The sequence below is a fragment of the Streptomyces sp. TLI_053 genome, assembly GCF_900105395.1.
Lineage (GTDB): Bacteria > Actinomycetota > Actinomycetes > Streptomycetales > Streptomycetaceae > Kitasatospora.
The window spans coordinates 9336003-9393673 of record NZ_LT629775.1 but is presented as its reverse complement, the minus strand read 5'-3'; the positions used below and the strand labels follow the sequence as shown (position 1 = coordinate 9393673).

The window sequence follows — 57671 nt, the reverse complement described above, 5'->3', positions numbered from 1 at the left end:
GGGCACCCGGCCGCCGGGGGCGAACTGCCGCAGCATCGCCACTTCCTCGGCGAGGGCGTAGGCGTCCGGCGCGAGCTTCAGCTCGGCCTCGCCCATCGGCCCGGTGCAGGAGACCAGCACGGAGGTCACGGCCGACGAGAAGTCGACGCCGACCACCTCCCCGATGTCGAGTTCCCACTCCCCGGCCAGGGCCGCCACCTGTTCCGGCAGCGAGCCCACCCAGCGACGGTTCACCTTTCCCCGGCGCATGAAGTCCGCGATCGCCTGCAATCGCCCGGCTATCAACTCCAAATCCAGCAAAGGGGACACCCCTTCCATGAGTCGCTTCGTGGTTGGTCGGACGGGTGGGGACGGCCGAGCGGTCCCGCCCCGCTGGCCATCGCCACGGGAGGAGCCTCCGACAGGGCTGTGCAAGGCCGATGGAATGGCTGTGCAAGACCTGTTGAATTCGCGTGGCCGGGGTTTCGACACGGATCAACGACCCTTGACGCTGACCGTTCACATAGGTTCAATTTCCCAGCGGCCACCGGCCTTTCGGGGGAAGAAATGACAGAAACCAGCGTCTTTTTCGGGGTGCTCGGCCCCGTCGAAGTCCGTGTCGACAGCGCCACCGTCGCGCTGCCGTCGCGGGTGAGAGTCCTGCTCGCGGCGCTCCTGTGCCGTCCCAACCGGACGGTCAGCGTCGACGAGCTCACCGACATCGTGTGGAGCAACGAGCCGCCCGCCGCGCCGGCCACCCTGCGCAGCCATGTGCTGCGCCTGCGGCGCCTGTTGGGCGAAGGATCGGACCGGGTGGTGACCACCGGTCCCGGGTACCGGATCGAGGTGGGGGCGCGGACCGAACTCGACACCCTGCTCTTCGGCGAGCACTGCGAATCGGCCCGCGACGCCGCGCGGTCGAGCGACTGGCCCGCCGTCTGGACGGCGGCCTCCGCGGCCCTGGGCCTGTGGCGCGGCACGCCCCTGGCCGACGTGAACTGCGACCGGCTGCACCGGGACGAAACACCGGGCTGGACCCAGTCCCGGGTGGAGGTCACCGAGTTGGCCGCCCGGGCCGGTCTGGAACTGGGCCGCGCGGCCGAATCCGTGCTGCTGCTCACCCGCCTCGCCGCGGAGGAGCCGCACCAGGAAGGCGTGCACGCGCTGCTGATCGAGGCCCTCGCGGTCGCCGGCCGCCGGGCCGAGGCACTGGCCGTCTACCGGCGGCTGCGCACCGCGCTCGCCCGCGACCTCGGCATCGAACCGGGCGCCCGGATCGCGGCCGCCCACCAGCGGGTCCTGCGTTCCGGCGGCAACTCATCGACTCTGCAGAGCAGTTCGGAGCGGACGGCGCCGCCCGACCGGAACCGGCGGACCGGGCCCGAGCCGGACCGCGCCGGCCTGCCGGCGGGCCCCGTCCCGGAGCCGGACGGGACCGGCGCCGAGCTCCGGCGAGAGCACCCGGCGCCGGCCGGGCCGGACACCGTGCCGCCCCGGCTCCCGGCGGAACCGGTCACCGTGCTCCGCCAACTCCCGGCCGACCTGCCCTTCTTCAGCGGACGCGCGGAGGAGCTGCGGACCCTGCTGGCGGCCCCGGCCGCCGGACCGGCCGGGGTCTCGGCCACCGTGCTGGTCACCTCGATCGAGGGCATGGCCGGGGTGGGCAAGACCCAGCTGGCCGTGCACGCGGCGCACGAGCTGGTCCGGGCCGGCCGGTTCGGCACCCTGCAGCTGTACGTGAACCTGCGCGGCTTCGATCCGGACCGGCCACCCGCCGACCCCTCCGACGTCCTGGCGGGCCTGCTGCACGCCCTCGGTGTGGACCGCTCGCTGATGCCCGAGGGCCTCGACGCGCGCGCCGCCCTGTTCCGCGACCGTCTGCACGGCCGCGAAGCACTGCTGCTGCTCGACGACGCTGCCGACGCGCACCAGGTCCGCCCGCTGATCCCGGCCGACCCCGGCTGCCTGGTGCTGATCACCAGCCGGCGCAGTCTGGCCGGACTGGACGGCGCCCGCTCCCTGCCGCTCACCACCCTGCCCCCCGCCGAGGCGCTGCGGCTCCTGGACGCGGTCGCCGGTGCCGAGCGGGTCGCCGACTCCCCCGGAGCCGCGGCCCAGGTCGTCCACGCCTGCGGGCACCTGCCGCTGGCGCTGGTGCTCGCCGCGGCACGCCTGCGGGCCCGCCCGGCCTGGCGGCTCGCGGACCTCGTCGACTACCTGAGACCCGGCGGCATCACTGCCCTGACCACCGGCGGCCGCTCGCTGCGCGCCAGCCTCGACCTCTCCTACCGTCGGCTGCCCGAGGAGGCCCGGCGGGTCTTCCGGCTGCTGGCCGTCCATCCGGGACGCGAGTACACCGCGCCGGCGATCGCCACGCTGGCCGGCGTCGACCCCGCGGCCGCACGCGAGACGCTGGAACTGCTGGTCGACGAGAACCTGTTGATCCAGGACACGCCGGCCCGGTACCGCCTGCACGACCTGCTGCACGCCTTCGCCGCCGAACTCGCGGAGGGCGGGGCCGCCGACCGCCTGGCCCTCTACCGGCTGACGGTGTGGTACTGCCACACCGCCCGCGCGGCGGACGAACTGCTGCGCGCCCGCTCGTCGGCGGTCCGCCCCCGCTACGCCCCGCCGCTGCCCCCGCCGGTGCTGCCGGCCCTGCGCTTCCCGGACCACGACCGGACGCTGGCCTGGCTGGACGCGGAGCGCGCCAACCTCACTGCGGTGCTAGCCCGCGCGGCCGAACAGGGCCTGGGACCGCTGGTCGCCGCGCTCGCGCTCTCGCTCAGCTGGTACCTGCACACCCGCGGCCCGGCGTCGAGCCTGCTGGCGGTGCTGCGCACCACCCAGGCCACGGTCAGTCCGGAGGCGGACCCGGCACTCGCCGCCCGGGTGCTCACGGAGCTCGGCGACTGCCACGCGCTCACCCGCCGGTTCCAGGAGGCCCTCCGGCACCACGAGCGCGCCCTGGAACTGCACCGGGCCAACCGGGACCGGGACGGCGAGGCCGCCGCGCTGCTCAGCCTGGGCAGCGCCCTCGACCGGCTGGACCGGCCCCAGGAGGCCGTCCGGTGCTGGCGGCAGGCCCGGGTGATCTTCGCCGAGCTGGGCAACCGGCTCGGCGCGGCCACCTGCCTGGTCAACCTGGCCCGCTCCTACCGGGCACTGGAGCGGTTCGACGAGGCCGTCGCGCACGACCGCGACGCGCTGGCGGCCTTCCGGGGCCTCGACGACGAGCACGGGCAGGCGCAGGCGCTGGCCGGGCTGGGCGAGCTCCACCAACTGCTGGACCGCGACGCCGAGGCCGTCGGCTACCGGCGCCAGGCCCTGCTGCTGTACCGACGGGCCGGCGACCGCTACGCCGAGGCGGTGGTGCTGGACGGGCTGGGAACCTCGTACTCGCGGCTCGGCCGGCCCGAACAGGCGGTGCGGGCCTGGCGCGGGGCGCACTCGATCCTGACCGACATCGCGCACCCGCGGGCCGCGGAGGTCGAACGGCACCTGGCCGGGGCGGCGGCCGGGCGCGCGGGGAACCGCGCCGAGCGGCGGTCGTACGCACGGTCGCGGTAGCGGGCGCTGCGGTGGCGGGCACTGCCGTGGCGGGCACTGCGGTGGCGGGCACCGCGGACCGCTCTACCGGCAGAAACAGCAATCGGGCGGGTCGGTCCGGGAACATCGTGTTCCCGGACCGACCCGCCCGACCTGTTTCACGTCCTGCGCCGCGTCACCTCCGGCGCCGCGCCGGCGGCTTCGGCAGTGCCGCCCGGTCCAGCTTCCCGTTCCGGGTCAGCGGCATGGCCGCCAGCACCACCGTGCGCCCCGGCAGCATGTAGCGGGGCAGCGCCTCCGCCAGGTGCGCCGTCAGGCCGGCCGGCTCCTGCCCGTCCGCGGTCACCAGGTAGGCCACCAGGACCGGGACCGCGCCCAGGTCCTCGCGCAGCAGCACCACCGCCTCCGACACCGCCGGGTGACCGCACAGCACCGCCTCGATCTCGCCCGGCTCGATCCGCAGACCACGCAGCTTGACCTGGTGGTCGAGGCGACCGAGGAACTCCAGCCGCCCACCGGCCGTCCACCGCACCAGGTCACCCGTGCGGTACAGCCGCGCGTCCGGCCCGGCGCCGAAGGGGTCCGGCACGAACCGCTCGGCGGTGAGGTCCGGTCGGCCGACGTAGCCCCGGGCCAGCCCCACTCCCCCCAGGTACAGCTCGCCCGGCGTGCCGATCGGCACCGGCTCGCGCGCGTCGTCCAGGACGTGGGCCGTGGTGTTGGCGATCGGCACGCCGATCGGGACCCCGCCCTCGGGGTCGTCGTCGCGGCAGGTCCAGTGCGTGACGTCGACCGACGCCTCGGTCGGACCGTACAGGTTGTGCACCTCGGCCCGGCTGCGCTCCCGGAAGCGGCGTACGACGGCCGAGGTCAGCGCCTCACCGCTGCACACCACCCGGCGCAGCGCCGTGCACCGCGCGACCCCCGGTTCCTCCGCGAAGACCGCCAGCATCGACGGCACGAAGTGGGCGGTGGTGACCCCCTGTTCCGCCATCACCTCGGCCAGGTATGCCGGGTCCCGGTGCCCGTCCGGCCGCGCCATCACCAGCCGGGCGCCGGCCAGCAGCGGCCAGAAGAACTCCCAGACCGACACGTCGAAGGTGTACGGCGTTTTCTGGAGCACCACGTCGTCCGGGGTCAGCCGGTACCGGTCCTGCATCCAGAGCAGCCGGTTGACGATGCCGCGGTGCGGGATCGCCACGCCCTTGGGGCGCCCGGTCGAGCCGGAGGTGTAGATGATGTAGGCCAGGTCGGCGTCCGAGGGTTCGCGCGCGGGCGCCGGAGTCGGGGGCGGGGGCGGGTCGGTGGGCGGGGCGCCCCCGTCGAGCGGCAGCAGCACGGAGCCGGTACCGGCGAACAGCGGGGCGAACGACTCGTCCGCGAGCACCACCGCCGGGCGGGCCTCGTCCAGGATGCCGCGGATCCGCGCCGCCGGATGCTCGCAGTCCAGCGGCAGGTAGGCGCCGTCCGCCAGCAGCACGCCGAGCAGGGCCACCACCAGGGCGACCGACCGCTGGGCGCAGACGGCCACCGGCACGTCCGGCCCGACCCCGTTCGCGCGCAGCCGCTCCGCCAGGGCCCCTGCCCTGGCGACGAGTTCGGCGTAGTCGATCTCCTCTGCGGCGTCGGCGACCGCGACCGCCGTGGGGGTGCGCCGGGCCCGGTCGAGGATGTACTCGTGCAGCCGGCGCGGCTCGCCGTAGTCGACGGAGGTCTCGTTGAAGCCGAGCAGTCGCGCGCGCTCGGTCTCGGGCAGCAGCTCCAGCCGGCCGACCGGGCGGCCGGGATCGGCGAGGGCCGCCTCGGCGAGCCGGCCGAGCCGCAGTCCGGCCGCGACGACCGTCTCCCGGTCGTGGCGGTCGAGCCGGTAGCGCAGCGCCCCGGCCGGGGCGGGCTCGAGGTGCAGTTCGAGGTCGTGGCGGAGCTCGTCCCCGACATCCTCCGACCGTGGCTCGCCCGGACGGCCCACCAGCACCTGGCAGGGCGACGGCGACCCGGCACCACCGGAGAACCCGGCCAGCGCCAGGAGCCGGACCGGCGGCACGTCCTGGTGCCGCTCCGCCTGCCTCAGGGTGTCGGCGGTGGAACGCAGTTGATCGAGGAAGGTGGCACCGGGGGCGAGAACGGCGCGCAGCGGGAGCGTCCCGCCGCGGCCACCGGTGCGAGGCACGGCGATCACCACGTCGTCCTGCGCGCGGCAGCGGTGCAACAGGACCTGCACCAGGGTGACCAGGACGTCGAACGGGCGGCAGCCCTCGGTGGCGGCCAGCTTGGCGATACCGTCCAGCAGCGGCGCGGACAGGGCGAACGGCACTGTCCCGGTGTCGCCCGTCCCACCCGTCCCAGCCGTTCCAGCCGTTCCAGCCGTGCCACCCGGCCGACCGGCGCCGCTCGGTCCACCCGCGGCCCCGAAGAGGCCCGGCAGGCCCGACCGGGCGGGCGCACCCGCGAGGTGCTCCGCCCAGAATCGCTCTGCGACGCCGTTCGGGCCTTCGTGGGCAACGGGGTAGGCCGGATCGGCCCCGTCATTCGGATCGTTCGGATCGTTCGGAAACTCGCGTGCATTCTCCAGGCTCATGAGGCCCCCATGTCGGACGAACACGACTGAACAGACAGGGAATTCACAAGGCGGGAAGACGGGAATCGGGCTCCGGGGCGGACCGGGCGACAGAACCGACGACGGTCGGCTGTTGATTCCCCCATGCCCTTTCACCCTAGCGCCGGGCGGAGCCGGTGCGAACAGGAAGACCTCGACTGTGACTTGGGTCACGGGGCGGAGCCGGGTCGCCCGGTGGGGTCAGTCGCGGCCGAGCGCGTGCTCGCGTCGCTCCAGGCAGATCTCCACGAACACCGCGACCTTGGCGCGCAGGGCCCAGGGGTCGAAGGGTTTGACGATGAAGTCGACAGCGCCGGCGGCGTAGCCCCGCATCGAGTACTCGGGGTCGTTGCCGACGGCGGTGAGGAAGATGATCGGGATGTCGCGGGTGCGGGCGCGGCGCTTGATGTGGGCGGCGGTCTCGTAGCCGTCCATCCCGGGCATCTGGACATCGAGGATGATCACCGCGAAGTCGTCGGACTCCAGCAGCGCCTTGAGCGCCTCCCGACCCGAGGCGACGGAGACCACCTCATGACCGTGGGTGTCGAGCACGGCTTCGAGGGCCATGAGGTTGGGGCGCTGGTCATCGACCAGGAGCACCTTCGGCCGGAAGCCCGCGACCAGCGCGGGGGCTTCCAACGGGTCGACCAGGCGGACGAGTTCGGGCTCGGGCAGGACGGCGCCCCGGTGCCGCTCGACCACCTCCAGCTGGCGCTCCAGCAACTCGCAGCGAGCCTCGGCGAACGCCGCTCGCCGGCGTGTCCGCTCCAGCTCCGTGCTGAGCCGGGCAACGTGGAGGGCGAGCACGTTGCGCTCCTCCAGGATCGCCTCGCGGTCCGCGTCGAGCGGCTCCGGCCGGCGGACGGACCCGCTCGGCTGCTCCAGCTCCGTCAACCGCTCGTCCAGGTCGTCGATCGCGTGGCGGCAGCCGTCCAGGGCGTGGTCGAGCTCCTCCTCCCGGACGCTGGTGCGCCGGACCTCCCGGTCCGCGGCCTCCAGCTGCCCCTCCAGCTGCTGCACGGCCTGGCCGATCGAGGCATTGGTGCGCACTGCCGCGATGCGCAGCACCCGCAGGCGCTCCCGTGCCGCCTGCTCGACGCGGGTCCCGCGGACATCCTCGATGTGGCGCAGGAAGTCGTCCACGAAGTCGGCCGGCGGGACGCGGGTGCCCGCCAGGTAGCGGGAGAGCGTGCCCGCATCCACGTAGCACCGTGCCGCGCAGCGGCGGACCGAGACCGCCAGCTCGGCGAACAGCTCCCGCAGGGCCTGGGCCAGGGCCCGGCACTCGCTGTTCAGATTGTCGCTCAGCGGTTGAAGGCCGCTCATCCCCACCCCTTCGGCCCGGCCGCCTCCCGGCGGCCGGCCACCTCGTGCCGCCCTCCCCGGCGGCTGCTCCATGCTTGCGTCACCGAGGCCGTTCATGACGGTGTTCCAGGAAGTTCCTCGGCCTCGACGGCGACCAGACGATCGAGGAACGGCACCGCGAGACCGAACGCCCCCGCCCCGTACAGGACGCACTCGGCGGCGTGCGACCCGGCGAGCCGCATCAGCACCCCCGCGCCGATCCCGGTGAGCACCGCGGACAGCAGGATCAGCGCCGATCTCATGGACAGCAGCGAACGCCGCATCCGGACCTCCGACATCGAGGACCCGCCCAGCCACGCGCCGCGGGTCCGACCTCCCGGCCGGAACACCGGGCCGCAAGCATCCTCTCCGGGCCGGGAACCGTTGCGCGCCCCGCAACACCTCGCAACGGCACACGGCGACGGACCGGCAACACCGCCCTGGGTCCGGGTGGGTGCGCCCCGGGACGCCCGGTGCGTGTTCCCCGGGGCCCGGGCCGCTATCGGCGATCGCCGCCGGACGGTTCCCGTTCGACGAGGTGGTCCGACAGGACCGTGGCCGCGTCCGGGGTCGTCGCGCGCAGCGCGACCATGCCGGCCACGATCGCCTCGCACAGCCTGGTCCGGAGCTCTCCCGTCCGCACCGGGTCCGGATCGTCGGCCACCAGCGCGCTCGCCTGCGCGCAGGCGTCCGCCAGCAGACGGAGCCCACTCTCGACGGCGGACCCGCCGGAGACCGAGCAGCGGTCGGCCAGCCGAGTGTGGATGCGGTCGATCTGCGCCCACACCCAGGGCTTCCCGACCCGGAGATGGCCCTCCAGCTGCCGGACGTAGTCCTTGAGGCTCGGCGGGACCTTCATGGCCTGCACCTCGGGGATCGGCACCAGGCGCAGTTCCTGGCCTTCGCCGAGGACGAGCCGGGTGGGGTCGACGTCCACGATCGCGTGGAAGTAGCGGGCGGTGCCGGTGTCCCCCTCCGCCCGGACGGGGTCGAAGGGCAACAGGGCCTCGACGTCCAGTCCGGTCTCCTCGCGGAGTTCCCTCCGGGCGGTCTCGTACGGTGTCTCCCCGGCCTCCGCGTGGCCCCCGGGCACGACCCAGTGGGCCGGCCAGCGGATGTCGGGCAGGTCGTCCCTCAGCTGGAGCAGGATCTCGCCCGCGGGGGTGGTGATGATCGCATCCGCGCTGGTGAAGTCGGCACTCATCGGTCAGCGAGTCCTTTCCGTCGTGGCGGCTATTCGGCCCGGACCGACCGATCCGCACGCGGCCGCTCCGCACGGTCGATACCCCGCGAACGGCCGCCAGGACCTCCCGGCGGGCCGCCGCGGCGAGGTGTCCCGCGAGGAGGTCCGGGCCGGGGGCCGCTCCGGGCCGCGGCTGCTCGCGGGCCGTACCCGGTCGCGGGTTCGTCAACCGCTGGGTTAACGATCGTTGCGGTTTCGGCCGTTGTTCCTGCCGTCGGCACGACGGGATGCTTGGTCCGTTCGCAGCACGGACAGCCGAAGGAGCAGTACAGACATGCCCGTTCACACAGTCGGGGGGTACAGACCGCGATGAATGTCGTCGCTTCCACGGTGGTGCTGAGCATCACCGATCCGGGTTCCTCCAGCCGGTTCTTCACGACGCACCTCGGCTACCGGGAGGTGCTGGCGGACGAGGAGTCCGTGGTCCTCGTCCGGGACGATGCCGCCCCGGACGTGCTGTTACGGCAGCGGGACCTCGAACTGCCGCCCGGGCCGCGGGCGGTCGGTGCGCTGGTGTCGTTCGCCGTGACCGGCATCGCCGCCGAGTACGAGCGGCTTCGGCGGGCGGGCGCCAACCTCACCGTCCCGCTGCGCCGCGAGCCGTGGGGCGAACTGCTGCTGGAGCTCACCGATCCCAACGGCGTCGTGGTCCGGCTGACGGAGTGGATTCCACCCGCCGGCCGCTGATCCGCCGGCGGCCGCCGTCATCGTCCGGTACCGGACGTCGTCGTCGACGGTTCAGCGCTCGCGGCGGCGTTCGCCGCGTTCCCGGCGGACAAGGCCCTGGGTGTCGAGAAGGGCGACCGCCAGGGGCAGGGTCGCGCCCCGGGGGCCGCAGCCGCACCCGCCCGCCTGCGGCCGTGACCTCGAAGCGCTCCGGGCGTACGAGGAGACCCTCGCCGACGTCCTCGTGACCGCCGTCCTGCCCGCGCGGCGGGTCCGGCGTTCGGTGGCGCGGTGGGCCCGGTCGGCGCGGTAGCCGGTGGGGCCACCGTTGCGCATCACCTCACGGGTGACGATCGAGGTCGGGCGGTCGAGGCCCCTGGCGATCCCGGCGTACGCGAGGCCGTCGGCCAGCCCCGGTGCGATCAGCCGCCGTTCCTGCTGAGTGAGCCTGCTTCCCGGCATAGCCGCCCCTGCGTGTTCCCCGAGAGACCGAACCCAGCGCCTACTTCTCGTTCAATGCAACGCCGGACTTCTCGTCGTTGCAATGAATTCCGGCCCACTGCAACGATCAACGCGCATTTGCCTACCTTAATGCGATCATGAGGAACCATATGGTTGCTCATATCACGAAGGCAACGTAGCGTTTCTGATTGAAGAAATCTTAAACCACAGGAGAGCACCGTGCAGAAGTCCGGCACCCCCGGCGAACCCGTCGTCCACGACCAGGTCCGGCCGCTGTGGATCGACGGCGGCTCACGGTTCTGGTACGCGCTGGACGGCGACCGCGACCGCGACCGCGACCGCCACGACCACGGCCGCCGGTTCGTCCTGGTCGACCCGGCCGCGGGCACGTGCGAGCCGGCCTTCGACCACGCCCGGCTCGCCGCCGCACTGGCCACCGCCTCCGCGCGGCCGATCAGCCCCGAGGCGCTGCCGCTCACGGCCGTCAGACCGAACGGGAACGCCGTGGAGTTCGCCGCCGTCGGTGGGTACTGGCGCTGCCGCCTCGACGACTACACCTGCGAGCCCGCCGAGTTCACACCGCCGGGCGACCCGCTGGAGGCGCTGTCCCCCGACGGGAAGGTCACGGTGGCCCGGCGAGGACACGACCTGTGGGCACGCTCGGTGCCCGACGGCCGCGAGTGGGCGCTGACCACCGACGGCGGGCCGGAGTACCAGTACGGCACCGACCCGGCCGGCACCGCCGACGCCACCCTGCCGCACCGGGTCGGCCTGCCGGGTCTGCCGCCCGCGGTGGCCTGGTCTCCCGACTCGACGCGGGTGCTGACGCACCGGATCGACCGGTGCGGCGTCCGGCAGGCCCACCCGGTGGAGGCACGGCCCGGCGACGACGGTGCGCCCGCCGTTCACGCCAGAGGGCACGCCTGCGCGGGGGGCGGGACCGAACCCCGGGCCGAACTCCTCGTCCTGGACGTCCGCACCGGCGCAGCGGTCCGCGCGCAGGCCGAGCCGCAGCTGCCGCCGATCACCACCGAGTGGGCGTGGTGGGCCGAGGACGGCTCGGCGGTGTACTACCTCGCCCACGCCCGCGACCCACGGACTCTCTCCTTGCACCGGCTGGACCCGGCCACCGGCGAGGTCACCACCGTGCTCAGCGAGACCGTCGATCCCGGCGAAGAGACCGGCGAGACCGGCGACACCCGGGTCGACCCGCCCAACCCGCAGCCGCACGAGCCGCCCGTCGTACGGGTACTGACCGACGAGGTGCTCTGGTACTCGCGGCGGGACGGCCGGGGCCACCTGTACCGGTACGACCTGCACACCGGCGCGCCGCTCGGGCAGGTAACCTCCGGGCCGTGGGACGTGCGGCGGATCCTGCGCGTCGACGAGGCCGCGCGGGTGGTGTACTTCACCGCCACCGGACGGGTCGAGGAGGCCCCGGACCGCCGCACGGTGTGCCGGGCCGCACTGGACGGCTCCGGGTCCGGCCCCACCATGGGCGTGGCCATGGGATACGGCTTCGGTTTCGGCTTCGGCTTCGGTCCGGGTTTCGGCCTCGGCCCCGGCCGGGGCGCCGGCTCCGGTCTCGGCCTGGGCCTCGGTTTCGGCTTCACCGAGCTCACCGACGACGAGCTGGACCACGCTGTCATCGTCGCGGACGGCCAGGAGTACTTCATCGACTCCGGCTCCACCGTCGACACCCCGCCGCTCACCTGCGTCCGCGACTGGACCGGACGAGTGCTCGTCGAGCTGTTCGCCTGATCGCCGCGCCGTCGGAGCGGCGTCCCGTCGGCCTCAGAGCGTGCCGAGGTCGCGGACGACCTGCGCGAAGGCCCGGACGAGTTCGTTCTCCGATTCGCCGCGCCACACCAATCCGTAGTCCAGTGCGCCCATGTCGTGGATGGGCAGCCACTCGATGTCCGGGCGGGCCCAGTAGCGGCTCACATGGACCGGGAAGGTGTTCACGACCTCGCCGACGCTGACGAGAGTGAAGATGTCGTCGATGGTGTCGACCGCCGGTCCCCGCTCGATCACCCGGCCCTTGGGGGTGTGCGGCGGCGTGTAGCTGTCGGCCCAGTAGTCGGGGAGGTCCTCGCCGAACGGGGTGCGGAAGTCGCCGAGCATCTCCACACTCACCGAGGAGCGCCCGGCCAGCTCGTGGTCGAGGGACACCGCGAGCACCCTGGTCTCCGCGAACATCCTCGGGCCTGTGACCAGGTCGGGTTCCAGGACGGGCAGCCAGGAGACCAGGATGTCGACGTCCCCCCGGCGCAGCCCGGCAAAGGGCTCGACGAAGGGCGCGTGCCGCAACTTGAGCCCCCACTGGGGGTGGCGGGTGCGGAAGGTCTCCCAGTACGGGCGCAGCTCGTGGGCATTGGCGGGGATCATGCCGATCCGCAACAGGTCGGTCTTGCCCTGGGCGGCCAGCCGGGCCCGCTCGACACTCTCCTTGAGGCCCCGGTGGATCGGAACCAGGTCCTTCCGCAGCTGCTCCCCGGCGGGCGTCAGCCGCACGTTGCGGCTGTCACGCCGGAACAGCTCCGCGCCGATGCTGCGCTCCTGCTGCTTGATCGCCTGGCTGACCCGTGCGGTCGACACGTACAGCCGTTGGGCTGTCCGCCCGAAGTGCAGTTCCTCGGCCAGCGTCAGGAAGATCTCGATGTCCCGCAGTTCCATGCATTCCACCCCGTTGACCAGCCACTCGTCCCGACGAGCGCGTGCCAGAGTGGCACGTCGGCGCCCTCTGCCGCAATGCTGGGGCGATCTTCGACGGGTGGGCGGCCGACGCTGTGGAACGGTGCGCGAGTGCGGGGGCGGGATCCAGGTCCCGCCCCCACGTGTCCTTCCGCAGCACCGATCGGCCCCCGTGCGGAGCGCCTCGTGGTGCTGCGGGCGCGCGACGGGGTCGACGTGCGGGGCGGCGGCGTGTCAGGTCCTACTTCGGCGGCGAAACACGGCTGCTGTCGCCGCCGAGCTCGGCATACAGCTGGGTCCAGCGGCGGTCGGTGTCGGTCGGCGGCTTGCCGTCGCAGTACGCCGTGGTCCCGTTGGCCGTGTAGAAGCGCATCATCTCCAGCACCGCCCGTGGGTCGGAGCTCTCCCTTCCCGTGTAGTCGGTGCCGGGCTCCCGGCTCTGGTGCTGGAGGCAGGACGGGGACGGTGTGCCCGGCTGGGCGTCGAAGCTTCCGTCCGGCTCGCCTCCGCAGGCCGTCAGCGGCACGACGGCGAGGAGGACCAGGCACAGCAGGTGCGCGCGGCGGGTGGTCACGGTGTTCGGCCTCCGGCGGGGACGGGCGTTCACAGGGTCGAGGGGAAGCTGCGGACGACCAGCCCCACCCCCACGGTCAGGATGAGCAGCGCGGTCAGCAGGGCACTGTACGGGGCGATGCGGCGGAGCCGGCCGACGACGGGGCCGTCCGCCACGCCCGTGATCCGGTCGCCGAGGCGGACCAGCAGCAGGCCGACGGCGGTCAGGGTGGCGGCCATGCCCAGGCCGTAGGCGAGTACCAGGGCCGCGCCGAAGAGGGTCCGGCCGAGGGCGACGGCACCCAGCAGGACCACCAGGGCGGACGGGCTGGGGACCAGGCCGCCGGCGATGCCGAGGCCGACGAGGCTTCGCCGGCCGGGTGCCGCGGGACCGTGGTGGTGATGGTGGCCGCCGCCGAACAAGCCGTGTCGGTGGCCGTGGTGGTGCGGTTGGTCGTCGTCGTGCGAGTGACCATGGTGGTGCGAGTGGCCGTGCAGGTCGTGCTCGTGGTGCGAATGCGCGGCGTGGTCGTGGCCGTGGACATGGCTGTACTCGTGACCGTGGCTGTGGTCGTGGTCGTGGCCGTGACCGTGGCCGTGACCGTGGCCGTGGCCGTGCGGCTGCCCGTGGCGCCCGACCGGCGCGGGGGACGCGGACACGTGCGCGAGTTCCCTGAGGGGTTCACTGTCCGCCTCCGCATGCGGGTGCCGGTGATGCTCCGGCGCCCGCCCACCGCCCGGGCGCCGGAGCGCGTCGCGCAGCAGGCCCGCCCCGACGAAGGCGACCAGGACGCCGCTCCCCACCCCCAGCCAGCCGAGCAGCACGTCGCCGGCGAGCGAGGAGAACGCCGTCAGGCACAGGCCGACGACGAGCACGCCGGCGGTGTGGGTGGCCGTGACGGTCGCGCCGACGGTGACGGCGTCGCGGGTACGGCCGCGGCGGCCCGCGAGGTAGGCGGCCATCACGGTCTTGCCGTGTCCGGGCAGCAGGGCGTGCCCCGCGCCCAGGACGACCGACAGCAGGACGGCCAGCAGGCCGAGGGGAAGGGTCAGCCGCCGGGCGGCGCCGAGCTCGGTGAGGCGGGCGTCGAGACCGCTCAGCCAGGCCGTCGGCCCGGAGCCCGCCGCCCGCTCGGCCGCCCCCTGGGCGGGTGCCGCCGTGCCGCCGGGGCCCACCCGGAACTGCGCGCGGGTGACGCCGCTGGGGCTGTCGAGCAGGTCGCGGGGATAGTCCCGCAGCTCGTTGGAGACCGATCGGCCCGGCACGTCGGCCGACCGGACCGTCGCCCCGTCGCCCCGGACGGTGATCTCGTTCCAGCCGACCCGGCTCGGGTCGCTCCCTCCGTCGACCCGCACGGTGGTGCCGTCGGCCGGGAGGTGCAGTTCGGCCCGCAGCACGCACTCCAGGCGGCTGGTGCGCAAGCCCGCGGAGCCGTCCTCGTACTGGAACCGCGCGGAGTCCGTCCGCCAGATCAGTGCTTCGGTCGCAAGGTCGGTCGTCGCCCGGATCTCCCGTGCGGTCCGGTCGCACTGCTCGGACGCCCAGGCGGTGCGCTCGGCGTCGTCGACGGTGCCGTCACCGTCGCGGTCGACCTTCGGCTGCTCCTGGAGGGTGGGAATCTCGGCGGCGTCGGTGACGACCAGGAGCTCGATGCCGTCGGGGTGAACGGTGAAGCCCAGGTAGTGGTTGAGGGAGAAGTTCCCGAGCGGGTGGGCGTCGGCGGCGGGTGCAACGAGGACGAGCAGGCACAACGCACCTGACACCGCCGCACCTGTCCGGGCGAGAGATCGTGGGACCGCCACACTGGGCCTCCGGGGGGAAGGGGCCGGCTGCCGTGACGAGGCCCGGCCCGGCAGGAAGAGGGAAGGGGCCGCGAGGGCCCACATCACGTTCGGGGCTGCCCGGCCCTCGGAGCGGTCACCGTCCCGGACTGTCCGCAGGACCACCCGCACGGAGCATCGCGCCCGGACACCGGTTCCCACAGGTCGAACATTCGATCCTCCCCGCGCACTTCGGCGGCGCGGGCTCCCCAGACCCGGTGGCCGAGCTCCTCCCCCCTCGGCGAATCCCGCACTACGGACCCTTGTTGCAATTCATTCGCAAATACTGCCTCTATGCATCAACTGCCTTGCATCAGTGGGTTTTTCGCCTGGGCGAGTGACATCGCTGACCCATCGGGGTGAGGCGACCGAACCGCGCCCGCACCACTGACGAAGCCCCGACGGGATCCGGTCCACAGTGCCGAGTGCGGCTGCCCGGCCGGATCCCCCGCTCCGCCGCCGCATCCGGCCCGGAGCGGCCACCGTCCCCTTCACAGGAACGAGCACCCCACCCGCATGAACGTCACGATCCGCCCTGCCACCAGACGCTCCACCGCCCGCACCGCGGCGATCCTCACCACCATGAGCCTCGCGCTCGCCAGTACCGCGATCCTCGGGTCCGGCGCCGGCGTCAGCACCGCCTCCAGCCACCGCGAGGCGCCGCTCATCGCCGCCGACCCGCAGGTGGACAACACCGATCTCTACGCCTTCACCAGTCCCGACAACCAGGACACGGTCACCCTGGTCGCCAACTGGCTGCCGTTCCAGGAGCCCAACGGAGGGCCGAACTTCTACCCCTGGGCCGACGGCGCGCACTACGACATCAACATCGACTCCCAGGGCACCGGCAAGCCCGACCTCACCTACCGCTGGACCTTCCACACCGAGGACCGGCGCGGCACCAACACCTTCCTCTACAACAACGGTGTCGTGAACAACCTCACCGACCCCACCCTGCTGTTCCGCCAGTACTACACGCTCCAGGAGCTGCGCCCCGACTGCGACCCGGTGACCCTGGTCGAGCACGGCACCGCGGCGCCGTCCGACACCGGCCGCGCCTCGATGCCGAAGTACGGGCAGCTGCGGCAGCAGGCGACCGTCCAACTGCCCGGGGGAGGACAGACGGTGGCCACCCAGGCGGCGGACCCGTTCTTCCTCGACCTGCGGGTCTTCGACCTCCTGTACGGGGCGAACCTCTCCGAGGTCGGCCAGAACACCCTGGCCGGGTACAACGTCAACTCCCTGTCCATCCAGGTGCCCAAGAGCCGGCTCGCCTACAAGGGCGACGCCCGCCGCAACCCCGTGATCGGGGTGTGGTCCAGCACCGAGAAGCAGACCCTCGGGCTCAGCCCCGGCAAGGCCGCGCCGACCGGCAAGTTCGTCCAGGTCTCCCGTCTCGGCAACCCGCTCGTCAACGAGGTCGTCCTGCCCGCCGGACTGAAGGACGCCTTCAACTCCCTGCCGCCGTCCGAGGACCACAACCAGCCCGCCGTGGTCGCCAAGGTGCTGAACCCCGAGGTGCCGCAGCTGGTCCAGGCGATCTACGGCCTCCCGGCCCCGGCCACCCCGCGCACCGACCTCCAGGAGATCTTCCTGACCGGGATCGCCAAGGCCGCCAACGGCCCCCTCGCCGTCGACCTCAACTCCCAGCTGATGAACCGGGACATCGACCCGAAGCGCTTCGTCCCCGCCGAGGAGCTGCGGCTGAACATGTCCACCCCGGTCAGCGCGAAGCCCGACCGGCTCGGCGTCCTCAACGGCGACTTCCAGGGCTTCCCCAACGGCCGCCGCCTCACCGACGACGTCGTCGACATCGCCCTCCAGGTCATGGAGGGCGCCACCCCGGGCCACCTGATCGGCGCCCTCGCCGCCGGCGACAAGGTCAACAGCGCCGACAAGCCCTTCGGCACCGCCTTCCCCTATCTCGCGCTGCCGTACGACAAGGCCGTCAACCAGTCCCACTGACCCACACCGCCGGGCGGGTGGCCGACGACACCGTCGGCCACCCGCCCGGCCCCCACCCGTTGAAGGACCCCATGCGCCGCCTGCCCCTGCTGCTCACCACCATCGCGCTCTGCGGCGGCCTGGCCGCGTTCGGGGCGCTGGACCGCCCCCGCCCCGGGACCCCTCTCCCGACTGCTGCCACCGCCCGGCCCCCGGGCGACCGCTCCGCCCCCGGCAGTTCACTGACCCGGGCGATCACCGCCGACCAGCAGCGGCTGCGACTACTGCCCTCCGACGCGGCCGGGTGGGCCCGCCTGGGTGCCGAGTACGTCGAACAGGCACGCCTCACCGCCGACCCGTCCTACTACCCCAAGGCGGACGAGGCCCTGCAACGCTCCCTGGCCCTGGCCCCGCAGTCGAACGCCGACGCTCTCACCGGCCTGGGCGCGCTCGCCAACGCCCGCCACCTCTTCGACCGGGCCCGCGAGTTCGCCGAGCAGGCCGTCGCCGCCTCGCCCGCGCACTGGCCCGCCTACGCCGTGCTCGCCGACGCCCGTACCCAGCTCGGCGACGACACGGGTGCCACCGAGGCCGTGCAGCAACTCCTGGACCGCCGCCCCGGCACCGCCTCCTTCACCCGCGCCGCCTACGACCTCGAACAGCACGGCCGCACCGACGACGCCCGGGCCGCGCTCCGGCAGGCCCTCGACGGTGCCTACGACCCCGCCGACAAGGCCTTCTGCCAGTACCAGATCGCCGAACTCGACCGGAACTCCGGCCGCGCCGACGACGCCCTCACCGGCTACCGGCAGGCCCTGCTCGCCGACCCCGACCACACCCCCGCCCTCGCCGGCCGGGCCCGCGCCGAAGCCGCCCTCGGCCGCAACGACGAGGCCCTGCGCGACTACACCGCCGCCGTCGCCCGCGTCCCGCTCCCCCAGTACCTGCTCGAGCTCGGCGAACTCCACGAATCCCTCGGGCATCCGGAACAGGCCCGCGAGCAGTACCGGTTGCTGGCCGCCGAACAGCGGCTCGCCGCCGCCAACGGCGTCGTCGACGACCTCACCCTCGGCCAGTTCCAGGCCGACCACGGCGACCCGACCGAAGCCGTCCGCCTGCTCCGAGCCGAATGGTCCCGCCGCCGGAACGTCCTCGTCGCCGACGCCCTCGCCTGGGCCCTGCACCGGACCGGCGCCGACTCCGAAGCCCTCGCCCTCGCCCGGCGGGCCCAGGAGCACGGCTGGCACAACGCCCTGTTCCTGTACCACCTCGGCACCATCGAGCACGCCCTCGGCCGGGACGACGACGCCCGAACCCACCTCACCGAAGCCCTCGCCACCGACCCGGCCTTCCACCCCCTCCAGGCCCCGCTCGCCCGCACCGCACTCGCCCGCCTCGGATGAGCGGGACCGAACCCGGCGCCCGCGCTGCCTCGACCGGACGGTGACCTCGGCGAGCAACCCCGACAGGGCGCGAGGCGGGAAGGCCCGGAATCGGGCGGGCCGGGCGGTGCTACGGCACGGCCGGGCAGACCAGGGTCACGAGGGAGGAGGTGGCGGCGATGGGCGGCAGGGAGTCGTGGATGCCCTGGTCGTACTCGTAGTAGACGTAGGACAGGTAGAAGCCCACCTTCGTGACCCAGGCGCAGTCCGCGTCAGGAGCGAACCGGAAGGAGACCGTCACCGTGCGGCTCTCGCCGGGCGCCACGGGTGCCTGCGGTGCGGTCAGGTTGTAGCTGAACCCGAACTGGTTCGGTCCGCACCAGCTGGCCGCGGTACACCCGGTGAACGCGTACGGGGCCACCCCGGAGCCCGCCGGGACGAAGAAGTCCGGGGTCACGGTCGCGTAGAGGAAGTTCACCGGGCCGGACTCGCGGTTGGTGAACGTCACGGTCACGTTCGCGGCCTGTCCGGGTGCGACCGTCGTACGGTCGACGCTCATGGTGAAGCGGGGCGCGGGGGGATCGGCCACGGCGAAGGCCTGCCGGCCGAAGCCCATCAGAGTGAGGAACAACGTCAGTGCGGCGACGAGGCGTACACGCCTCATCGCGGAGGCGGGTATGAACATGGTCGCCCAGCGTAGCGATCCGTGCCCCGTTCGTCTGCCTCGCGCTCCTGAAACCGGCCACGGGCGCCCACCGCGGGGCTCGTGCGGGAGTCCGCGCGGCAATCGATGCGGGGACGGACGACCGATCGACTTGATCACCCCTTGGACCTGCGGGAAGGGACGGTGGAGGCTGGCGTAGCCTTCCCCCACCGAGGGCCGGCCCCCGCGACGGGCGGGGCGTCCCTCCTCCGTTCGTCTCCCGAGAGGATGCCGATGTTCAAGGTCAACGAGTACTTCGACGGCGCGGTCAAGTCGATCGCCTTCAGTGCGGAGGAAGGTCCGGCGACCGTCGGCGTCATGGCGCCCGGCGACTACGAGTTCGGCACCGCCAAGCGGGAGATCATGCACGTGGTCAGCGGCGCGCTGACCGTCAGGCTGCCCGGCTCCGAGGAGTGGGAGACCTTCAAGGCCGGTGACCGGTTCGATGTCCCCGCCGACAGCAGGTTCCAGGTCAGGAGTGCGGTCGAGACCGCCTACCTCTGCGAGTACCGGGACTGACGGACGCGAAGGTCCCCAGGGAGCGCCTCTGCCTCTCGGCGGGCCCAACGTCCCGACCCGGGTCGCCGGAGTCGCGGACGGATCCGCCTGGGTGAAAGGGCTCCGGCCGGGGCGAGGTGCACCGTCGGTTCGAGGCGCCGGCGGGGACAGTGGGCGGGACGGCGTTGTTCCCTCCGAAGGCGAGACCGATCCGTATGCCTCCTCCGTCCGAGCGGTCCGCGATCCGGATGCGACAGCGGGTCCGGCAGCGGGTGCGGATCCGGCGCGGACCCGGATCCGCCGGTGCGCCGCCCGCCCCCGCTCCCTCACCGGTGTGGGGCCGGGTGCCGCTCTGGCGGCCGGTGGTCGTGCTGAGCGTGATCGCGGCGCTGTGCGCAGCGGGCCTGGTGCTCTACTGGAACGAACGGTCCAGCCGCGAGCACGTGCAGGTGGTGGGTTCGGCCGGGGCCGCCGACTACCTGCTGGTGGGTGTCACCCTGCAGCGGGTGGACGCGGCCGGGGAGGCGTTGACGGCCAAGATCCTGGTCGAACCGCAGGGCGCGCTCGCGGTGGCCGACGACCCGCTGGCCCCGACCCAGGAGCTGGTGCTGGAGACGACCTCGCTGGAGCAGGCCGTGCTCCGCTACCCGGAGGGCCGGCGGATCGGGACCACCACGGTGTCCTTCGCCCTCACCGACGGACGGATCTCGGACTACCCGTTCGACCGCTACCACGCCCTGATCGGCTTCCAGGCCAGCGCCGGCGGCCGGGACGTGCCCGTGGTGCTCGCGCTGCGAGGAACCGACCCGTTCTTCACCGTGCGACAGAGCGATCAGGAGGAGGACCGGGGCGCCGTCGCGGTGACCGAGCGGGTGAGCCGGTCGCGCAGCACGTTCATCCTGGCCTGGTTCATGATGGCGGCGATGTGGGCGCTGGGCCTGTCCGTACTCGCAGCGGCATGGCTGATCACCCGGCAGCGGCGCGGTCTGGTGTGGCCCGCCCTGGGCTGGATGGCGGCCACCCTGTTCGCCCTGATCGGGATGCGCAACGCCGCGCCCGGCAGCCCGCCGATCGGCTCGCTGCTGGACTACGCGGCGTTCTACTGGGCCGAGGCGCTGGTGACGGTGGGGCTGACGATGACGGTGGTGCGAGGGGCCCGGACGGAGAGCCGCGGCGCGACGTGAGCGGGAGCTCTACGAGCCCCTCCCACAGAGCGAAAGGTTGATGGGTCGTCAGCAGCGCGGTACGTGGAGGGCGAGGCCGCCGCGCGAGGTCTCCTTGTACGTGGACTTCATGTCGGCGCCGGTGTCGCGCAGGGTGCGGATGACCGCGTCGAGCGGGACGAGGTGCCGACCGTCGCCGTTGAGGGCCAGGCGGGAGGCGGTGACGGCCTTGACGCTGCCGATGGCGTTGCGCTCGATGCAGGGGATCTGGACCAGGCCGGCCACCGGGTCGCAGGTGAGGCCGAGGTGGTGTTCCAGGGCGATCTCGGCGGCGTTCTCGACCTGGCCGGGGGTGCCGCCCAGGACCTCGGTGAGGCCGGCGGCGGCCATGGCGGCCGCGGTGCCGACCTCGCCCTGGCAGCCCACCTCCGCGCCGGAGATGGAGGCGTTGCGCTTGACCAGGCTGCCGATGGCGGCGGCGGTGAGCAGGAAGCGGACGGTGCCCTCCTCGTCGGCGCCGGGGGTGGACCGGTGGTAGTGGTGCAGGACGGCGGGAACGATGCCGGCGGCGCCGTTGGTGGGGGCGGTGACCACGCGGCCACCGGCGGCGTTCTCCTCGTTGACGGCCAGGGCGTCGAGCGCGACCAGGTCCAGCGCGCGCAGCGGGTCGGCGGGGCGGCCGTCGGCGCGGACCAGACGCCGGTGCAGGGCCGGGGCACGACGGGGGACGTCGAGGCCGCCGGGCAGGGTGCCCCCGGTGCGGTGGCCGCGTTCGACACAGCCGCGCATGACCGCCCAGACCTGGAGCAGGTGGGCACGGACCTCGGCCTCGGGGCGACGGGCGGTCTCGTTGGCCAGCACGACGTCGCTGATCCGGCCGTCCCCGGCGAGGCGGAGCAGCTCCTCGGCGTCGGAGAAGGGTGCCGGGGCGTCGGCCGGGCCGGTGCCGCCGGCGGGGTCCTCCCCCGCCTCGCCGAGCAGGAAGCCGCCGCCGACCGAGTAGGCGGTGCGCTCGGCCAGGACGGCACCGCGGCGGCCGAGTGCGGTGAAGGTCAGGGCGTTGGGGTGGGCGGGCAGTGAACGCTCCGGGTGCAGGACCAGGCTGTGGCGGACGGTCGGGCCGCCCGGCAGCCGGACCCGGCCCTCGGCCTCCATCCGGCGGAAGCGCTCCTCGGCGGTGGTGATGTCCACCGTCGCGGGTTCCTCCCCGGCCAGGCCGAGCAGGACGGCCCGGTCTGTGCCGTGGCCGGTGCAGGTGGCGGCGAGCGAGCCGAAGAGTTCGGTCCGGACGGCCGCCAGCCGCACCAGCAGGTCCTTCCGGTCGAGTTCCTGGACGAAGTGCCGGGCGGCGCGCATCGGGCCGACGGTGTGTGAGCTGGACGGTCCGATGCCGACGCGGAAGAGGTCGAACACGCTGATCAAGGGGGCTCCAACAGGGCAGGCGGGTGGACGGGCAGAGCGGGGCGGAAGGCGGGGGCGGACGGCCGCCGCCCCTGGTCTACCGCCGACCGGCCGGACGTGGTGGCGATCACTCGCCAACGGCGTCGGCGGGCATCCGCCACACCGCCCGCCTGGAAGGCGCCCCCGGGTCGTGCCACCATCCCGGGACGCGGCCGGTGGCGGTAGGTGCCCGGGCCGCCCGTCACGGGAGGAACACGCATGGAGGACGAGGATCTGCCGGCGCACCTGTGCCGGCTCGGCCTGACACGCCGTGAGGCGGAGCTGTACGAGGCGCTGCTGGCCTCCGGTCCCGGGGGCCGCCGCGGGGAGGCGGAGGCAACCGGGGCCGAGGAGACCGGGGTGGAAGGAACCGGGCCGGAGGAGCTCGGGCCCGAGCTGGCGCGGCTGCGGCGGCTGGGACTGGTCACCGTCGCCACCACCGACCGGCGGCGGCACGTACCGGTGGAACCCACCGTGGCCCTGGAGTACCTGGCGCACAGCCGGGCCGCCGAGGTCCGTGCGGCGCAGCAGGCGGCGGTCAACGCCTACCGCGGGTGGCGGCGTTCGGCCGGTACGCAGCGCACGGACGACCTGGTGGAGGTGGTCACCGGGGACTCCATCGTCGAGGCGATCGAGACCATCGAGGCGGCGGCCGAGCGGGAGGTGCTGCGCTTCGACTCACCGCCGTACCACACCCACGGCGCCGCCAATCCGATCGAGATCGAGAACCTCCGCAGGGGGGTGGAGTACCGGGTCGTCTACGCCAGATCCGCCGTCCAGCACGCCGCCTACTACGCCGTGAACATCCAGCCCTCCATCGCGGCGGGCGAGCAGGCCCGGATCCTGCCCACCGTGCCGGTCAAGCTGACCGTGTTCGACCGGCGGCTGGCGATCGTCTCGATGTCCTTCGTCGAGGCCGAGGCGAACGACTCGCTGCTGCTGGTGCACCCCTCCAGCCTGCTCTCCGCGCTGACCGGCCTGTTCGAGACCTCCTGGCGGGCCGCTCTGCCGATGCACCTGGGGGACCGGGTGCCCCCGGCGCTCAGCACGGTCCAGCGGCGGATCGTCGAACTGCTGGCCACCGGGGTCACCGACGAGACCATCGCCGAACTGCTCGGCATCAGCCGCCGCACCCTCTCGCGCCAGTTGGAGCAGCTCAACTCCCGTGCGGGGTCGGTCACCCGCTTCCAGATGGCGTTGCACGCGGCACGCAACGGATGGATCTGAACGGCCGGTCGACGGACGGATCCACCGGCCGATCAACGGGTGGATCGACCGGCCGATCGCGGACAGCTGCGGTGGCGAGGCTGCGCCAGTGGCGGCGGGTGGCGCCCACGGCCCGCTCCCGGACGGTACTCCTGGTGGCCCCCGACGCACCCACCAGGAGCCCCACGTGCCCGAGCACCGCGCAGTCCGCCGCGCCCTCGTCCTCACCGCGGCCACCGCCGCCCTCGCCGCGACGGTCGCCGCCGCCCCGTCGTCCGTACCCCGAGTCCGCTCTGCGCAGGAGCCGTTGGCCGGACGCTACGTGGTGGTGCTGCGCGACGGCCCGGCCGCCCCCGCCGCCGTCGCGGACCGCCTGACGCACGTCCACGGCGGCACCGTCCACGCCGTCTTCGACACCGCGCTGCGCGGGTACGCCGCCGAGCTCACGGCCACTCAGGCCCAACGGGTCGCGGCGGACCCGGTCGTCGCCTCGGTCGAACAGGACGGGATCCACCACACCTCCGTCGGAGCGACGAACACCCTCTCGTCCACGGCGAGTTGGGGTCTCGACCGGGTCGACCAGCGAACCCTTCCGCTGGACGGTACCTACACCGCACCCAACAACGGCACCGACGTCACCGTCTACCTGGTCGACAGCGGACTGCGCACCACGCACACCCAGTTCGGCGGCCGGGCGCGGATCGGCGTGGACCTGGTCGGTGACGGCCGCAACGGCGCGGACTGCCTCGGCCACGGCACCCACGTCGCGGGAACGGTCGGCGGCAAGGACACCGGCGTCGCCAAGGGTGTGCGGCTGGTCTCCGTCCGGGTCACCCCGTGCAACGACTCCATACCCACCTCCTCGATCATCTCCGCCGCCGACTGGATCACCAGGAACGCCGTCAAGCCGGCCGTGGTCAACATGAGCATCAACGGCGGGGTCAGCTCCGCCGAGGACAAGGCGATCCGCGCCTCGATAGCCTCCGGCGTCACCTGGGTGGTCTCCTCGGGCAACGGCAACACGGACGCCTGCAAGAACTCGCCCGGCGACATCGCGGAGGCAGTGGTGGTGAACAACTCCACCTCCGACGACCAACGCCGCTCGGACTCCGACTGGGGCCCCTGCACCGATCTGTTCGCCCCCGGGACCGGCATCGTCTCGGCCTGGCACACCGGTGACACGGCCACCCACACGCTGACCGGCACCTCGATGGCCGCACCGCACGTCACGGGCGCCGCCGCGCTCTACCTCTCCGCGCACCCGGGGGCCACCCCCGCGCAGGTGCAGGAGGCACTGGTCCGGGCCGCCACCGCCGACAGGATCGGCAAGGCCGGCAGCAACACGCCCAACCGTCTGCTGTACGTCCGCCCGCTGGGCGACAACCCGACCCCGTGACGGTCGAGCCCCGCCGCCAGCGTGCGCCGCCGACACGACCGTGCGGCAGTCCGGCCCCACCCGCGCGGCCGTACGGCGCCCCCACCCCCACCCCCAGCCTCACCCCCTCACCCTCACCCTCACCCTCACCCAGGAGATCAGCATGTCCGGCGGAACCCCCCTCGGCGCGAGGAAGACCCTCGCGCTCTCCGCGGCCCTGACGGCCACCCTCGCCACCGCCCTCGCCACCACCGGCTCCGGCCGCGCCTCGGCCGCGCCCGCCTTCCCGCGCCCGGACCACGTCGTGGTCGTCGTGATGGAGAACCACGCCTTCAAGCAGATCATCGACAGCAGCAGCGCCCCCTACATCAACTCCCTCGCCAAGGGCGGCGCCGTACTGAAGGCCTCGTACGGCATCACCCACCCCAGCCAGCCCAACTACTTCGCCCTCTTCTCCGGCGGCACCCAGGGCATCACCGGCGACGGCTGCTACTCGGTCGGATCGATGTCCGCCGCCAACCTGGGCTCGGAGCTGATCGCGGCCGGCCGGACCTGGGGCAGCTACAACGAGTCCCTCCCCAGCGAGGGCTCCACCACCTGCAAGAGCGGCAAGTACGCCCAGAAGCACAACCCCTGGTTCGCCTTCAAGAACGTGCCGGCGAAGTCGGGCCACACTTTCGCCCAGTTCCCCACCGACTTCACCGCACTGCCCACCGTCTCCTTCGTCGTCCCCAACCTCTGCAACGACATGCACGACTGCAGCGTGGGCACCGGTGACGGCTGGATCAAGAACAACCTCGCCGCGTACGCCGACTGGGCCAGGACCCACAACAGCCTGCTCGTGGTCACCTACGACGAGGACGACCGCAACAGCGGCAACCAGATCCCCACCGTGCTCTACGGGCAGCCCGTCAAGGCCGGGAGCGCGCCCACCACCAAGTACAACCACTACCACCTCCTCCGCACCCTGGAGGACCTCGCCGGGCTCACCGCCCACGCCGGCAAGGCCGCCGAGGTCGGCGACATCACCGGCATCTGGAACTGACGTGTACCTCGCGGACAGCCGCCGCCACGCGCGCCCGTCCGCCGACGCCGCCCCGGCCCTCGCGCCGGGGCGGCCCGCGCGGACCACCGTCACCCGGATCGCCCCCACCGTGCTGGCCCTCGGCACGGTCAGCCTGATCACCGACGTCTCCTCCGAGATGGTCACCGCCGTCCTCCCGCTCTACCTGGTCACCGCGCTCGGCGTCTCCCCGCTCGGATTCGGCGTGCTGGACGGCGTGTTCAACGGCGCCTCCGCCACCCTGCGGCTGCTCGGCGGCCTCCTCGGCGACCGGGCCGGCGGACGGCACAAGACCGTCGCCACCCTCGGCTACGGTCTCTCCGCGCTCTGCCGCCCGGCCCTCCTGCTGGTGCGCACCGCCCCGCTGATCGGCCTGGTGCTGGCGGTCGACCGGGTCGGCAAGGGCCTGCGGACCGCACCCCGGGACGCCATGATCTCCCTCGCCACCCCGCCCGAACGGCGCGGCCGCGCCTTCGGCGTGCACCGCGCGATGGACACCGCGGGAGCGCTCGCCGGACCCCTGCTCGCCTTCCTCGTCCTGCGCGGCGCCCCCGGCGGCTACCACGCCGTCTTCACCGTCAGCTCCTACGTCGCGGCGCTCGGCGTGCTGGTCCTGGTCCTGCTCGTCCCCGGCCGCGGGCTGCGCCCGGCCGCGGCGCCGGCGGCCCGACCGCGGGCACGCGGACTGCTGCGGCTGCCGGCCCTGCGCCGGACCACCGCCTGCGCGGCCCTGCTCGGACTCGCCACCGTCAGCGACTCCTTCCTCTACCTGCTGCTCCAGCGGCGGCTCGAACTGCCGCTCGCCTGGTTCCCGCTGCTGCCGCTGGGCACGGCCGCCGTCTATCTGACGCTGGCCGTCCCGTTCGGCGTGCTCGCCGACCGGATCGGGCGCCGACGGATGTTCCTGCTCGGGCACGCCGCCCTGCTGGCGGCCTACGGACTCCTGCTCGCCCGGCCCGGCACCGACGTGTCGGCGACGGCGGTCACCGCGACGGCGGCGGCCGGTGCGGTCCTGCTGCTGCACGGGGTCTTCTACGCCGCGACCGACGGTGTGCTGGCCGCCGTCGCCGCAGGCTCCGTCCCCGAGCACCGGCAGGGCGCCGGACTGGCCCTGGTCGGCACCGGCCAGGCCGTCGGACGCTTCGCCTGCTCCTTCGCCGTCGGCGCGCTCTGGAGCCGCTGGGGCGACACCGCCGCCCTCGCCGTCATGACCGCCGCCCTCACCACCGCCGTCGCGGCGGCCGTCACCCTGCTGCGCCCGGTACCCGGCCGTCCGTCCCCCGACCACCGCGAGGCAGAATTCTCATGACACTCCGCCAGCGAATGCTCGTGCTGCTCACCGCCGCCGCCGTCCTGCTCGCGGCCGCGGTCCTGACCGTGCTGCACTCCGGCGACCGGGCCCAGGACGCCGCCCACCGCGCGGGCCGGGACGGCCCGCCCGTCAGGGCCGGCGCCGTCACCCTCGGGCCGCAGAGCGGCGGGCCGCACCTGGTCTTCCGCTCCATGCTCTGGGGCGACCAGCGCGACCACCTCGCCACCGTCCCCCTCACCGACCTCGTCCGCACCGCCGACCCCGCTGCCGCGCGGACCGTCGCCGCCCCCGCCTGCCTGCGCTTCCACGCCGCCGCCGGCACCGGCATCTGCCTCCGGGCGGAGCACGGCCTGCTCGGCGACAGCTACCGGGCCGTCGTGCTCGACGCCGACCTGAAGGAGGTGCGCCGCTACGACCTGGCCGGCATCCCGACCCGGGCCCGGGTCTCCCCGTCCGGCCACCTGATCGCCTGGACGGTCTTCGTCGGCGGAGACTCCTACGCGGGCACCGACTTCTCCACCCGCACCTCCGTCCTGGACACCCGCACCTGGACCCTCCAGGAGAACCTGGAGACCTACGCGGTCACCCTGGACGGCCGCCCCCACCGCGCCGCCGACACCAACCTCTGGGGCGTCACCTTCACCGACGACCGCCACTTCCACGTCACCCTCGCCACCGGCGGCCGCACCTGGCTGGCCGCCGGGGACACCGTCTCGCACACCCTCACCACCCTGCACGGCAACGTCGAGTGCCCCTCCCTCTCGCCCGACGGCACCCGCATCGCCTACAAGAAGCGCGTCCCCGGCCTCCCCGAGGACGCCCCCTGGCAGCTCTACGTCCTCGACCTCGCCACCATGGCCGAGACCCCGACCGCCGAACGGCGCACCCTCGACGACCAGGCCCTCTGGCTGGACGACCGCACCCTCGCCTACGCCCTCCCCGGCGACGACGGCACCGACCTGTGGACCGTCCCCGCCGACGGCACCGGCGACCCCGTCCTGCTCGCCCGGGCCGCACTGGCACCGGCCGTGGTCTCCTGACCCCCTGCCCGGAGCACGGGTTCGAGCACCGGCGGGAAGCGGCCGAAAAGCGGTGCCCCCCGTCGCCCGCGGCCCCACCGAACCCGGCGGGTCCGGCGCGTCCGGCGGGTCCGGGGGGTCCGGCGGGTCCGGGGCCCGGACGCGCCGGTGCCCGTCGGCCACTGCGGCCGACGGGCACCGGTGGCGCGGGGCGCGGCGGCTACCAGCGGTACCACCGGCCCCGGCTGCCGGTGGAGGTGGTACCCCGGGCGAGGAAGCCGAGCAGCCAGACGGCGAACACGACCACGCCGATCCACCACAGGACCTTCACGGCGAAGCCGAGCCCGAAGAGGAGGAGGACTAGCAGCAGGACCAGGATCAGACCGAGCACGGTACGGACTCCTCACGCTGTGGGAATGGTTCACGACCCGGGTGCCCCGGTTCCGCCGGGTCATGCACCGTCCTGCCGGATCACCTGCATGACCTGGATCACCCGGCTTCACGGGCCGGCCCGCTTCCCGGGCCTGGATCGCCTCGGCCGTTGAGCCCGGTCGTTCCGGGGCACACGGCTTCCGACCGGGAAGGCGTCCGGCGGGCGCGGAAGCGTCCGCCGAGCCCGTGGCGGCCCCCTCCAGGACCGCCCCCGGCGCCCGTGGCGCACGAAGCGCCGCTGTCAAGGCGTACGAACGGGTCGGTGCCGGGCTTTCCGGTTCCGGCAGCGGCTGGGGTAGCCTCCCAGGCGGTACGTGCCCGTGTTGTCGGTCGGCCTCCGTGCCCCGGCGCCGGGCTGGGCTCTAGAGAGGCGACGTTCGATGGCTGGCTCAGCAACGCCCAACGGTTCGCGCGGGAGCGCGAATCCTTCCGCCACCCAGGTCGGCGTGCCGGAACTGCGGCTCCTGCTCGCCGGTCTGACGGCGGTGCGCGACGGCGACTTCGGGACCAGGCTGCCGGACGACGCGGACGGCCTGCTCGGCGAGATCGCGACCGTGTTCAACGGCATGGTCGACCAGTTGTCCCGCTTCACGTCCGAAGTGACCCGGGTGGCCCGGGAGGTGGGCACCGAGGGGCGGCTCGGCGGTCAGGCGCAGGTGCCCGCCGTCTCCGGGACCTGGGCCGACCTCACCGACTCGGTCAACGCGATGGCCGGCAACCTCACCACCCAGGTCCGGGACATCGCCCAGGTCGCCACCGCCGTCGCGAAGGGCGACCTCTCGCAGAAGATCACCGTCGACGCGCGCGGCGAGATCCTCGAGCTCAAGAACACCGTCAACACCATGGTCGACCAGCTGGGCAGCTTCGCGGGCGAGGTGACCCGGGTCGCCCGCGAGGTCGGCACCGAGGGCATCCTCGGCGGCCAGGCCGATGTGAAGGGCGTCTCCGGGACGTGGCGCGACCTCACCGACTCGGTGAACTTCATGGCCGGCAACCTGACCGGCCAGGTCCGGGCGATCGCCCAGGTCGCCACCGCGGTGGCCGACGGCGACCTCTCGCAGAAGATCACCGTCGACGCGCGCGGCGAGATCCTCGAACTCAAGAACACCATCAACACCATGGTCGACCAGCTGAGCTCGTTCGCGGGCGAGGTGACCCGGGTCGCCCGCGAGGTCGGCACCGAGGGGCGGCTCGGCGGACAGGCCGACGTCCGCGACGTCTCCGGCACCTGGCGCGACCTCACCGAGTCCGTCAACGTGATGGCCGACAACCTGACCGCGCAGGTCCGGTCCATCGCCTCGGTGACCACCGCGGTCGCCCAGGGCGATCTGACGCAGAAGATCCGGGTGGACGCGCGCGGCGAGATCCTGGAGCTGAAGGAGACCATCAACACGATGGTCGACCAGCTGTCCGCGTTCGCGGACGAGGTGACCCGGGTGGCGCGGGACGTCGGCACCGAGGGCAACCTCGGCGGCCAGGCCACCGTCCGGGGCGTGTCCGGCACCTGGAAGGACCTCACCGACAACGTCAACGTGATGGCCTCCAACCTGACCGGCCAGGTCCGCTCGATGTCGGACGTGGCGACCGCGGTGGCCCGCGGCGACCTCTCCCGGAAGATCACCGTCGAGGCCAAGGGCGAGGTCGCGGCGCTGGCCGACGCGATCAACACGATGGTGGACACCCTGTCGGTGTTCGCCGACGAGGTCACCCGGGTCGCCCGCGAGGTGGGCACCGAGGGGACGCTCGGCGGGCAGGCCCGGGTCCCGAACGTCGCCGGGACGTGGAAGGACCTGACCGACAACGTCAACTTCATGGCGCACAACCTGACCAGCCAGGTCCGCAACATCGCCCAGGTCACCACCGCCGTCGCCAACGGCGACCTCACCCGCAAGATCGACGTCGACGCGCGCGGCGAGATCCTCGAGCTCAAGACCACGATCAACACCATGGTCGACCAGCTGAGCTCGTTCGCCGCCGAGGTGACCCGGGTGGCCCGCGAGGTCGGCAGCGAGGGGCGGCTCGGCGGTCAGGCCGAGGTGGAGGGCGTGTCCGGCACCTGGAAGCGCCTGACCGAGAACGTCAACGAGCTCGCCGGCAACCTCACCCGCCAGGTCCGCGCCATCGCCGAGGTCACCAACGCCGTGACCGCCGGCGACCTCACCCGCTCGATCACCGTCGACGCCTCCGGCGAGGTCGCCGACCTCAAGGACAACATCAACTTCATGGTCGAGTCGCTGCGCGAGACCACCCGCGCCAACGAGGACCAGGACTGGCTCAAGACCAACCTCGCCCGCTTCTCGGCCCTGATGCAGGGCCGGCGGGACCTGGGCGTCGTCGCCGAGTCCATCATGGACGAGCTCACTCCGCTGGTCTCCGCGCAGTGCGGCGCCTTCTACCTCGCCGAGGAGACCGACAGCGGGACGGTGCTGCGCCTGGTCGCCTCCTACGCCTTCCCCGGCGACTCGTCCCGGCCCGGCCCGTTCCGGCTCGGCGAGTCCTTCGTCGGCCAGTCCGCCCGCAGTCGCCGCGCCATCGTGGTCGACCAGCTGCCGCCCGGCTACCTGTCCGCCACCTCCGGTCTGGGCCGCACCGACGCGCTGGCCCTGATGGTGCTGCCGATCATCGTCGAGGACCAGGTCCTCGGTGTGATCGAGCTCGCGGCCGTCCAGCCGTTCACCACGGTGCACCGGGACTTCCTCGGCCAGCTGATGGAGACCATCGGCGTCAACGTCAACACCATCGTCGCCAACGCCCGCACCGACGAGCTGCTCGGCGAGTCCCAGCGGCTCACCGCCGAACTCCAGGCCCGCTCCGAGGAGTTGCAGGCCCGCCAGGAGGAACTGCAGGTCTCCAACGCCGAGCTGGAGGAGAAGGCGGAGCTGCTGGAGGCGCAGAAGAGCGACATTGAGGCGAAGAACCTGGAGATCGAGCAGGCCCGCCAGGAACTCGAGGACCGGGCCCACCAGTTGTCCGTCGCCTCGAAGTACAAGTCGGAGTTCCTGGCCAACATGAGCCACGAACTGCGCACCCCGCTCAACAGCCTGCTCATCCTCGCCCAGCTGCTCGCCCAGAACCCCACCCGGAACCTCACCGCCAAACAGGTCGAGTACGCGGGCATCATCCACTCCGCCGGCTCCGACCTGCTCCAGCTCATCAACGACATCCTCGACCTCTCCAAGGTCGAGGCCGGCAAGATGGACCTCAACATCGAGACCGTGCCGCTGGCCACCCTGGTCGAGTACGTCGAGGTGACGTTCCGCCCGATGACCGGCCAGAAGAGCCTGGCCTTCACCGTGCGCAGCGGCGACGGCGTGCCCGGGGAGCTGCGCACCGACGACTACCGGCTGCGCCAGGTGCTGCGCAACCTGCTCTCGAACGCCGTCAAGTTCACCACGCAGGGCGGAGTCGACCTGCGCATCGAGCCCGCCGCCGAGGCGGAGCTCCCCGACGGCGTGCGCCGGGACGGCCCGGTGGTCGCCTTCCGGGTCACCGACACCGGCATCGGCATCGCCCCGCAGCACCTGGAGACGGTGTTCGGCGCCTTCCAGCAGGCCGACGGCACCACCAGCCGCAAGTACGGCGGCACCGGGCTGGGCCTGTCGATCAGCCGCGAGATCGCCTACCTGCTCGGCGGCGCGATCACCGTCGAGAGCACCCTCGGCCAGGGCAGCACCTTCACCCTCTACCTGCCCACCACCCGGCCCGACCTGTCCGAGCCCGCGACGGCGACCGCCACGGCGGTCGAGCCCGTCGGCGCTCCGCCGCGCGCCGACGGCCCCGCGGTGCCGCTGCCGGCCCGCCGCCTGCTGGTCGTCGAGGCCCGCGCCAACGGGCTGCTCGGCCTCGTCGCCGAGAACGCCCTCGCCGGCCTGCCCCGCACCGACGGCCGCGAGGTGGAGATCGTCACCGCGGTCGGCATCCACGAGGCCGCCGCCACGCTGGCCGACGGGCCCTGCCACTGCCTGGTCCTCGACCTCGACCTGGCCGACGGCGCCGCGCTCGCGCTGCTGCGGGACATGGACGGCGACCCGGCCCTGCAGTCCGTCCCCGTGCTCGCCCACCGCAGCCGTGTCGTCGCCACCGACGACGACCTGCTCACCCGGGGGGCGGCCCGGCCGCTGGAGATCCTCTCCAGCCTCGACGAGCTGCGCGAACGGGTCGCCCTGCACATGACCGCCGAGCGGCCCGAGGACATCCGCCCGCGCACGGCCCGGACCGCACCGGCCTGGGACCCCGACGCCGACCCGAGCCTCGCGGGCCGCACCGCGCTGGTCGTGGACGACGACGACCGCAACCTCTACGCGATCACCGGGATCCTCGAGCTGCACGGGATGAACGTGCTGCAGGCCGAGAACGGGCGCGCCGCGCTGGACGCCCTGGCCACCCACGCCGCGATCGACGTCATCCTGATGGACGTCATGATGCCCGAGATGGACGGCTACACCGCCACCGCCGCGATCCGCGCGATGCCCGAGCACGAGCGGCTGCCCATCATCGCCGTCACCGCCAAGGCCATGCTCGGCGACCGGGAGAAGAGCCTCGCCGCCGGAGCCAGCGACTACATCACCAAACCGGTCGACGCCGCCGACCTGATCGGCCGGATCAGGGACCAGCTGACCGCCCGGGCACTGAACCCCGGACAGAGCTGACCCGCACCCGATCCGCCAGGAGGCCGCAGTGCAGCAACCCCACGACCCGCCCGTGCAGCAACCCCACGACCCGTCCGCGGACCGGCCCCACGATCCGGGGGCGCAGCAACCCGACGACCCGGGGACGCGGCAACCCCACGCCCCGGGGGCGCACCGGCCCGACGACCCGCCCGCGGACCGCGGGGCCCCCGGGGCGGGGCCCTTGCCCCGCGCCGGAACCCCCACCGTCGGACCGCAGCGCGACCACGCGGACGCCCGGCCCGCCGACGCCCGCCCGGCCGCCACCGCCGTCACCCGCCTCGCCGCCACGGTGGAGAACCTCCGCGCGGAGCTCGCCCGGGCCCGGGCCGACGCCGCCGGCCGCTCCCTGGTGGAGATGGCCGCCGGCGTCCTGGTCGAACGGCTGCGGTGCGGCCCGACGGAGGCGGCCGGCCAGCTCACCGCGCTCGCCGAACAGGCCGGTGTGCCCGTGCTGGAGCTCGCCGCCGAACTGGTCAACGAGGTCGCGGCCGACCGGATCTCCGCCATCGCGCGCGAGTTCGTCACCTCCTCCGTGGACCGTGGCTCCGGGGAGCGTGCCTCCGGGGGCCGTACCTCCGGGGACCCTTCCTCGGCGGAGGGTTCCTCGGCGGAGGGTTCCTCGGCGGAGCGTCCGTCGGTGGGCCGTTCCGAGGAGGCCGCGGTGCGCCTGCGCGCCGCCGAGGCGCACAGCCTGGCCGCCGGTGACAGCGAGTCGGTGGCCCGCTCGATGCTCGCGACCGCGCTGCGCCCGCTGGGCGCCGTCGCCGTCGCGATCTGGGCCGCCCACCCCGACCAGTCGCTGACCCTGGAAGGCAGCGCGGGCTTCGGCGAGGCCGAGGCCCGCCGCTGGCGCTACGTCCCGCCCGGCGTGTCCACCCCGGCCCGGCGGGCGCTCGACGAACGGGAAACGGTCGTCCACCCCACCCTCGTGCACGCGGCACTGCCGACCATCGGCCAGCACGAGTACACCGGCGGGCGCATCGCGGTTCCCGCCGGGACCGGCGGACGGCTGATCGGCGTGCTGGAGATCTGCTGGCCCGCCGACCTGCCCCCGCGGTCCCAGTCGCTCCAGCGCCAGTTCGAGGCGCTGGCGGAACTCTGCGCCACCACCCTGGAGACCTGGACCGATTCCGCCGGTTCCAAGCGCACCGACCACGAGTTCGACGACCTCCAGCGGCTCACCGACGGCGTCCTCGACCCCTGCCTGATCCTCCGGCTCGCACCCGGCCGCGCCGAACTGCCCCTGGAGTTCGCGGTCCGGCACGTCAACCCCGCGTTCGTCGACTTCGCCGGCCGGCCGAACAGCGCGGTCGCCGGCGCGCGCCTGCTGGAGGCCTATCCGCTGGCCGCCGAGGCCGGGGGCCTGGCCGAGAAGGTCGAGCACGTCTTCGCGACCGGCGAGCCGTTCCGCGCCACGGACATGCGCCTGGCCGCCACCGTCGACGGCATCCCGCTGCTCGCCCGGGCCCAGGTCAGCATCAGCCGGCACGGCCGGCACATCGTGGTGATCTGGCGGCTCGACGACGGCACGCCGAGGGTGGCCCGGCTCCTCCAGCACGCGCAGCGCCTGGGACGGATCGGCGGCTTCGAGGAGAACGTCCAGACCGGCCAGATCGCCTGGAACGAGACCCTGTTCGAGCTGCACGGCCTGCCTCCCAGCGCCCGGCCGATCGCCCTGGACCGGCTCGCCGAGCACGCGCATCCCGACGACCGCCCGGCGATCGGCCGGTTCCTGCGCACCCTGCTGCACCACCGGCGGCCGGCCGCCACCGCCTTCCGGCTCCAGCGCTCCGACGGCGTGGCGCGCCACATCCGCGTCGTCGCCGAGCCGGTGCACGACGAGAACGCGGCGCTCACCACCGTGCGCGGCGCCTACCAGGACGTCTCCGCGCAGCACTGGACCGAGGTCGCCCTCGCCGCCACCCGCGACCAGCTGGCGCACAGCGAGCAGCAGGCCGCCGAACGCAGCCGCCTCGCCCTCCAGCTGCAGCACGCCATCATGCCGCCCGCCCGCGGACCGCTCACCCTGCACGACCTCCAGGTCGCCGTGCGCTACCGGCCCGCGGAGAAGGACCACCTGGTCGGCGGGGACTGGTACGACACCCTCGCTCTGCCGTCCGGCGAGATCCTGCTGTGCGTCGGCGACGTCGCCGGGCACGGCATCGAGGCCGCGACCGGCATGGTCGCCCTGCGCAACGCCCTGCGCGGCCTAGCCGCCACCGGCGCCGGTCCGGCCCAGTTGCTGACCTGGCTCAACAGCGTCACCCACCACCTCACCGACAACGTGACGGCCACCGCCGTCTGCGCGCTGTACCACCCCGGGACGCGGCGGCTGCGCTGGGCCCGGGCCGGCCACCTGCCGCCGGTGCTGCTGCGCGCGGGCCGGGCCAGCGCGCTGCCGCAGCCGGGCGGGATCCTGCTCGGCGCGCTCGACCACGCCGACTACGAGGAGTCGCACCTCGACCTCGAGGCCGGCGACACGCTGGTGATGTTCACCGACGGTCTCATCGAACGCCGCGACGAGTCCGTCCAGGCTTCGCTGGACAGCCTGATGTCGCTGAGCGAGAAGACGTCCCATGCTGAGGACGGCACCCCCGACTCGCTGGCGAGCCACCTGGACCACCTGCTGCGCTACAGCAGCGCGGACACCGACGACGACACCTGTCTGGTCGGCATCGCGGTCGACCGGGCGACCGGCGCGCCGGAGGAGTGAGATTCCGGGGTCGACCCGCACAATCCCAACCGTTCCTTCACGAAGCATTCACATGGGAATCAGGCATGCCCTCCGCAGGAGCGGGTAGCGGGGGGACGGACCGCACCACCGAGGGAAAGGACCGGCATGGCCACGACCAGTGACGACATCCTCCTTGCCACGCCCGAGCACCTGACCGGCCCGGCACTTGCCGCCGCACCCGGGCGGGGGGCCACCGCCGCGCACGGACGGACGGTCGCCCCCGCACCCGGGCCGGGGACCGCCGCCGTACCCGCCCCGACGCGGCCGGCCCTCCCGGAGCTGGCCGACGTCGAGGACCCCCGGGAGGTCGCACCGGCCGACGCCCGGGAACTCACTCGGGTGCTCCTGGCGCGGCTCGCGACCCTGGAGGAGGGCACCCGCGAGTACTCCTACGTGCGCTCCACCCTGGTCGAGGTGAACCTCTCGCTGGTCCGGTTCGTGATCCGCCGCTTCGGCTCGCACCGCGAGAGCACGGACGACCTGCTCCAGGTCGGCTCGGTCGGCCTGATCAAGGCGATCGACCGCTTCGACCCCGACCACGGCGTGGAGTTCACCACCTTCGCCGTCCCCACCATCCTGGGCGAGATACGCCGCCACTTCCGCGACACCACCTGGGCCGTCCACGTGCCGCGGCGGCTGCAGGAACTGCGCATCACCCTCGCCAGGGCCCAGGAGAAGCTCTCCCAGCGCCTCGACCGGGCCCCGACCGTCGCCGAACTCGCCGAGCACCTGTCGCTGTCGCAGGAGGAGGTCGTCGAGGGCCTCACCGCCGCCAACGCGCACAGCACCGACTCCATCGACCTGGTCGGCGGCCGCGACGACGAGGGCACCGGCCCGCTCGCGGACCGCCTCGGCGAGCACGACCGACGGCTCGACCTGGTCGAGGACCTGGTGTCCCTCGAACCGCTGGTGGCCGCGCTGCCCGAACGCGATCGCCTGATCCTGTCCATGCGGTTCACCCAGGACATGACGCAGTCCCAGATCGGCGCACAGCTCGGCCTGTCCCAGATGCACGTGTCACGCCTGCTCAGCCGCACGCTCCAGCAGCTGCGCCGCGGCCTCGACGGCGGCTGAGCGGGCCGCAGCACCCGGCCGCCGGACACCACCCGTGCCCGGCGGCCGCCGTTTCGGCCTGACCGCCCGTACGCGTAAGGTCGTGAGGAGATCCGTGGAGGGGACGACCATGCCAACCCAGAACGACCCAGCGGCCGCCCAGGGGGCGGCCGCCACCGCGACCGGTACCACCGCCCGGCCGCAACCGGTCGACGACCGTACCGCCGTGTGCGTCCTCGTGGGCGACCTCGACATCGAGACCCTCCCCCCGGCCGAGCAGGCCCTCGACGAGGCGCTCCGGACCGGTCCGCGGATCCTCGTGGTCGACCTCGGACAGGTCGGCTTCTGCGACTCCTCGGGCCTCAACCTGCTGCTCAAGGCCAGAATGAGCGCCACCGCGGCGGGCGCCGAGCTGCGCCTCGCGGCCGCCTCCCCCACCGTGCTGCGGCTGCTGGAACTCACCGGTGCCGACACGGTGTTCCAGCTCCACCCGACGGTCGGTGACGCGCTCGCCGTACCCCGGTGAACGCGCGTGACGGCCGGGTGGCGTTGGCACGTCCGGGGCACCCGTGCATGAACCGGAGCCGGGCGGGAAGCAGACCGGCGAAGAGCGCCGAACCGAAGGGGCACCCGTTCATGAACACTCGCCGGGAGACCCTGGACGAGAAGCGCACCGACACGGTCGGGTCCGTCGGGTCGGTACTGCCGGCCGGCGGGCACCAGCGCCGCCGGATGCCCTTCGCCGGGCAGCCCAAACCCGTCGCGCGGGCCAGGGAGTTCACCCTCGCCGCGCTCACCGACTGGGCGTGGCCCGACGCCGGTGACGTCGTGCTGCTGGTCGCCGAGCTCACCGCGAACGCCGTGCTCCACACCGACGGCCCGCTCGAACTCGTCCTCGACCTCTCCCCCGCGCGGCTGCGGATCGAGGTCAGCGACACGTCCCCGGCCCTGCCCGCACCGCGGCGCCCGCACGTGCCCGGCCTGCCCGGCGGGCACGGCCTGTACATCGTGCAGCAGGCTTCCGACCGGTGGGGCGCGGTGCCGCACGAGCGGGGCAAGAGCGTCTGGGCCGAGATCGACGCGGGGCCCCTGGCCGTGCGGCTCTGACCCCGCGGTTCCGTTCCTCGGCCACCACCACGAGCTCGTCCTGCCGATCCCGGTCCGCTGATCCGGGCATGCCCTTGCCGCGGCCGGGCAGACGCGCGGACGACCCCCGACGGAGGTGGCACTGTGACGAGCACCGCCGTACCCGCGGCCGGGCACCGGCTGGCGGCCGCAGGCCGACGCGTGTGGCGGCAGGGCCGCGAGATCGAGCTGATGCAGCGCTCGCTGGCCTTCGCCGCCCTCTTCTTCGTCACCCTGGTCCCGCTGCTCATGGTGATCGCGGCGGCCTCCCCCGCCCGGGGCGACGGCATCGCCCAGTGGATCACCGACGGTCTCGGGCTCACGGCCCGAGGCAGCCGGTCCGTCGGCGCGCTGTTCGGCTCGCGCGGGCAGATCCTCAGCACCACCACCGGTCTCGGCCTCGCCGCGCTGGCCGTGTTCGGCGTCTCCCTCACCGGCGCGATGCAGTCCGCCTACGAGCGGATCTGGGGTCTTCCGGCGGGGCCGTGGCACGGCGTGTGGCGGCAGGCCGTGGCCCTGGCCGCCGTGACCGCCTACCTGGTGCTCGCGGCCTGGAGCGGCGTGCCCGGGCACGGCACCGACGCGCAGCCCGCCCTGCGCATCGCCACCACCGTGATCGGCGGCGTCCTGCTGTTCTGGTGGCTGCCGCGCCTGCTGCTCGGTCCCCGGGCGCCGTGGCGCAGTCTGCTGCCCGGGGCGGTCGCCACGATGGCGGCCCTGGCCGGGCTGCGGCTGTTCTCCCGGCTGGTCTTCGCGCCGCTGCTGGTGTCCAACGCCGTCTCCTACGGCACCGTCGGCACGGTCCTGGTCGTGCAGGCATGGCTGATCGGGGTCGGGTTCACCGTCTACGGCGGGAGCGTGGTCGGCCGGGCGCTGCAACGGCCCGCCGCCGGCGAGCACCCGGACGGCGCACCGGCGGCCGGCGCACCGGGGAGCCCCGTCGAGGGGGCCGGGCCGACGTCACCCCGGCACCGTCGGCCCGGCTGACGCGGGGTACCGGTCGGCGATCACGGGTGTCGGCGACTGCCGGTTTCGGCGATTGCCCGTTTCGGCGACTCCGGGTTTCGACGATGGTGGGTTTCGGGTCCATTGCCCAGGGATCAACCGGTTTGCATCTCCGGATCGGGGATATTCGGGGAGCATGGAAGATCCCGGACCGACCACCCGCGCCGCGCCGTCGACCCCTCCGGGTCGACCGGGCCCGAACCCGTACCCGTCGCCCGTCCCCCCGTCACCGACCGACAGGAGATCCGCGCCCATGGGCACCGTCCCCGTCCCGCCGGACCCCGACCTCGTCCCGATGCCCACGCCCGTCCCGCCGGCGCCGCCGGAGCCGGGCCGGCCGCCCGTGACACCCGACCCGCCGGCCCCGCCCGGCCGGCCCGTCCCGCCGGAGCCGCCGGCCCCGGAGCCCGACCCGGACCCCGACCGCGGCCGGTCGGACCGCGCCCGGCACGGCCTCGCCGAGCCCCCGGACTGAGCCGGTGTCCCGAGGCAGGGCGGGGGCGGGGCGGGGGCGGGGCTGAGGCAGGGAGCGCAGGCGGTCGGCGGAGGCGGGGAGCACGGGCGGTCAGAGCCGCTCCTCCATCCGGACAGCCGCCTTCAGGTCCTCGTGCGCCCGACCGCACTCGCCCTCCTGCTGTTCGAGCAGCGCCCGCGCGATCGCGTCCAGCTTGCGCTGGATCGCGTGCTCCGCCCGCCGTTCGGCGTTCTTCAGCATCGCCAGCAGCAACAGGGCCACCGCCGCCATCGAGTCGCCCACCAGGATCTGCCACTCGGCCGACAACCCCGCCAGGTGCACCGCGACGAACAACATCACCAGGCCCACGCAGAACACCGCGAACACCGGGGAACCGGTGAAGTTCGACGCCAGTTCGGCCAACCGCTCGAACCGCCCGCGCTCGCCGTCGGGGCCCTTGCGCGCCGGGTGCTGGAATGTCATGGCGTCGCTCCTCTCCGTCCGCGCCCGCCGGCACGACGTCCCACTGCTGCGGGCGACGGGGCCGCGGTCGGCCGATCCGCGAGCCGCGAGTGGCCCGCCGCGCACGTTCCGGGGGCGTGCGGACGACTCCGGCCACCGCCACGACGGCTCCCGGTCCGTCCCAGCAGCGGGTGCCCCGTTCACGCGCGGACAGTCACCGAGGCTGTCGCCCGCCGCCCGCCGCCGCCCGGTGGACGTGGTCGCGGGAGGCCGCGGCCTCCGCCCGGAGGGCCGGGAGGTCGACGTCCAGCAGGCGCCCGGCCCACTTGCGGACGCGTCCCGCGATCAGGACCGTGTCGATGTTGCGGGCGTCCGCGCCGAGGACGACGGTGCCGATCGGATCGTTCAGGGGGAGGTTGTTGATCTCGTCGGCGGTGATCATCAGCAGATCGGCCTGCTTGCCCGGGGTGAGCGTGCCGGTCGTCGTACCGAGACCGACGGTGGCGGCGCCCTGGCGGGTGGCGAAGTCCAGGACGTCGGCGGTGGTGATGCGCTCCGGCGGACCGTCCGCCCCGGGTACGGCCGGGACGGCGCCCACCGCCCGGGCACCGGGTACGGCCCGGGCACCGTGGACGGCATGGACGGCGCGCATCCGCTGGATCGCGTGCAGCGCCCGCATCTGGGTGAACATGTCACTCGCCAGCGCCACTTCGACGTCGATGCTCAGGCCGGGCCGGACGCCCGCCGCCAGTGCCTCGTCCACCGCCGGGACGGCGTCCTCCAGTCCGATCTGGGCCTCGGAGGTCGGGGCGAGCGACACCCGGGTGCCGCTCGCCCCGATCGCCCGCCACGCCTCACCGGTCAGCCCGGTGGCGTGGATCAGGGTCAGCCGTTCGCCGAGCAGGCCCTCGCGCTCCCAGTCGAGCACAGCCGCCGAGGAGGCCTCGCCGAACACCGCGTCCACGCTGACGCCGATGCCCAGTTCGGCGGCGACCCGGGCCAGCCCGGGCCCGAAGGCCAGGTCGGGTCCGGCGATCTCCGCCGTCGCGAGGGCCGCCAGACGGAAGGTCACCAGCCCGCCGCCGAAGCGGTCGGCCAGTCGGCCGAGGTCGGCCGGCCACTGCCGGTCCCAGTCCCCGAAGTGCGGCCCCATCGCCGCGTGGATCCCGCGGATCCCGGTGTCCAGCAGCGCCTGCACGGCCGCGTCGGAGTGGGCGGCCGTCCGGGAGTTGTGCGAGAAGTCGAGCATCGTGGTGATGCCCGCGTCCACGGCACCGAGGGCGGCGAGTCTGGTCCCCACGTACATGTCCTCGGGGCGGTAGACGGGCGCGTACCGGGCCAGCGTGGTGCCCACGTAGCCCGCCAGGTCGTCGACGTCGGGGACGGTCCGGCGCAGCTGGCCCTGCCAGGCGTGGCGGTGGGTGTCGACGAACCCGGGGACCAGGATCGTGCCGGTGGCGTCGACCACCACCGCGTCCGCGGCGTCGCCGCGGGTCCGCAGGTCGGGGCCGACGGCGGCGACGGTGCTGCCGGCCACCAGCAGGTCACCCGTGGCCAGGGTGCCGAGGGCGGGGTCCATGGTGACGACGGTGGCACCGGTGAACAGGATGCGCCGCCCGGGGTCGCGGTCGGTGCGGCGCAACACGTCGAGCAGGGCGGGCCGGGCGGTGTCGGTGGGACGGTGCAGGTCATTGCTCATGCCCTCCACGCTGGCAGCGGGTCGCCGCCGCCTCCAGGCCGCAGTGTTCCTGGGTGCGGCCCACCCCCGCTCGGGGCTTCGCACCGCCCCGGCCGCCCCGTAGCCTCGACCGCATGCACACCGACGGACCAGCGCAGCCGCTCGAACGCCCCGACGGACGGCGGGACGGCGGCCCCCGGGACGACCGGCCCCGGGACGACCGGCCCCGGGACGGCGGCGCGCAGGGTGCGGGGCGGGCCGGGCAGCACGACAACCCCCTCGGCGAGTACCTGCGGGCCCGCCGGGAACACCTCACGCCGGACCAGGTGGGCATCCCCCGCGTCGGCCACCGGCGGGTACCCGGACTGCGCCGCGAGGAGGTCGCCGTGCTGGCCGGGGTGAGCACCGACTACTACACCCGGCTGGAACAGGGCCGCGAACGCACCCCCTCCGCCCAGTTGCTGAACGCGGTGGCCCGGGCCCTCCGCCTGGACGAGCACGCCGCCGCGCACCTGCTCCGCCTCGCTGCCCCGCGCCCGGCCCACCGGCCGCGCCACCGGGCCCCCGGGCGGCCCTCGCCCGCGCTGCGGCACCTCCTGGACAGCCTGGACACCCCCGCCCTGGTCGTCGGGCCGGCCCTCGACGTCCTCGCCCTCAACCCGCCGGCGGCCGCGCTGTACACGGCCTTCGCCCCGGTGGACAACCTGGTCCGGATGACCTTCCTCGACCCGGCCGCCCGCACCTTCCACCGCGACTGGGACCGGGCCGCCCACGACGCCGTCGCCGCCCTGCGCTCCGCCGCGGGCCGTGACCGCGAGGACCGCCTCCTCATCGAACTCGTCGGCGAACTCTCCTTGAAGAGCCCCGAGTTCGGCCGGCTGTGGGCCCGCCACGAGGTGCACGGAAAGACCGGCGGGAGCAAGCTGCTGCACCATCCCCGGATCGGCGACCTCGACCTGCACTACGAGACGCTGACGGTCAACAGCGCCCCGGACCAGCAGCTCGTGGTCTACCAGGCCGCACCGGGGAGCCCCTCCGCCGAGGGCCTGCTGCTGCTCCGCGCGCTCACTCCCTGACGGCCCCCGACGGGCCTCGTGACGGGCCCGCCTCGTGACGCGCTCCGAAGGTGGGCCCCGGACATGGGGCCCCGGACATGGGCCTCCGGCGGGAAGCCGGTCCGGCGGAGTCGCCCCGCCCCGCCGCCGGCGCGCCCCCTCCGCAGCGGATGCAGGCGGTGCGGGGGTGGGCGCATGCTGAAGGGGAGCGGTGGATCGAGCCGGCGAGGTGGTCGTCGTGAGCTGGAGGAGCGGGGGCCGGTTACGGTGGGCGGCGGCGGTGCCGTTCGCGCTGGTGGGGCTGCTCGGGACTCCGGTCGGGGCCGGGGCCACGACCGGGGCGCGCGCACCGGTCGAGCGGGTCGCGGAGCCCGCCGAGGAGGGTGTGCTCGTCCCCTCCTACGAGGCGGGTCTGACACCCGAGGACGAGAACATGCAGGCCTTCCTCTCGCAGAACGCGGTCCTCGAGGACATCGCGGCCTACGCCTCGGAACGGGTCGTGCTGCCCCGGGACATCCCGCTGCACGCCGCCAGTTGCGGGGAGGCCAACGCGTTCTGGGACCCGCAGGCCCGGGACATCACCTTCTGCTACGAGTACCTCGAGGCGCTCGCGCCCCTGCTCGCCGAGCAGCAGACCGAGGGAACCGCCCAGGAACGCTCGGCGCAGCTCGACCAGGACCTCGTCGGCGTGACCAACGAGGCAGTCCTCCACGAACTCGGCCACGCGCTGGTGAGCCTGTACGACCTGCCGGTCGTGGGCAAGGAGGAGGACGCGGCGGACCAGCTGTCCGCCCTGCTGCTCGCCTCCGGCGACGAGCGCCACGTCGGATACGCGCTGAGCACCATCACGGCCTACGCCGCGCTGGCGGACGCGGCCGCGAAGGGTGAGGAGCCGCTGAAGGCCTACGCGGACGAGCACTCGCTGAATGCCCAGCGCTACTTCAACTGGGTGTGCTGGCTCTACGGCTCGGACCCCGACCGGTACGCCCCGGTCGTCCAGACCGAGCGCAACCCCGACGGCGTCCTGCCGCAAGACCGGGCGGACCGGTGCCCGGGCGAGTTCCGGCAGATGGAGAAGTCCTGGAGCCCGACCCTGAAGCCTTATCTCAAGACCTAGAACACGGGGCCTGGAACACGGGACCTGGAACACGGGGCCTGGGACGCGGGACCTGGGACGCGGGACCGGGCCCGCCCGGTGACGGTCGGCCTCCGTGAGCGGCTCCGTGGCGCTCTCCGCAGTGCTCTCCGTGGTCACTACGGATGTGTCCCCGCGGCGGACGCGAGAAGCTGTGGTCCGTGGCCGACACCGGCCGCGCCGACCGACCGTCAAGGAGCACCCCGTGAAGTTCCGCACCCTCGTCGAACCGCCCGAGCCCATGCGGGGACTGGAGGTCCCGCCCGAGGTGGTGGCGGCACTCGGCGGCGGCGCGCGGCCGCCGGTGACGATCACCGTCAACGGGCATTCCTGGCGGAGCCGCGTCGCCATCCTGCGCGGGCGCCACCTGCTCGGCCTCAGCAATGCCAACCGGCAGGCCGCCGAGGTCGAGATCGGCGAGGAGGTCGAGGTCGACGTCCAGCTCGACACCGAACCCCGCGTCGTCGACGAACCCGCGGACTTCGCCCGGGCCCTAGCCGCCGACCCGGCCGCGCGCGCCGCGTACGACCGCCTCTCGTTCAACCGGAAGCGCGAGCACGTGCGCGCCGTCGAGAGCGCGAAGAAGCCGGAGACGCGGCAGCGGCGCATCGAGCAGGCCGTCGCCTCGCTGCGCGGGTGATCCGCCGGGCCGGGCCGACACCACTCCGGCCCGGCCCGGGGCTGTCCGCACGGCCTCGGTCAGTCCTGCGCCAGGTCCGGGTAGTAGCCGCGCTGGTACGTCGACAGATCGTGGACCGCCAACTGGCCAGCCCCCCGGCAGATCGGGCAGACCCTCCTCGTGGCGCATTCCCCGCACCGCTTCCTGCGGTCGGACCCGTCGGACGTGCGCGGAACCCATCCTCGGCCGCCGCACCCCGGGCAGCGCCCCAGGCCGTCGCACTCGTAACACAGCACATAGCCGGGTGTGACGGTCCCCGGCGTCCGCTCCGGCTCCGGCTCCGGGCTCCCGGCCGGCTGCGACGGGCGCAGCACCAGAGCCGGTGTCCACCCCCGGAACACCACGGCGGGTGTGTCGTCGCTCGTCAGGACCCGGACGGTGCTGCCGTCCCGGTGGGCGGCGACCACCGTCCACAGCCGCCCGTCGTCGTCCTCCTCCGACACCGCGACCTCCCAGCCCGCCGCGCGAAGCAGATCGACCGCACGGGAGGCCGTCCCGGCAGCCGTGCTCCTCGCCGGACGATCACCCTGGTACATCGCCGAACAGTGGTAGCGCGACGGATCCCTCTCGTCGGCGACCTTCGGCTCGCCGACGGACAACCGGCGCAGGTGCACACGGACGGTCAGTCCGGTGATCAGTACGACCATCTGGTCACGCAGCGACCGGCCCAGCCGGTCGAGTTCCTCGCGTGCTGCCCCCGACGTCCCGTCCATGTCGCCCCCTTGTCCCGGAACGTAACACAGCGCCCGCCCTCCCGGCCGGGCCCGGTCCCGGCCGTTGCCCGCCGCCCCGGCCGAACCCGCCCGCGTTCCTTGCTTGTCACTGGTCGGTGGCACGCTGCGTGCATGAGTACCGAACGACATGCCGTCCTCGCAGCCCCCGGGCCTGCCTGGGTGCCATCCATGGGTGGTCCACTGGTCGTCGTCCCGGTGTCCGCGCTGCGGTACTGGAGCGGGAGCACCGAGGACGGCAGGATCGTCGGCGACGGCAGCCGACCCGACGACTACGACCGGGCCTGCGAGGTCGACGACCTCGCCGGGGTGATCGGCCTGCGCGGCCACGACAGCGCCTGCGCACTGGTGCTGGGCGACGAGCCGGCCGGCACCTGCTTCCTGCCCGGACCGAGGGCTTTCGTGCGCCGGCTCGCCGCCGACTCCGACGCCGAACCGATCGCCGCCGCCGAGGCCGCGCTGAGTGACCCGGCGACGGCGTGGGAGGAGTGCGGTCTCTGGGAGACGGACGGTCCGGCGGTCCTCATGGACGCGGCCGAGGCCGGCAAGGACCTCGACGTCCCCTACCCCGACGGCAGGGGCCGGCCGGACCAGGCCACCGTTCCGCTGTCCGCAGGGCGGTGGAGAGTCCGCGCGTTCCAGAAGACGGGCGACTCCCCCTGGGTCGGTGTCGTCCAACTCCTCCCGGCGGCCGGCGGCCGCTCGACAACGACTCCTTGACGGTGGTGTCCGGTTCCTGCGGCCGTTCGGGTTCCGGTGGGCGGTTCCCGGTCGCGTCGTGCGCCGGTCGGGGGCCGTCGGGGCGTCCGCGGGGGCAGGCTGCTTCCGTCGCCGGGTCAGCACGGGTCCGGCACGATCGGAAGCCGGAAGGACGAGCATGACGAGCATCCGGGGGCGCGTCGCCGCCCTGTTGGGCGCCGTGGCGGTGCTCACCGGGAGCACCCTGACCGGTCCTTCGGCCGGGTTCGCCGCCGCGGCCGCGCTGCCCGGCGGCGGTGCGGGCGGGGGCGGGATCACCGGGCAGGCACCCTGCCCACAGGCCCCCCGGTTCCTCTGCGGGACCCTCACCGTCCCGTTCGACCACAGCGGCGCCACGCCCGGCACCCTCGGCCTCCGGGTGGCCATGACCGGCAACAGCGCGGCGCCCAGGGGCGACCTGCTGTTCCTCACCGGCGGCCCCGGCCAACCCGGCATCCCGATGATCGAGCGGATGGCGGCCAGGCTGGAACCCGTCCTCGAGGACTACCGCCTGGTGATGTTCGACCAGCGCGGCACCGGCCATGGAGCGCTGCAGTGCCCGGGCCTCCAGGAGGACATGGGGTCCTCCGACCTCGCCGTCCCGCGCCGGCAGTCCGTCGCCGACTGCGCCGCCGCCCTCGGCCCGGACGCCCGCCACTACAGCACGGCGGACACCGTCGCCGACATCGACCTGCTCCGCCGCGCCCTCGGCGCCAGGCGCCTGACCCTGGACGGCGTCTCCTACGGCAGCTTCGTCGCCGAACGGTACGCGCTCGCGCACCCGGCGCGGGTGGCGAGGCTGGTGCTCGACTCGGTGGTGCCGCAGCAGGGCTTCGACCCGCTCGACCTGGCGGCACTGCCCGCCACCGCCCGGGTACTGCGCGCCGCCTGCCGGGCCACCGGCTGCACCACCGACCCGGCCGCCGACCTCGCCGCCACCGTCCGGCGCTACGACAACGGGGCACGGCTCCTCGGAGCCCTCACCGGCTACGAGTTCGTCGACCCGGACTACGGCGGGGTCCCGGAGATCCTGCACGAGGCCGCCGCCGGGCGACCCGAAAAGCTCCAGGAGTTCTTCGAGTTCGTCCACCGGCAGGTCGACACCGCCCCGGCCGGGGAACTCAGCCAGGGACTGCACGCCGCAGCCCTGTGCGCCGATTCCCGCTTCCCCTGGGGCACCACCGACACCCCCGTCGCGGGCCGCCCGGCGGCACTGGAACACACCCGGCGACGGCTGACGGCCGAGCAGACCTGGCCGTACGACGCCGCGACCGCCACCGGGCTCGGCAGCATGCTGGTCTGCCTGCACTGGCCGCGCCAGCAGGTGCCGCCGGCGCCGCCCCAGCACCAGCGTCTGCCGGACGTGCCGGTCCTGCTGCTCGGCGGCGACCGGGACCTCTCCACGCCGTACGAATTGCTCTACGAGCAGGCCGAACTGACGCACCGTCCGCAGATCGTGATCGTCCCGGGCGCGGCGCACTCGGTCCAGAACCGGGCCGAGAACCCGGCCGGCCGACAGGCCGTCCACGACTTCCTGCTGCGGTAACCGGAACCGCCGGGGGACGCCACCCACCGGCCGCGTCAGGTGGCGGGATCCGGCGGCCGGATCCGTAGGTGCGGCGGGCGGACCGGCGCTACCGGAGCGTGACCTGGACGCCGGCCTCGGCGAGGACGCCGAGGACGGCGGCGAACAGGTCGCGGGACCGGCCGTCGGCTCCGAGGGTGTGGGACAGGTGTGTACGGGCGATGTCGGCATCCCGCCAGATCAGGGTCGCGGGAGCAGTGCAACCGTAGTTCCCGCGCAGGCAGTCGACGAGACCGTCCAGGCACCCGCCGAAGTACCCGCCCGGTCCGTTCACCGCCTCGCCGAGGGCCAGGAAGAGGCCGGGCCGGTCGGTGATGTGGCGGCCGTCGAGTTCGTAGGTACGACCGGCCGACCGATCGCGGTGGGTGCGTCGGCAGGCCCGGTCCCGGGCGAGGCCGAGCCAGACGTCACGACGGCAGGTGTCGAGGCGGGCCCATGCCCCGGGAGCGTCCGGCGGTCCGGCGAACCACCGTTCCCAGACGGGCCGGGCGTGGGCGGGGACGGGTGTGCCGAGGCCCCCGTCGAGTTCCAGGTCGATCAGACCCGTCCCGCGGCAGGACGGCTGCCAAGCGGCGATCCTGGCCCTCATCGACAGGTCGGTGAGCAGCTCTCCCCGGTCGTCCCGGATCTCCAGGACGGCGTACTCCAGGTCCCGTGCGGATCGCGTGCCCCGGGCGAGGCGCGCGCGGAGCCCTCCGCCCGGCGCAAGCCCTCTGAGCACCAGCGGGACCGTCGGCTGCCGGGCCGGCAGGACCCGGGTGAACTCGTGGCAGGCCCCCAGCCATCGGCGCCCGTCGTGGAGGCGGACGCGGCCCCGGTGGCCCTCGGGCGGGCCCTCGCGGTCGTCCAGCCCGCTGACCAGCAGGCCACCCGGGCCCAGGTCGTGGTCGAGTGTCCGGGCGTCCTCCAGCAGCCAGGGATCGAGCACCTCGTCGTCCGGCACCAACCACACGCGGCGGCCGGCCCAGCCGCGCAACCCACTGTCCTCCGGGGCCCAGCCGAACAGCTCGTACCTCCTGTACTGCGGCCGGCCGAACAAACCGTCCGCTTCGGCACAGGTGCCCCAGGGAGGACCCCCGCCGCTCCCGACCAGCGTGAACCGCGCCCGATGTTGCTCTGCCGTCTGCACGGTGCGCATCATGCCCTGTCACCGGCCCCTCGGCGACCTGGTTCTCGGGGCGACCGCGGGGGCGCACGACGACGGGCGCAGCAACCGGGAGCCCGGGCCGGAGTCGACTCCGGCCCGGGCTCCAGCGGTGTCCCACCTGCCGCTGTCAGTCGCGGCTGGTCACCGGGATGCGGGCGAGCACGGCCGCCGCCCGGACCGGGTCGGCGCGGAGCCAGGTGGTCAGGTGCTCCTGGACGGCCTCGGCGACGCAGGTACGGACGGGCGCGTTGCCGAGGCGGTCGCGGACGGCCCCCTCGAACTCGGGGTGGTCGAGCTTGACCGACACGACGGCCGTCAGGCCCGCGCCGAGCCGGGTGGGGCCGAGGTCGGGGTCGGCGGGGGTGAGTCGCTGCTCCTCCCGGGCCCAGGCGGTGAGCGCGGCCGCCAGGCCGTCGCGGAAGCCGAGTTCGTGGGTGCCGCCGCCGGGGGTGGGCCTGCTGTTGGCGTAGCAGGCGACCCGCTCGTCGCCGGAGTCGCCCCAGCACAGGGCGACTTCGACGGTCCCCTCCATCCCGGCGCACTCGCGCTCGAAGCCGAGCACGTCCGGGTGGGGCACGGTGCTGCGCTGCGCGATCCAGTCCCTTGCTCCGCCCGGGAAGCGGAAGCGGTCGGTCCTGGGTGCCCCGGGGTCGCGGTCGTCGGTCAGGGTGATGTCGAAGTCGCGGTTCAGGAAGGCCAGTTCGCGGAAGTGGTCGGCCAGTGTGTCGAACGAGAACGTCAGTGTCTCGAAGATCTCGGCGTCGGGCCAGAAGGTGATCACGGTCCCGCTGCCGTCGGCCGGGCCGGTGCGGTCGGGCACCGCGACCCGCACACCCCGCGCGTACTCCAGCGTCCGGCGGGTGGCGTCGCGCCGTGTCTCCGCCGTCAGGCGGCTCGACAGTGCGTTGACGACCACCAGTCCCATTCCGGAGAATCCGCCCGAGAGCGAGCGCCGGCCGTCGCGCGGCGCGCCGCCGCTGAGCACCGTCAAGCGGTCCTCCAACGCCCGGCCGCCGCCGCGGCCCGCGTCCCGGACCGGGTGGCCCCCGCCGTCGTCCGCGACACGGACACCGCCGTCGGCGGTGAGGGTGATCCCGACCCGGCCGGCGGTGCCGCCGAGAATCTCGTTCAGGGCGGACTCGGCGGCCTCGAACACCAGCTGGTGCAGCCCGCGTTCACCGACCGATCCGAGGTACATCCCGGGCCGCTTCCGGACGGCCTCCAGGCCCTCCAGAACGACGATCCTGCTGGCGTCGTACGGATTCCGTTCCTCGCTCATGATGCCCCCTCCGAAGTGTCCTGCAGTGCTCCCCCAGCCTAGGAGATTTCCAGGAGAACACCAGGTCAGGGCCGGTGCGGCGAAGCCTTGAACGGGCTTCTGGCGGGCCGTCGGGAGCGGTCGGGCGGAACGGATTCAGGCTGCCGCGGCGGGGCCGCAGCGGCTCCTCGTGGGGCCCTGGAGGCGCCGTTCCGGGCAGCCGCGGAGCCGTGAATCCAAGAAGTTCTCCGCGCGGACCGGGGGCGTCGGTGATGATGGTTCGGCCGCCGGCCGAAACCGGGACCATCCGGAGTGTTCGGCCGTGGCGGCGGGCGTTCCGGGGGGGAAGCGCCGGGCGGGGATCAGCCCCGGAGAAGCAGCTGCGCACCCACGAGGCGGAGCGCAGCAGGGCCGCCGGGTCAATCCACAGTGGGGCTTCGGCGTTTGAGGAGAACGACATCGCGCCAGCGCGCCCGGTGCCGGCCGATGCGCTCGCGGGTTCCGACCACCCTGAAACCGGCCCGTCGGTGGAGAGCGAGGCTGGCGGTGTTCTCGGGGAAGATCCCGGACTGGATCGTCCAGATCCCCGCCTGTTCGGTGGAGGCGATCAGCGCGTCCAGCAGGAGAGTCCCGACGCACCGGCCGTGGGCGTCGGGACGGACATAGACGGAGTGCTCGACGACTCCGGCGTACACGCGCCGGTCGGAGACCGGGCTGACGGCGGCCCAGCCGAGCACCCGGCCCGCCGGGTCGACGGCGACCCGGCGGTGCTCGGCGAGGCGGGCGGCGTCGAAGGCCTCCCAGCTCGGAGCAACCTCCTCGAAGGTCGCGTCACCGCCGTCGATGCCGAACCGATAGATCTCCAGGACCTGCTCGGTGTGTTCGGGCCGCATCTCCGTCACCCGCACCGGCCGACCATCGGCGGTCACGCGGCGGCCCGGATGCCGAGGTCGGCGAGCAGGTCGCGGACGGAGGCGCGCAGGTTCGCAGATTCTTGGCTGGCCGTCAGCCGAGACTCGCACGCTGGGGCCGCACAGGTGGGGACCGGCGAACGGGTTCCACGAGGTCCGTCCTTCCCTCCCGGTCGGCCGAGCGCCACGTCGCCGGCGAATATGCCTCGGTGCCTACTCGTTGCGTCGGGTAAGTTGCTCACTTCGAACACACCACCAGGGGGAGCCGTTGACGGATTCGTCGTTGGACCTGGCTGGCCGGCTGGTCAGTGCCGTGACCGCCGGGGACACCGATGCGGTGCGGACCTGCCTGGAACAGGGGGCAGCGCCGGACACCTTGGGCCCTGACGGACTGCCTTTGCTCTGCGCCGCTGTGGCCAGGTTCGATCACCTCACCGCCAAGGTTCTGGTCGACGGGGGTGCAGACCAGGACCGCGAGCTGCCGGACGGCAGCACCCCCTTGCTGCGGGCGGTCGACACCGGCTCCCCCACGCTGGTCTCCGCAGTGCTCGGAAACGAACCTCGGCTTCGCCTGCCCGAGGCTTCCCGGCGGGAACTGCTGGACCTGGCCCGGCACTGGCACGAGACGGGGGCGCTCGAAGAACTGCGCAGGCGCACCGGAGCCGTGGAACCGGCGGTCAAGCGTCAGGTCGACGATCCTGACGGTGACAGGATCGACGAGTTCTCCCTCGGCGGGCGCACCGTGCGGGACGGCCACGGGGCCATCCTCACCCACCTCGAGTGGGCGTTCGGTCTGTTCCCGCCTCTCGGTGAAGTGATGGCACGCGCTGTCCCGCACGCGCAGGACGGGGACAGCAACTGGTTCGCAGCTGCCTACTACCTGGGCCGGCGTCGCGGCCCACGCATTTGGTCCGAGCTCGCCTTGCTGCGGCAGCACCCCGATCCCGTATACCGCCGCTTCCTCGCGCATGTCATCCGGTTCCGGAGCTTTTTGGCGACGGTGGACCGCGCACCGGACGTCGCTCAGGATGCCGACTTCCTGGCGTCCTGGGCGCAGGAGGAGCCCGACGGGCAGGTCCTCGCCGCCGTCCTGGACATCTACACCGGCCACAAGCATTCGGATCAGGAGGCCATCGGCCTGCGGTACATCGGCCACCCCGATCCGAGCGTACGCACCGAGGCCGTGTTCTGCGCGAGCCGGGAGCGGGCCGCCCGCAGCGACGCGGCCGCATCGGCGCTGCTCGGCCTCGTCCACGATCCCGAGCCCGAGGTCCGGGCCTCCGTCGCCCTGGCGTTCGGCCAGCAGTTCACTCCTGACAAGCAACTCGATCCGGCGGTCCGGGACGCCCTGCTCGTACTGGTTCGCGACGAGACTCTCCGGGTGCGGCGCTGCGCCGCAGAGTCCCTCTCCGGCTACGCCGACCGGAGTGCCCCCGTCCTGGACGCCTTCCTGGCGCTCCTCGACGAGGAGGACAAGGATGTGCTCCTGGAGGCGGCCTGGGCGCTGGCCTGCCGCGACCACCCGCGGACCGAGGAGGCGTACGAGCGGGTCGGACCGCTCGACGTGTTCTCGGAGCACGACCACCGGACCTCCGAACTCTGGTACTACCTCAGGCGGAAGCAGATCAACCAGGCATGACAGGTTGCCGCCGTACATGTCCTCGGCATTGTTGGCGGTTCCTGGACACCGCCCCGATCGAGCGGTCGTCGGCCGGCCCTCTGCTGCGTGGGTGGTTCGTCTGCTCAGCGGATCTTCGGGGGTGCCTTTTCACGGTGGGCGGCGTGGACGCACCTGACCGCGGTGTGGGTATGGATACCGAAGACGCGGACGAGGTGGACGGGGTCGGCGGTGTGTCGGGCCTCGTCGAGGACCCGGTCGGACCACAGCTGCTCGGGGAGCATGCCGGCCTGGTCGAAGGTGGCTCGCAGGCCGACGGGCCGTCGTGGTCGAGCCGCGGCGCGGCCCGTCAGGCGGTGGTGCGGTCGGGCAGCAGACGGGTGCGCAGGAAGGCGAGGACTTCGTCGCGGGCCCGAACGGTGGGGTGGCCCTCCTCGTCGACGAGGTGTGCGGTGAGCACGCTGTGAGGCGTTCGGACCACGTCGCGGAAGAAGGGCGGTGGCTCGGGGTTCGCGGACTCGCCGGGGAGAACGCGGCCGTCGAAGCGGTCGCCGAGCAGCTGGGTGTAGGCGGCGAAGCGCCGGCCGGTGCACCACTTGTCGGTGTCGAAGCGCAGACCGAGGGCGGTGAGTCCGTCGCGCTCGAACCGCTCGCGGATCGCGGCCGCGTCCTCGGGCGACAGTTCCAGGGCGGCCGGGTCGTCCAGCGGCAACGACGGCTGACCGAGGACCGGGGCTACGACGGCCGGTTCCAGCGTCATGCTCAGCGCGAAGTTGCCGGTGAAGCACATCCCGACCGCGCCGACGCCCGGTCCGCCGCACTCGTCGTGCGCGGTCCTGGCCAGCGCGCGCAGCCACACCGCCACCGGGCTCGTTCCGCCGCCCGCGAACGCCCTGAACTCCGCGCTGACACAAGCACGTTGGACGATCGGCTCGGCCAGCTCGACGGTGAGGTGCGCCCCGTCGACGCCGAAGAGCGAGGGCAGGTAGACGGTGAATCCCGCATCGCGCACCCACCCGGCGAAGCGCAGCACGTCGGGGCTGATGCCCGGCATTTCCGGCATCACGACCACCGCAGGACCGTCCCCCGCCACATAAACGGTCTTCTCGCACCCGGACAGCGTGAGCACGCGTTCCGCGAAGCCGTCCAGCCCGGCACCACCGTCGACAACCATGATCCGCACCCCCACTGTGCGACCGACCGGTCGTACTCATTGCGGGCACACTACACGACCGATCAGTCGCATACCATCGGCGGATGACACCGGACACCCCCGACTCCCCCGCGCCGCGCGCCGACGGCCGCCGCCCCGACGGCCGCCGCGCCCGAGGCGACCGGACCCGGCACGAAGTCGCGCTGCAGGCAGCCCTGTCCGCGACCGTGTACGGGCTGGACGCCCTCACCGTCGGCACGCTCGCCGCCCGCACCGGGCACAGCAAGAGCGGCATCCTCACGGTCTTCGCCAACCGGGAGGCCATCCAGCTCGCCGCCGTCACCGAGGCCCGCGTACTGTACCGGCGGCACGTCGTCGAGCCGTCGTGGCCCGCCGCCCCGGGGCGGCCCCGGCTCCGCGCCCTGCTCGACAACTGGGTCGCCTACCAGCGCGACGGCGTCTTCCCCGGCGGGTGTTTCATCACCACGACCTCGGTCGAGTACGGCCGCCGCGAAGGCCCGGTCGCCGACGCCGTCCGCGACCTCGTCCGCGAGTGGCTGCACCTGCTGGAGTCCGAACTGTCCGCCGCCGGCAGTCGCTTCCCGGCCGACGACGCCTTCCGGATCGACGCCTACCTGCGCGCCGCCAGCACCCGCTACCAGCTCTTCGGCGACGATGCCGATCTGGAGCGTGCCGGGCGCCTGTCCCTGGCCGTGCTCGGCGCCTGACGCCGGCACTCGAACGCGCACGGAGGCGCGCGCGGCAGCGGCGCCTTCCCATGGCGATATCCCGAATTCATTGTGAAGGGATGGGAGGGAACGGAGGGAAACGGGGCGGAGCGGTTTCGCGGTTCCGGACGGCTCCGCGGGAAATGCGGTGGGATTGTCGGCCATCGTCGGCCGGACTCTTGCGGGGAAGTCTTCGGCCTTGCCACCATGAAGTGTTGTTCGTTCCGCCACTGATCCCGTCGTAGGAGGAACATCTTGAAGTACGTCAAGCTGGGCTCTACCGGTATGGACGTGTCGCGGATCTGCCTGGGGGCCCTGAGTTTCGGAACACCCGGCAAAGGCGTCCACGGCTGGACCCTGGACCTCGAACACGCCCGGCCCATGATGCTGCACGCCCTGGAATCCGGGGTGAACTTCGTGGACACCGCGAACGTCTACTCCGCCGGGAGCAGCGAGCGGATCGTCGGTCAGATTCTGCGCGAGTACGGCCGTCGTGACGAGATCGTGCTGACGAGCAAGGTCAACGGCCGGACCCGGCCCGGGCCGAACGGGGTGGGGCTGTCCCGCAAGGCGATCATGACCGAGATCGACAACAGTCTGCGCAGGCTCGGCACCGACCACGTCGACCTCTACCAGATCCACCGTTGGGACCCGGTGACGCCGATCGAGGTCACGATGGAGGCCCTGCACGACGTGGTGAAGGCGGGAAAGGCGCTGCACATCGGCGCGTCCTCGATGTGGGCCTGGCAGTTCGCCAAAGCCCAGTACACCGCCGAGCGAAACGGCTGGACGCGTTTCAGTACCATGCAGAACCACTACAACCTGATCTACCGCGAGGAGGAGCGGGAAATGCTGCCGCTCTGCGAGGACCAGGGTGTCGGCGTCATTCCCTGGAGTCCGCTGGCCAGGGGCCGGCTCGCCCGGAAATGGGACAGTGTCAGTGTCCGGAGCGAGACCGACGAATTCGGAAAAATCCTCTACCGGGACAACGATCGCGAGATCGTCGACCGGCTCGGCCAATTGGCCGCGAAACGTGGAATTCCGATGGCGCAGCTCGCACTGGCGTGGCTGCTCGCCAAGCCGGCGGTCACCTCCCCCATCGTCGGCGCCACGAGGATGAGCCATCTCCAGGACGCCATCGACTCGCTGGACGTGGAACTCGACGCCGACGAGATCGACTTCCTGGAGGAGCCGTACCAGCCGCACGAGGTCTCCGGGCACCCCATCACGGAACTGCCCGGCCAGCACTGAGCGGTCGTCGCGGCGGGGACGGGTGGCGCAGCTGATGCCGTCCGCCCCCGTCGCCACGTCGGCTCAGTGCCGCGGCAGGACCGGTTCGTCCAGGGCCTCGGGGAGCCGGGCCAGCAGATCCGCGAACCGGTCGGTCACGTCCCGGACGGCGTCGGCGCCGAGTTGGTCCCCGCGGTGGGACGCCAGGCCGATCAACCGGCCCGCCAGTTGCACCATGGTCACCGTCAGGCCGAACTTGGCGTAGTCGCTGCGCAGTTCGTCGATCAGTAGCGGTGTCAGCCGCGCCCCGTCCACGACCGCGACATGGTCGTCCAGCAGGTTCATGTTCAGCGTGACGTTCACATACGGGGTGTGCCCGAACCGGCGGGCGGGCTTCAGGTGATGGAGCACGTCGTCGAACTCGACGGCCTGGTGCTCCAGCGCGCCCAGCGCCTCGCCGCGCATCCGCAGCAGCACGTCCAGCACGGTGCTGTCCGCCGTCACGCCGGAGCGCAGCACCGCGGTGTTCAGGCTCGGGCCGAACAGTCCGGCGAACCGGTGGTGGTCGCGGTTCGCCGTCGGGGATCCGAAGGTGACGTCGTCGAGGCCGGTCCACCGGTGCAGGGACACCGCCAGCGCGGTGGCGGCCACCATGAACCAGCTGACGCCGTGCGCGGACTGCACCGCGCGCAGCGTGCCCAGCAGCCCCGCGGGCAGGGGCAGCCGGAACGATCCGTTCGGCTCGGGCCGGTCCGGCGCGGGCAGTGGCGTGTCCGCGGACGCGCCCTTCAGCGCGGACTCCCAGTACGCCAGGTCGGTGTGCCAGGCGGCACTGTCCCGTTGTTCCCGTTGGTGGGCGGCGAATTCGCGGTACTGGACGACCGGTCGCGGCCGGTCCGGGGTCGCGCAGCAGCGGTCGAGTTCGGCGAGCAGGACGGGTATCGACTCCCCGTCGATCACCATGTGGTGCACGCAGAGCAGCAGTACCTGCCGGCCGTCGCCGGACTCGCCCAGGGCGGCGCGCAGCAGTTGTCCGGACTCCAGGTCGAACGGCCGGCGCAGGGCGGCTTCCAGCCATTCCGTCACGCCGTCGGGGATGTCGCAGGTGTCGTCGGAGCCGTGGTCGGCGGTGTCGTCCGGGGCTTCGCCGAGGTCGAGCAGTTCCAGCGGCGGTTGCCAGGGTTCGCACAGCCGCACGGACCACCCGCCGTCCTCCTCGACGAACCGGGTGCGCAGGATCTCGTGCTCGGCCACCAGCCGTCCGAGCGCGGCGCGCAGCCGGTCGGGGTCCAGTCGGCCCGCCACCGACCAGGCGAGCGGCACGTGGTTGCGGACGCCGGGATCGATCTGTTCGGCCAGCCAGATCCGTCGTTGGAACGCGGTCATCTCCAGCGGAACGTCCGTGGAGACGGTGTCCGGGGGGACACTGTCCGTTGAGAGGGCGTCCGTGGGGACGGCGTCCGGGGGAGGGCGTCCGGGGGGACGGCGTCCGGGGACGGCGCCGTGGGCAGTGCCAGGCCCACGACGTGGTCGGTGAACTCGCCCAGCCGGGAGTGCTCGAACAGTGTCCGGACCGGGATCCGCACCCCGAACCGCTCCCCTGCCGCGCGCACCAGGGCACCGGCCGTCACGGACTGCCCGCCCAGCGTGAAGAACGAGTCCTCGGGCCCGATCCCGCCCTTCTTCAGCACCTGTTCCCACACGGCGGCCATCCGGCGCAGTTGGCCGGGCGGAGTGTTCGGCACGGAGTCCATGGGTGGCGTCCCCTCGTCTCGCGGTGTGAGAGACCTGTGCGGGTGATCCGTCCGTTCACCGGCGCGTCCGGCGACCGGTCCTCCGCCGCACGCGGCCCGTACGGGAATCCCGGCCGCGGTGCGGGCCGATGCGGTCGCGCGGGGCGGCTGCCCGTCCTTCGGCCAGGCTACCGCCCCGACCGGGGCGCGACAGCGGCTGAACGATACCTGGCCGGCAGTCGACCACCCCTGACGTTCGACAGGATGACGCGGCCCCGGAGCCGTGATCGGATCGAACCTCTGTGAGCGACCCGACCGCGGGGGGACGAGGATGTCGGACCACGAC

At 73.5% G+C, this 57671-nt stretch carries 49 protein-coding genes and 1 pseudogene (2 of these 50 cut by a window edge); 28 read left to right on the top strand and 22 right to left on the bottom strand.

The features are described from left to right. Window positions 1-219, bottom strand: partial view of an aminoglycoside phosphotransferase family protein gene (locus BLU95_RS39000; RefSeq protein WP_159425206.1) — the 5' end (the start) only. 564 nt of this gene lie to the left of the window's left edge; the window shows 219 of its 783 coding nt (coding positions 1-219); its start codon is at window positions 217-219; the stop codon falls past the left edge of the window. 327 nt (window positions 220-546) lie between these two features. Between BLU95_RS39000 and BLU95_RS38995 the strand changes: the two genes are divergently transcribed. Next, window positions 547-3549: an AfsR/SARP family transcriptional regulator gene (locus BLU95_RS38995; protein ID WP_093864184.1), complete on the top strand. Its 3003-nt coding sequence runs from the start codon at window positions 547-549 to the stop codon at window positions 3547-3549. Between the two features lie 154 nt (window positions 3550-3703). Here BLU95_RS38995 and BLU95_RS38990 read toward each other — a convergent pair whose 3' ends face one another. The 4 genes from BLU95_RS38990 to BLU95_RS38975 form a co-directional block, all read right to left on the bottom strand. Then, window positions 3704-5842, bottom strand: a complete 2139-nt coding sequence (locus tag BLU95_RS38990) for a non-ribosomal peptide synthetase (RefSeq protein WP_093864183.1) — start codon at window positions 5840-5842, stop codon at window positions 3704-3706. Between the two features lie 483 nt (window positions 5843-6325). Continuing rightward, window positions 6326-7450, bottom strand: a complete 1125-nt coding sequence (locus BLU95_RS38985) for a response regulator (RefSeq protein WP_093864182.1) — start codon at window positions 7448-7450, stop codon at window positions 6326-6328. Between the two features lie 92 nt (window positions 7451-7542). Continuing rightward, the gene (locus tag BLU95_RS38980) at window positions 7543-7731 is read right to left on the bottom strand and encodes a hypothetical protein (RefSeq protein ID WP_159425205.1); all 189 of its coding nucleotides are present in this window, start codon (window positions 7729-7731) and stop codon (window positions 7543-7545) included. Window positions 7732-7967: 236 nt separating this feature from the next. After that, the gene (locus BLU95_RS38975) at window positions 7968-8672 is read right to left on the bottom strand and encodes an NUDIX domain-containing protein (RefSeq protein ID WP_093864181.1); all 705 of its coding nucleotides are present in this window, start codon (window positions 8670-8672) and stop codon (window positions 7968-7970) included. A gap of 348 nt (window positions 8673-9020) precedes the next feature. On the opposite strand from BLU95_RS38975, the gene BLU95_RS38970 reads away from it, so the two are divergent. Continuing rightward, window positions 9021-9398 carry a VOC family protein gene (locus BLU95_RS38970; RefSeq protein ID WP_093864180.1) on the top strand — a complete coding sequence of 126 codons (378 nt, stop codon included), beginning with the start codon at window positions 9021-9023 and terminating at the stop codon, window positions 9396-9398. A 54-nt stretch (window positions 9399-9452) separates the two neighbouring features. Here BLU95_RS38970 and BLU95_RS38965 read toward each other — a convergent pair. Further along, window positions 9453-9839, bottom strand: a pseudogene (locus BLU95_RS38965) (helix-turn-helix domain-containing protein); the annotation flags it as partial. A gap of 219 nt (window positions 9840-10058) precedes the next feature. Here BLU95_RS38965 and BLU95_RS38960 point away from each other — a divergent pair. Further along, window positions 10059-11600, top strand: coding sequence for a DPP IV N-terminal domain-containing protein (locus BLU95_RS38960; RefSeq protein ID WP_093864178.1), 1542 nt, complete (start codon window positions 10059-10061; stop codon window positions 11598-11600). Window positions 11601-11633: 33 nt separating this feature from the next. Here BLU95_RS38960 and BLU95_RS38955 read toward each other — a convergent pair whose 3' ends face one another. From BLU95_RS38955 to BLU95_RS38945, 3 genes are all read right to left on the bottom strand, one after another. Beyond that, window positions 11634-12515, bottom strand: a complete 882-nt coding sequence (locus tag BLU95_RS38955; protein WP_093864177.1) for a LysR family transcriptional regulator — start codon at window positions 12513-12515, stop codon at window positions 11634-11636. A gap of 259 nt (window positions 12516-12774) precedes the next feature. After that, window positions 12775-13107: a hypothetical protein gene (locus tag BLU95_RS38950; RefSeq protein ID WP_093864176.1), complete on the bottom strand. Its 333-nt coding sequence runs from the start codon at window positions 13105-13107 to the stop codon at window positions 12775-12777. 29 nt (window positions 13108-13136) lie between these two features. Further along, window positions 13137-14849 carry a nickel/cobalt transporter gene (locus BLU95_RS38945; RefSeq protein ID WP_093864175.1) on the bottom strand — a complete coding sequence of 571 codons (1713 nt, stop codon included), beginning with the start codon at window positions 14847-14849 and terminating at the stop codon, window positions 13137-13139. A gap of 573 nt (window positions 14850-15422) precedes the next feature. Here BLU95_RS38945 and BLU95_RS38940 point away from each other — a divergent pair. Both BLU95_RS38940 and BLU95_RS45385 read left to right on the top strand, forming a co-directional pair. Continuing rightward, complete coding sequence (locus tag BLU95_RS38940) at window positions 15423-16871, top strand: DUF4331 domain-containing protein (protein WP_093864174.1); 1449 nt, start codon at window positions 15423-15425, stop codon at window positions 16869-16871. 71 nt (window positions 16872-16942) lie between these two features. Next, complete coding sequence (locus BLU95_RS45385) at window positions 16943-18253, top strand: tetratricopeptide repeat protein (protein WP_093865446.1); 1311 nt, start codon at window positions 16943-16945, stop codon at window positions 18251-18253. Window positions 18254-18362: 109 nt separating this feature from the next. Here the strand turns inward: BLU95_RS45385 and BLU95_RS38930 are convergent, their stop codons facing one another. Continuing rightward, window positions 18363-18917: a COG1361 family protein gene (locus BLU95_RS38930; protein ID WP_159425204.1), complete on the bottom strand. Its 555-nt coding sequence runs from the start codon at window positions 18915-18917 to the stop codon at window positions 18363-18365. A gap of 252 nt (window positions 18918-19169) precedes the next feature. Between BLU95_RS38930 and ppnP the strand changes: the two genes are divergently transcribed. Next, window positions 19170-19454, top strand: a complete 285-nt coding sequence (ppnP, locus tag BLU95_RS38925; RefSeq protein WP_093864172.1) for a pyrimidine/purine nucleoside phosphorylase — start codon at window positions 19170-19172, stop codon at window positions 19452-19454. 194 nt (window positions 19455-19648) lie between these two features. Beyond that, on the top strand, window positions 19649-20617 hold the full coding sequence (locus BLU95_RS38920; RefSeq protein WP_093864171.1) for a DUF4436 family protein: 969 nt from the start codon (window positions 19649-19651) through the stop codon (window positions 20615-20617). 48 nt (window positions 20618-20665) lie between these two features. Here the strand turns inward: BLU95_RS38920 and BLU95_RS38915 are convergent, their stop codons facing one another. Continuing rightward, on the bottom strand, window positions 20666-22018 hold the full coding sequence (locus BLU95_RS38915) for an L-serine ammonia-lyase (RefSeq protein ID WP_093864170.1): 1353 nt from the start codon (window positions 22016-22018) through the stop codon (window positions 20666-20668). Window positions 22019-22255: 237 nt separating this feature from the next. Between BLU95_RS38915 and BLU95_RS38910 the strand changes: the two genes are divergently transcribed. The 5 genes from BLU95_RS38910 to BLU95_RS38890 all read left to right on the top strand — a co-directional run bounded on the left by BLU95_RS38910 (window position 22256) and on the right by BLU95_RS38890 (window position 28032). Further along, on the top strand, window positions 22256-23263 hold the full coding sequence (locus BLU95_RS38910; protein ID WP_093864169.1) for a helix-turn-helix domain-containing protein: 1008 nt from the start codon (window positions 22256-22258) through the stop codon (window positions 23261-23263). A 166-nt stretch (window positions 23264-23429) separates the two neighbouring features. Continuing rightward, complete coding sequence (locus tag BLU95_RS38905; protein WP_093864168.1) at window positions 23430-24638, top strand: S8 family peptidase; 1209 nt, start codon at window positions 23430-23432, stop codon at window positions 24636-24638. 142 nt (window positions 24639-24780) lie between these two features. Further along, complete coding sequence (locus BLU95_RS38900) at window positions 24781-25662, top strand: alkaline phosphatase family protein (RefSeq protein WP_093864167.1); 882 nt, start codon at window positions 24781-24783, stop codon at window positions 25660-25662. Window position 25663: 1 nt separating this feature from the next. After that, entirely contained in the window at window positions 25664-26989 is a 1326-nt protein-coding gene (locus BLU95_RS38895) for an MFS transporter (RefSeq protein ID WP_093864166.1), read from the top strand. After that, on the top strand, window positions 26986-28032 hold the full coding sequence (locus tag BLU95_RS38890) for a TolB family protein (protein WP_093864165.1): 1047 nt from the start codon (window positions 26986-26988) through the stop codon (window positions 28030-28032). The genes BLU95_RS38895 and BLU95_RS38890 overlap by 4 nt, the downstream gene beginning before the upstream one ends. A 199-nt stretch (window positions 28033-28231) precedes the next feature. Here the strand turns inward: BLU95_RS38890 and BLU95_RS38885 are convergent, their stop codons facing one another. Continuing rightward, window positions 28232-28402 carry a hydrophobic protein gene (locus tag BLU95_RS38885; RefSeq protein WP_093864164.1) on the bottom strand — a complete coding sequence of 57 codons (171 nt, stop codon included), beginning with the start codon at window positions 28400-28402 and terminating at the stop codon, window positions 28232-28234. Between the two features lie 421 nt (window positions 28403-28823). Between BLU95_RS38885 and BLU95_RS38880 the strand changes: the two genes are divergently transcribed. From BLU95_RS38880 to BLU95_RS38850, 7 genes are all read left to right on the top strand, one after another. Then, the gene (locus tag BLU95_RS38880) at window positions 28824-33092 is read left to right on the top strand and encodes a HAMP domain-containing protein (RefSeq protein ID WP_093864163.1); all 4269 of its coding nucleotides are present in this window, start codon (window positions 28824-28826) and stop codon (window positions 33090-33092) included. Window positions 33093-33294: 202 nt separating this feature from the next. Then, window positions 33295-35826, top strand: a complete 2532-nt coding sequence (locus tag BLU95_RS38875; RefSeq protein WP_093865445.1) for a SpoIIE family protein phosphatase — start codon at window positions 33295-33297, stop codon at window positions 35824-35826. 126 nt (window positions 35827-35952) lie between these two features. Then, complete coding sequence (locus tag BLU95_RS38870; protein ID WP_093864162.1) at window positions 35953-36921, top strand: RNA polymerase sigma factor SigF; 969 nt, start codon at window positions 35953-35955, stop codon at window positions 36919-36921. A 109-nt stretch (window positions 36922-37030) separates the two neighbouring features. Continuing rightward, the gene (locus BLU95_RS38865) at window positions 37031-37426 is read left to right on the top strand and encodes an STAS domain-containing protein (protein WP_093864161.1); all 396 of its coding nucleotides are present in this window, start codon (window positions 37031-37033) and stop codon (window positions 37424-37426) included. A 110-nt stretch (window positions 37427-37536) separates the two neighbouring features. Continuing rightward, on the top strand, window positions 37537-38007 hold the full coding sequence (locus tag BLU95_RS38860; protein ID WP_093864160.1) for an ATP-binding protein: 471 nt from the start codon (window positions 37537-37539) through the stop codon (window positions 38005-38007). Between the two features lie 123 nt (window positions 38008-38130). Next, window positions 38131-39012, top strand: coding sequence for a YhjD/YihY/BrkB family envelope integrity protein (locus BLU95_RS38855; RefSeq protein ID WP_231978117.1), 882 nt, complete (start codon window positions 38131-38133; stop codon window positions 39010-39012). 271 nt (window positions 39013-39283) lie between these two features. Continuing rightward, window positions 39284-39505 (top strand): hypothetical protein, encoded by a 222-nt coding sequence (locus BLU95_RS38850; protein WP_093864159.1) that lies wholly within the window; start codon window positions 39284-39286, stop codon window positions 39503-39505. A 90-nt stretch (window positions 39506-39595) separates the two neighbouring features. Here BLU95_RS38850 and BLU95_RS38845 read toward each other — a convergent pair whose 3' ends face one another. Together BLU95_RS38845 and BLU95_RS38840 are read right to left on the bottom strand one after the other, a co-directional pair. After that, window positions 39596-39967: a low affinity iron permease family protein gene (locus BLU95_RS38845; RefSeq protein ID WP_093864158.1), complete on the bottom strand. Its 372-nt coding sequence runs from the start codon at window positions 39965-39967 to the stop codon at window positions 39596-39598. Window positions 39968-40160: 193 nt separating this feature from the next. Beyond that, window positions 40161-41645: an amidohydrolase family protein gene (locus BLU95_RS38840; protein WP_093864157.1), complete on the bottom strand. Its 1485-nt coding sequence runs from the start codon at window positions 41643-41645 to the stop codon at window positions 40161-40163. A 113-nt stretch (window positions 41646-41758) separates the two neighbouring features. Between BLU95_RS38840 and BLU95_RS38835 the strand changes: the two genes are divergently transcribed. The 3 genes from BLU95_RS38835 (at window position 41759) to BLU95_RS38825 (ending at window position 44454) form a co-directional block, all read left to right on the top strand. Continuing rightward, complete coding sequence (locus tag BLU95_RS38835; protein WP_093864156.1) at window positions 41759-42700, top strand: helix-turn-helix domain-containing protein; 942 nt, start codon at window positions 41759-41761, stop codon at window positions 42698-42700. A 217-nt stretch (window positions 42701-42917) separates the two neighbouring features. Beyond that, entirely contained in the window at window positions 42918-43796 is an 879-nt protein-coding gene (locus BLU95_RS38830) for a DUF4344 domain-containing metallopeptidase (protein ID WP_093865443.1), read from the top strand. A 223-nt stretch (window positions 43797-44019) separates the two neighbouring features. Next, window positions 44020-44454 carry a YdeI/OmpD-associated family protein gene (locus BLU95_RS38825; protein WP_231978116.1) on the top strand — a complete coding sequence of 145 codons (435 nt, stop codon included), beginning with the start codon at window positions 44020-44022 and terminating at the stop codon, window positions 44452-44454. 59 nt (window positions 44455-44513) lie between these two features. Here the strand turns inward: BLU95_RS38825 and BLU95_RS38820 are convergent, their stop codons facing one another. Then, entirely contained in the window at window positions 44514-45206 is a 693-nt protein-coding gene (locus BLU95_RS38820) for a hypothetical protein (RefSeq protein ID WP_093864155.1), read from the bottom strand. Window positions 45207-45395: 189 nt separating this feature from the next. Between BLU95_RS38820 and BLU95_RS38815 the strand changes: the two genes are divergently transcribed. Continuing rightward, the gene (locus tag BLU95_RS38815) at window positions 45396-45944 is read left to right on the top strand and encodes an Imm21 family immunity protein (RefSeq protein ID WP_093864154.1); all 549 of its coding nucleotides are present in this window, start codon (window positions 45396-45398) and stop codon (window positions 45942-45944) included. Between the two features lie 157 nt (window positions 45945-46101). Continuing rightward, window positions 46102-47508, top strand: a complete 1407-nt coding sequence (locus BLU95_RS38810) for an alpha/beta hydrolase (protein ID WP_093864153.1) — start codon at window positions 46102-46104, stop codon at window positions 47506-47508. Window positions 47509-47596: 88 nt separating this feature from the next. Here BLU95_RS38810 and BLU95_RS38805 read toward each other — a convergent pair whose 3' ends face one another. From BLU95_RS38805 to BLU95_RS38795, 3 genes are all read right to left on the bottom strand, one after another. Then, complete coding sequence (locus BLU95_RS38805; protein ID WP_093864152.1) at window positions 47597-48688, bottom strand: barstar family protein; 1092 nt, start codon at window positions 48686-48688, stop codon at window positions 47597-47599. Window positions 48689-48821: 133 nt separating this feature from the next. After that, window positions 48822-49973, bottom strand: coding sequence for an ATP-binding protein (locus BLU95_RS38800; protein ID WP_093864151.1), 1152 nt, complete (start codon window positions 49971-49973; stop codon window positions 48822-48824). A 398-nt stretch (window positions 49974-50371) separates the two neighbouring features. Further along, window positions 50372-50845: a GNAT family N-acetyltransferase gene (locus tag BLU95_RS38795; protein WP_093864150.1), complete on the bottom strand. Its 474-nt coding sequence runs from the start codon at window positions 50843-50845 to the stop codon at window positions 50372-50374. A 301-nt stretch (window positions 50846-51146) separates the two neighbouring features. Between BLU95_RS38795 and BLU95_RS38790 the strand changes: the two genes are divergently transcribed. Then, window positions 51147-52502 carry a HEAT repeat domain-containing protein gene (locus tag BLU95_RS38790; RefSeq protein WP_231978115.1) on the top strand — a complete coding sequence of 452 codons (1356 nt, stop codon included), beginning with the start codon at window positions 51147-51149 and terminating at the stop codon, window positions 52500-52502. A 104-nt stretch (window positions 52503-52606) separates the two neighbouring features. Here BLU95_RS38790 and BLU95_RS43155 read toward each other — a convergent pair whose 3' ends face one another. Next, window positions 52607-52765: a hypothetical protein gene (locus BLU95_RS43155; protein WP_173862205.1), complete on the bottom strand. Its 159-nt coding sequence runs from the start codon at window positions 52763-52765 to the stop codon at window positions 52607-52609. Between the two features lie 65 nt (window positions 52766-52830). Beyond that, the gene (locus tag BLU95_RS38785) at window positions 52831-53655 is read right to left on the bottom strand and encodes a dienelactone hydrolase family protein (protein WP_107452703.1); all 825 of its coding nucleotides are present in this window, start codon (window positions 53653-53655) and stop codon (window positions 52831-52833) included. Between the two features lie 83 nt (window positions 53656-53738). Here BLU95_RS38785 and BLU95_RS38780 point away from each other — a divergent pair, with 83 nt between their 5' ends. Both BLU95_RS38780 and BLU95_RS38775 read left to right on the top strand, forming a co-directional pair. After that, complete coding sequence (locus BLU95_RS38780; protein WP_093864149.1) at window positions 53739-54362, top strand: TetR/AcrR family transcriptional regulator; 624 nt, start codon at window positions 53739-53741, stop codon at window positions 54360-54362. Between the two features lie 255 nt (window positions 54363-54617). Continuing rightward, window positions 54618-55613 (top strand): aldo/keto reductase, encoded by a 996-nt coding sequence (locus tag BLU95_RS38775; RefSeq protein WP_093864148.1) that lies wholly within the window; start codon window positions 54618-54620, stop codon window positions 55611-55613. 63 nt (window positions 55614-55676) lie between these two features. Here the strand turns inward: BLU95_RS38775 and BLU95_RS38770 are convergent, their stop codons facing one another. Together BLU95_RS38770 and BLU95_RS38765 are read right to left on the bottom strand one after the other, a co-directional pair. Continuing rightward, window positions 55677-56978, bottom strand: coding sequence for a condensation domain-containing protein (locus BLU95_RS38770; protein ID WP_093864147.1), 1302 nt, complete (start codon window positions 56976-56978; stop codon window positions 55677-55679). Next, window positions 56975-57346: a phosphopantetheine-binding protein gene (locus BLU95_RS38765; protein ID WP_093864146.1), complete on the bottom strand. Its 372-nt coding sequence runs from the start codon at window positions 57344-57346 to the stop codon at window positions 56975-56977. Before BLU95_RS38765 ends, BLU95_RS38770 begins: the two co-directional genes overlap by 4 nt. A gap of 310 nt (window positions 57347-57656) precedes the next feature. Between BLU95_RS38765 and BLU95_RS38760 the strand changes: the two genes are divergently transcribed. Continuing rightward, window positions 57657-57671 carry the start of a non-ribosomal peptide synthetase gene (locus BLU95_RS38760; protein ID WP_093864145.1) on the top strand. It continues 1818 nt past the right edge of the window, so 15 of the gene's 1833 nt are visible here — the first part of the coding sequence; it begins with the start codon at window positions 57657-57659; its stop codon lies off the right edge, out of view.

Excerpts from the sequence above, each read along its gene's own strand:
- BLU95_RS38995 (WP_093864184.1), top strand. The coding sequence starts at position 547 with ATGACAGAAACCAGCGTCTTTTTCGGGGTGCTCGGCCCCGTCGAAGTC.
- BLU95_RS38985 (WP_093864182.1), bottom strand. The coding sequence starts at position 7,450 with ATGAGCGGCCTTCAACCGCTGAGCGACAATCTGAACAGCGAGTGCCGG.
- BLU95_RS38980 (WP_159425205.1), bottom strand. The coding sequence starts at position 7,731 with ATGAGATCGGCGCTGATCCTGCTGTCCGCGGTGCTCACCGGGATCGGC.
- BLU95_RS38975 (WP_093864181.1), bottom strand. The coding sequence starts at position 8,672 with ATGAGTGCCGACTTCACCAGCGCGGATGCGATCATCACCACCCCCGCG.
- BLU95_RS38970 (WP_093864180.1), top strand. The coding sequence starts at position 9,021 with ATGAATGTCGTCGCTTCCACGGTGGTGCTGAGCATCACCGATCCGGGT.
- BLU95_RS38955 (WP_093864177.1), bottom strand. The coding sequence starts at position 12,515 with ATGGAACTGCGGGACATCGAGATCTTCCTGACGCTGGCCGAGGAACTG.
- BLU95_RS38940 (WP_093864174.1), top strand. The coding sequence starts at position 15,423 with ATGAACGTCACGATCCGCCCTGCCACCAGACGCTCCACCGCCCGCACC.
- BLU95_RS45385 (WP_093865446.1), top strand. The coding sequence starts at position 16,943 with ATGCGCCGCCTGCCCCTGCTGCTCACCACCATCGCGCTCTGCGGCGGC.
- BLU95_RS38930 (WP_159425204.1), bottom strand. The coding sequence starts at position 18,917 with ATGTTCATACCCGCCTCCGCGATGAGGCGTGTACGCCTCGTCGCCGCA.
- ppnP (WP_093864172.1), top strand. The coding sequence starts at position 19,170 with ATGTTCAAGGTCAACGAGTACTTCGACGGCGCGGTCAAGTCGATCGCC.
- BLU95_RS38920 (WP_093864171.1), top strand. The coding sequence starts at position 19,649 with ATGCCTCCTCCGTCCGAGCGGTCCGCGATCCGGATGCGACAGCGGGTC.
- BLU95_RS38910 (WP_093864169.1), top strand. The coding sequence starts at position 22,256 with ATGGAGGACGAGGATCTGCCGGCGCACCTGTGCCGGCTCGGCCTGACA.
- BLU95_RS38900 (WP_093864167.1), top strand. The coding sequence starts at position 24,781 with ATGTCCGGCGGAACCCCCCTCGGCGCGAGGAAGACCCTCGCGCTCTCC.
- BLU95_RS38890 (WP_093864165.1), top strand. The coding sequence starts at position 26,986 with ATGACACTCCGCCAGCGAATGCTCGTGCTGCTCACCGCCGCCGCCGTC.
- BLU95_RS38880 (WP_093864163.1), top strand. The coding sequence starts at position 28,824 with ATGGCTGGCTCAGCAACGCCCAACGGTTCGCGCGGGAGCGCGAATCCT.
- BLU95_RS38870 (WP_093864162.1), top strand. The coding sequence starts at position 35,953 with ATGGCCACGACCAGTGACGACATCCTCCTTGCCACGCCCGAGCACCTG.
- BLU95_RS38865 (WP_093864161.1), top strand. The coding sequence starts at position 37,031 with ATGCCAACCCAGAACGACCCAGCGGCCGCCCAGGGGGCGGCCGCCACC.
- BLU95_RS38860 (WP_093864160.1), top strand. The coding sequence starts at position 37,537 with ATGAACACTCGCCGGGAGACCCTGGACGAGAAGCGCACCGACACGGTC.
- BLU95_RS38850 (WP_093864159.1), top strand. The coding sequence starts at position 39,284 with ATGGGCACCGTCCCCGTCCCGCCGGACCCCGACCTCGTCCCGATGCCC.
- BLU95_RS38845 (WP_093864158.1), bottom strand. The coding sequence starts at position 39,967 with ATGACATTCCAGCACCCGGCGCGCAAGGGCCCCGACGGCGAGCGCGGG.
- BLU95_RS38840 (WP_093864157.1), bottom strand. The coding sequence starts at position 41,645 with ATGAGCAATGACCTGCACCGTCCCACCGACACCGCCCGGCCCGCCCTG.
- BLU95_RS38835 (WP_093864156.1), top strand. The coding sequence starts at position 41,759 with ATGCACACCGACGGACCAGCGCAGCCGCTCGAACGCCCCGACGGACGG.
- BLU95_RS38820 (WP_093864155.1), bottom strand. The coding sequence starts at position 45,206 with ATGGACGGGACGTCGGGGGCAGCACGCGAGGAACTCGACCGGCTGGGC.
- BLU95_RS38815 (WP_093864154.1), top strand. The coding sequence starts at position 45,396 with ATGGGTGGTCCACTGGTCGTCGTCCCGGTGTCCGCGCTGCGGTACTGG.
- BLU95_RS38810 (WP_093864153.1), top strand. The coding sequence starts at position 46,102 with ATGACGAGCATCCGGGGGCGCGTCGCCGCCCTGTTGGGCGCCGTGGCG.
- BLU95_RS38805 (WP_093864152.1), bottom strand. The coding sequence starts at position 48,688 with ATGATGCGCACCGTGCAGACGGCAGAGCAACATCGGGCGCGGTTCACG.
- BLU95_RS38800 (WP_093864151.1), bottom strand. The coding sequence starts at position 49,973 with ATGAGCGAGGAACGGAATCCGTACGACGCCAGCAGGATCGTCGTTCTG.
- BLU95_RS38795 (WP_093864150.1), bottom strand. The coding sequence starts at position 50,845 with ATGCGGCCCGAACACACCGAGCAGGTCCTGGAGATCTATCGGTTCGGC.
- BLU95_RS43155 (WP_173862205.1), bottom strand. The coding sequence starts at position 52,765 with ATGCTCCCCGAGCAGCTGTGGTCCGACCGGGTCCTCGACGAGGCCCGA.
- BLU95_RS38785 (WP_107452703.1), bottom strand. The coding sequence starts at position 53,655 with ATGGTTGTCGACGGTGGTGCCGGGCTGGACGGCTTCGCGGAACGCGTG.
- BLU95_RS38780 (WP_093864149.1), top strand. The coding sequence starts at position 53,739 with ATGACACCGGACACCCCCGACTCCCCCGCGCCGCGCGCCGACGGCCGC.
- BLU95_RS38770 (WP_093864147.1), bottom strand. The coding sequence starts at position 56,978 with ATGACCGCGTTCCAACGACGGATCTGGCTGGCCGAACAGATCGATCCC.
- BLU95_RS38765 (WP_093864146.1), bottom strand. The coding sequence starts at position 57,346 with ATGGACTCCGTGCCGAACACTCCGCCCGGCCAACTGCGCCGGATGGCC.